At 65.9% G+C, this 56,560-nt stretch carries 51 protein-coding genes (2 of these 51 cut by a window edge); 25 read left to right on the plus strand and 26 right to left on the minus strand.

Annotated elements, in window-relative coordinates:
- Nucleotides 1-842: the 5' portion of a citrate synthase gene (locus tag ACE3TJ_RS00585; protein ID WP_374592820.1), read on the minus strand. The gene continues 445 nt to the left of window position 1, outside the view; only the first 842 of its 1,287 coding nucleotides appear in the window; it begins with the start codon at nucleotides 840-842; the stop codon falls past the left edge of the window.
- A gap of 32 nt (nucleotides 843-874) precedes the next feature.
- Nucleotides 875-2,308, minus strand: a complete 1,434-nt coding sequence (gene gltX / locus ACE3TJ_RS00590) for a glutamate--tRNA ligase (RefSeq protein ID WP_374599248.1) — start codon at nucleotides 2,306-2,308, stop codon at nucleotides 875-877.
- A gap of 153 nt (nucleotides 2,309-2,461) precedes the next feature.
- Here gltX and ACE3TJ_RS00595 point away from each other — a divergent pair, with 153 nt between their 5' ends.
- Entirely contained in the window at nucleotides 2,462-4,486 is a 2,025-nt protein-coding gene (locus tag ACE3TJ_RS00595) for a ComEC/Rec2 family competence protein (RefSeq protein ID WP_374592822.1), read from the plus strand.
- Nucleotides 4,487-4,489: 3 nt separating this feature from the next.
- Here ACE3TJ_RS00595 and lexA read toward each other — a convergent pair whose 3' ends face one another.
- The 8 genes from lexA to ACE3TJ_RS00635 all read right to left on the minus strand — a co-directional run bounded on the left by lexA (nucleotide 4,490) and on the right by ACE3TJ_RS00635 (nucleotide 12,731).
- On the minus strand, nucleotides 4,490-5,149 hold the full coding sequence (gene lexA, locus ACE3TJ_RS00600) for a transcriptional repressor LexA (protein ID WP_374592824.1): 660 nt from the start codon (nucleotides 5,147-5,149) through the stop codon (nucleotides 4,490-4,492).
- A gap of 74 nt (nucleotides 5,150-5,223) precedes the next feature.
- Nucleotides 5,224-6,414, minus strand: a complete 1,191-nt coding sequence (gene glp / locus ACE3TJ_RS00605) for a gephyrin-like molybdotransferase Glp (RefSeq protein ID WP_374592826.1) — start codon at nucleotides 6,412-6,414, stop codon at nucleotides 5,224-5,226.
- A complete protein-coding gene (gene moaC, locus ACE3TJ_RS00610; protein ID WP_374592828.1) occupies nucleotides 6,408-6,884 on the minus strand; it encodes a cyclic pyranopterin monophosphate synthase MoaC in 477 nt (158 codons plus the stop codon). The genes glp and moaC overlap by 7 nt, the downstream gene beginning before the upstream one ends.
- 3 nt (nucleotides 6,885-6,887) lie before the next feature.
- Entirely contained in the window at nucleotides 6,888-7,682 is a 795-nt protein-coding gene (trpC, locus tag ACE3TJ_RS00615; RefSeq protein WP_374592830.1) for an indole-3-glycerol phosphate synthase TrpC, read from the minus strand.
- Entirely contained in the window at nucleotides 7,679-8,668 is a 990-nt protein-coding gene (gene trpD / locus ACE3TJ_RS00620; protein WP_374592832.1) for an anthranilate phosphoribosyltransferase, read from the minus strand. The genes trpC and trpD overlap by 4 nt, the downstream gene beginning before the upstream one ends.
- Entirely contained in the window at nucleotides 8,665-9,258 is a 594-nt protein-coding gene (locus ACE3TJ_RS00625; RefSeq protein ID WP_374592834.1) for an aminodeoxychorismate/anthranilate synthase component II, read from the minus strand. Before ACE3TJ_RS00625 ends, trpD begins: the two co-directional genes overlap by 4 nt.
- Nucleotides 9,259-9,297: 39 nt before the next feature.
- Nucleotides 9,298-10,806: an anthranilate synthase component I gene (trpE, locus tag ACE3TJ_RS00630; protein ID WP_374592836.1), complete on the minus strand. Its 1,509-nt coding sequence runs from the start codon at nucleotides 10,804-10,806 to the stop codon at nucleotides 9,298-9,300.
- Nucleotides 10,803-12,731, minus strand: a complete 1,929-nt coding sequence (locus tag ACE3TJ_RS00635) for a SurA N-terminal domain-containing protein (protein ID WP_374592838.1) — start codon at nucleotides 12,729-12,731, stop codon at nucleotides 10,803-10,805. Before ACE3TJ_RS00635 ends, trpE begins: the two co-directional genes overlap by 4 nt.
- A gap of 144 nt (nucleotides 12,732-12,875) precedes the next feature.
- Between ACE3TJ_RS00635 and tpiA the strand changes: the two genes are divergently transcribed.
- Nucleotides 12,876-13,619 carry a triose-phosphate isomerase gene (tpiA, locus tag ACE3TJ_RS00640; RefSeq protein WP_374592841.1) on the plus strand — a complete coding sequence of 248 codons (744 nt, stop codon included), beginning with the start codon at nucleotides 12,876-12,878 and terminating at the stop codon, nucleotides 13,617-13,619.
- 3 nt (nucleotides 13,620-13,622) lie between these two features.
- Nucleotides 13,623-14,678 carry a phospholipase A gene (locus ACE3TJ_RS00645; RefSeq protein WP_374592843.1) on the plus strand — a complete coding sequence of 352 codons (1,056 nt, stop codon included), beginning with the start codon at nucleotides 13,623-13,625 and terminating at the stop codon, nucleotides 14,676-14,678.
- Here ACE3TJ_RS00645 and ACE3TJ_RS00650 read toward each other — a convergent pair.
- Nucleotides 14,675-15,541: a class I SAM-dependent methyltransferase gene (locus tag ACE3TJ_RS00650; RefSeq protein WP_374592845.1), complete on the minus strand. Its 867-nt coding sequence runs from the start codon at nucleotides 15,539-15,541 to the stop codon at nucleotides 14,675-14,677. The genes ACE3TJ_RS00645 and ACE3TJ_RS00650 overlap by 4 nt on opposite strands.
- A gap of 89 nt (nucleotides 15,542-15,630) precedes the next feature.
- Here ACE3TJ_RS00650 and secG point away from each other — a divergent pair, with 89 nt between their 5' ends.
- Together secG and ACE3TJ_RS00660 are read left to right on the plus strand one after the other, a co-directional pair.
- Entirely contained in the window at nucleotides 15,631-16,035 is a 405-nt protein-coding gene (gene secG, locus ACE3TJ_RS00655; protein ID WP_374592847.1) for a preprotein translocase subunit SecG, read from the plus strand.
- An 81-nt stretch (nucleotides 16,036-16,116) separates the two neighbouring features.
- Nucleotides 16,117-17,748: a CTP synthase gene (locus ACE3TJ_RS00660; protein WP_374592849.1), complete on the plus strand. Its 1,632-nt coding sequence runs from the start codon at nucleotides 16,117-16,119 to the stop codon at nucleotides 17,746-17,748.
- Between the two features lie 55 nt (nucleotides 17,749-17,803).
- Here the strand turns inward: ACE3TJ_RS00660 and ACE3TJ_RS00665 are convergent, their stop codons facing one another.
- The gene (locus ACE3TJ_RS00665) at nucleotides 17,804-18,559 is read right to left on the minus strand and encodes an SDR family oxidoreductase (RefSeq protein ID WP_374592851.1); all 756 of its coding nucleotides are present in this window, start codon (nucleotides 18,557-18,559) and stop codon (nucleotides 17,804-17,806) included.
- Between the two features lie 135 nt (nucleotides 18,560-18,694).
- On the opposite strand from ACE3TJ_RS00665, the gene ACE3TJ_RS00670 reads away from it, so the two are divergent.
- The 14 genes from ACE3TJ_RS00670 to ACE3TJ_RS00735 all read left to right on the plus strand — a co-directional run bounded on the left by ACE3TJ_RS00670 (nucleotide 18,695) and on the right by ACE3TJ_RS00735 (nucleotide 35,081).
- Nucleotides 18,695-19,582 carry an AraC family transcriptional regulator N-terminal domain-containing protein gene (locus ACE3TJ_RS00670; RefSeq protein WP_374592853.1) on the plus strand — a complete coding sequence of 296 codons (888 nt, stop codon included), beginning with the start codon at nucleotides 18,695-18,697 and terminating at the stop codon, nucleotides 19,580-19,582.
- 65 nt (nucleotides 19,583-19,647) lie between these two features.
- Nucleotides 19,648-20,703 carry an alpha/beta hydrolase gene (locus ACE3TJ_RS00675; RefSeq protein ID WP_374592855.1) on the plus strand — a complete coding sequence of 352 codons (1,056 nt, stop codon included), beginning with the start codon at nucleotides 19,648-19,650 and terminating at the stop codon, nucleotides 20,701-20,703.
- A 361-nt stretch (nucleotides 20,704-21,064) separates the two neighbouring features.
- Nucleotides 21,065-22,354, plus strand: coding sequence for a proline--tRNA ligase (proS, locus tag ACE3TJ_RS00680; RefSeq protein WP_374592857.1), 1,290 nt, complete (start codon nucleotides 21,065-21,067; stop codon nucleotides 22,352-22,354).
- Complete coding sequence (locus tag ACE3TJ_RS00685) at nucleotides 22,351-23,598, plus strand: lipoprotein-releasing ABC transporter permease subunit (protein WP_374592859.1); 1,248 nt, start codon at nucleotides 22,351-22,353, stop codon at nucleotides 23,596-23,598. Before proS ends, ACE3TJ_RS00685 begins: the two co-directional genes overlap by 4 nt.
- The gene (locus ACE3TJ_RS00690; protein WP_374592861.1) at nucleotides 23,591-24,271 is read left to right on the plus strand and encodes an ABC transporter ATP-binding protein; all 681 of its coding nucleotides are present in this window, start codon (nucleotides 23,591-23,593) and stop codon (nucleotides 24,269-24,271) included. The genes ACE3TJ_RS00685 and ACE3TJ_RS00690 overlap by 8 nt, the downstream gene beginning before the upstream one ends.
- On the plus strand, nucleotides 24,268-24,873 hold the full coding sequence (locus tag ACE3TJ_RS00695; RefSeq protein ID WP_374592863.1) for a GNAT family N-acetyltransferase: 606 nt from the start codon (nucleotides 24,268-24,270) through the stop codon (nucleotides 24,871-24,873). The genes ACE3TJ_RS00690 and ACE3TJ_RS00695 overlap by 4 nt, the downstream gene beginning before the upstream one ends.
- Nucleotides 24,874-24,876: 3 nt before the next feature.
- On the plus strand, nucleotides 24,877-28,320 hold the full coding sequence (gene dnaE / locus ACE3TJ_RS00700; protein ID WP_374592865.1) for a DNA polymerase III subunit alpha: 3,444 nt from the start codon (nucleotides 24,877-24,879) through the stop codon (nucleotides 28,318-28,320).
- 198 nt (nucleotides 28,321-28,518) lie between these two features.
- Nucleotides 28,519-28,812, plus strand: coding sequence for a hypothetical protein (locus ACE3TJ_RS00705; RefSeq protein WP_374592867.1), 294 nt, complete (start codon nucleotides 28,519-28,521; stop codon nucleotides 28,810-28,812).
- 153 nt (nucleotides 28,813-28,965) lie between these two features.
- A complete protein-coding gene (locus ACE3TJ_RS00710; protein WP_374592869.1) occupies nucleotides 28,966-29,748 on the plus strand; it encodes an enoyl-CoA hydratase-related protein in 783 nt (260 codons plus the stop codon).
- The gene (locus ACE3TJ_RS00715) at nucleotides 29,745-30,479 is read left to right on the plus strand and encodes an N-formylglutamate amidohydrolase (RefSeq protein WP_374592871.1); all 735 of its coding nucleotides are present in this window, start codon (nucleotides 29,745-29,747) and stop codon (nucleotides 30,477-30,479) included. The genes ACE3TJ_RS00710 and ACE3TJ_RS00715 overlap by 4 nt, the downstream gene beginning before the upstream one ends.
- Complete coding sequence (gene ilvD, locus ACE3TJ_RS00720; RefSeq protein ID WP_374592874.1) at nucleotides 30,476-32,194, plus strand: dihydroxy-acid dehydratase; 1,719 nt, start codon at nucleotides 30,476-30,478, stop codon at nucleotides 32,192-32,194. The genes ACE3TJ_RS00715 and ilvD overlap by 4 nt, the downstream gene beginning before the upstream one ends.
- Nucleotides 32,195-32,210: 16 nt before the next feature.
- A complete protein-coding gene (locus ACE3TJ_RS00725; RefSeq protein ID WP_374592876.1) occupies nucleotides 32,211-32,372 on the plus strand; it encodes a hypothetical protein in 162 nt (53 codons plus the stop codon).
- A gap of 178 nt (nucleotides 32,373-32,550) precedes the next feature.
- Entirely contained in the window at nucleotides 32,551-33,891 is a 1,341-nt protein-coding gene (locus tag ACE3TJ_RS00730; protein WP_374592878.1) for an NAD(P)H-hydrate dehydratase, read from the plus strand.
- 2 nt (nucleotides 33,892-33,893) lie between these two features.
- Nucleotides 33,894-35,081, plus strand: coding sequence for a class I SAM-dependent RNA methyltransferase (locus ACE3TJ_RS00735; RefSeq protein WP_374592880.1), 1,188 nt, complete (start codon nucleotides 33,894-33,896; stop codon nucleotides 35,079-35,081).
- On the opposite strand, the gene ACE3TJ_RS00740 is transcribed toward ACE3TJ_RS00735, so the two are convergent.
- Together ACE3TJ_RS00740 and ACE3TJ_RS00745 are read right to left on the minus strand one after the other, a co-directional pair.
- Nucleotides 35,078-36,130, minus strand: a complete 1,053-nt coding sequence (locus tag ACE3TJ_RS00740; protein WP_374592882.1) for a deoxyhypusine synthase — start codon at nucleotides 36,128-36,130, stop codon at nucleotides 35,078-35,080. The two genes, ACE3TJ_RS00735 and ACE3TJ_RS00740, sit on opposite strands and share 4 nt — an antisense overlap.
- Nucleotides 36,131-36,261: 131 nt before the next feature.
- Nucleotides 36,262-37,443 (minus strand): alanine racemase, encoded by a 1,182-nt coding sequence (locus ACE3TJ_RS00745; RefSeq protein ID WP_374592884.1) that lies wholly within the window; start codon nucleotides 37,441-37,443, stop codon nucleotides 36,262-36,264.
- Nucleotides 37,444-37,604: 161 nt separating this feature from the next.
- On the opposite strand from ACE3TJ_RS00745, the gene ACE3TJ_RS00750 reads away from it, so the two are divergent.
- On the plus strand, nucleotides 37,605-38,555 hold the full coding sequence (locus ACE3TJ_RS00750; RefSeq protein ID WP_374592886.1) for a threonine/serine dehydratase: 951 nt from the start codon (nucleotides 37,605-37,607) through the stop codon (nucleotides 38,553-38,555).
- Here the strand turns inward: ACE3TJ_RS00750 and ACE3TJ_RS00755 are convergent.
- Both ACE3TJ_RS00755 and glpD read right to left on the minus strand, forming a co-directional pair.
- Nucleotides 38,552-38,791, minus strand: a complete 240-nt coding sequence (locus ACE3TJ_RS00755; RefSeq protein WP_374592888.1) for a hypothetical protein — start codon at nucleotides 38,789-38,791, stop codon at nucleotides 38,552-38,554. The genes ACE3TJ_RS00750 and ACE3TJ_RS00755 overlap by 4 nt on opposite strands.
- Nucleotides 38,792-38,836: 45 nt before the next feature.
- Nucleotides 38,837-40,309 carry a glycerol-3-phosphate dehydrogenase gene (gene glpD, locus ACE3TJ_RS00760; RefSeq protein WP_374592890.1) on the minus strand — a complete coding sequence of 491 codons (1,473 nt, stop codon included), beginning with the start codon at nucleotides 40,307-40,309 and terminating at the stop codon, nucleotides 38,837-38,839.
- 43 nt (nucleotides 40,310-40,352) lie between these two features.
- On the opposite strand from glpD, the gene glpK reads away from it, so the two are divergent.
- The 3 genes from glpK (at nucleotide 40,353) to ACE3TJ_RS00775 (ending at nucleotide 44,177) form a co-directional block, all read left to right on the plus strand.
- Nucleotides 40,353-41,828: a glycerol kinase GlpK gene (gene glpK / locus ACE3TJ_RS00765; RefSeq protein WP_374592892.1), complete on the plus strand. Its 1,476-nt coding sequence runs from the start codon at nucleotides 40,353-40,355 to the stop codon at nucleotides 41,826-41,828.
- On the plus strand, nucleotides 41,825-42,004 hold the full coding sequence (locus ACE3TJ_RS00770) for a hypothetical protein (RefSeq protein WP_374592894.1): 180 nt from the start codon (nucleotides 41,825-41,827) through the stop codon (nucleotides 42,002-42,004). The genes glpK and ACE3TJ_RS00770 overlap by 4 nt, the downstream gene beginning before the upstream one ends.
- Nucleotides 42,005-42,074: 70 nt before the next feature.
- Nucleotides 42,075-44,177 carry a PQQ-dependent dehydrogenase, methanol/ethanol family gene (locus tag ACE3TJ_RS00775; RefSeq protein WP_374592896.1) on the plus strand — a complete coding sequence of 701 codons (2,103 nt, stop codon included), beginning with the start codon at nucleotides 42,075-42,077 and terminating at the stop codon, nucleotides 44,175-44,177.
- Here ACE3TJ_RS00775 and ACE3TJ_RS00780 read toward each other — a convergent pair.
- Both ACE3TJ_RS00780 and ACE3TJ_RS00785 read right to left on the minus strand, forming a co-directional pair.
- Nucleotides 44,174-44,665, minus strand: coding sequence for a GNAT family N-acetyltransferase (locus ACE3TJ_RS00780; protein ID WP_374592898.1), 492 nt, complete (start codon nucleotides 44,663-44,665; stop codon nucleotides 44,174-44,176). The genes ACE3TJ_RS00775 and ACE3TJ_RS00780 overlap by 4 nt on opposite strands.
- Nucleotides 44,662-45,843, minus strand: coding sequence for a VWA domain-containing protein (locus ACE3TJ_RS00785; protein ID WP_374592900.1), 1,182 nt, complete (start codon nucleotides 45,841-45,843; stop codon nucleotides 44,662-44,664). The genes ACE3TJ_RS00780 and ACE3TJ_RS00785 overlap by 4 nt, the downstream gene beginning before the upstream one ends.
- 157 nt (nucleotides 45,844-46,000) lie before the next feature.
- Between ACE3TJ_RS00785 and ACE3TJ_RS00790 the strand changes: the two genes are divergently transcribed.
- Entirely contained in the window at nucleotides 46,001-46,714 is a 714-nt protein-coding gene (locus ACE3TJ_RS00790) for an SDR family NAD(P)-dependent oxidoreductase (RefSeq protein WP_374592902.1), read from the plus strand.
- A gap of 58 nt (nucleotides 46,715-46,772) precedes the next feature.
- Here the strand turns inward: ACE3TJ_RS00790 and ACE3TJ_RS00795 are convergent, their stop codons facing one another.
- The 8 genes from ACE3TJ_RS00795 to ACE3TJ_RS00830 all read right to left on the minus strand — a co-directional run bounded on the left by ACE3TJ_RS00795 (nucleotide 46,773) and on the right by ACE3TJ_RS00830 (nucleotide 55,392).
- A complete protein-coding gene (locus ACE3TJ_RS00795) occupies nucleotides 46,773-47,471 on the minus strand; it encodes a PEP-CTERM sorting domain-containing protein (RefSeq protein ID WP_374592904.1) in 699 nt (232 codons plus the stop codon).
- Nucleotides 47,472-47,616: 145 nt separating this feature from the next.
- Nucleotides 47,617-48,279 carry a hypothetical protein gene (locus ACE3TJ_RS00800; RefSeq protein ID WP_374592906.1) on the minus strand — a complete coding sequence of 221 codons (663 nt, stop codon included), beginning with the start codon at nucleotides 48,277-48,279 and terminating at the stop codon, nucleotides 47,617-47,619.
- 10 nt (nucleotides 48,280-48,289) lie between these two features.
- Nucleotides 48,290-49,141 (minus strand): AAA family ATPase, encoded by an 852-nt coding sequence (locus tag ACE3TJ_RS00805; RefSeq protein ID WP_374592908.1) that lies wholly within the window; start codon nucleotides 49,139-49,141, stop codon nucleotides 48,290-48,292.
- Between the two features lie 81 nt (nucleotides 49,142-49,222).
- The gene (locus tag ACE3TJ_RS00810; protein ID WP_374592910.1) at nucleotides 49,223-49,939 is read right to left on the minus strand and encodes a hypothetical protein; all 717 of its coding nucleotides are present in this window, start codon (nucleotides 49,937-49,939) and stop codon (nucleotides 49,223-49,225) included.
- 79 nt (nucleotides 49,940-50,018) lie between these two features.
- Nucleotides 50,019-50,963 (minus strand): collagen-binding domain-containing protein, encoded by a 945-nt coding sequence (locus tag ACE3TJ_RS00815; RefSeq protein WP_374592912.1) that lies wholly within the window; start codon nucleotides 50,961-50,963, stop codon nucleotides 50,019-50,021.
- A gap of 98 nt (nucleotides 50,964-51,061) precedes the next feature.
- Nucleotides 51,062-53,092, minus strand: a complete 2,031-nt coding sequence (gene rpoD / locus ACE3TJ_RS00820) for an RNA polymerase sigma factor RpoD (protein WP_374592914.1) — start codon at nucleotides 53,090-53,092, stop codon at nucleotides 51,062-51,064.
- Nucleotides 53,058-54,926, minus strand: coding sequence for a DNA primase (gene dnaG / locus ACE3TJ_RS00825; protein ID WP_374592916.1), 1,869 nt, complete (start codon nucleotides 54,924-54,926; stop codon nucleotides 53,058-53,060). The genes rpoD and dnaG overlap by 35 nt, the downstream gene beginning before the upstream one ends.
- Before the next feature lie 10 nt (nucleotides 54,927-54,936).
- On the minus strand, nucleotides 54,937-55,392 hold the full coding sequence (locus tag ACE3TJ_RS00830; RefSeq protein WP_374592918.1) for a GatB/YqeY domain-containing protein: 456 nt from the start codon (nucleotides 55,390-55,392) through the stop codon (nucleotides 54,937-54,939).
- A 138-nt stretch (nucleotides 55,393-55,530) separates the two neighbouring features.
- Between ACE3TJ_RS00830 and carA the strand changes: the two genes are divergently transcribed.
- On the plus strand, nucleotides 55,531-56,560 hold the 5' portion of the coding sequence (gene carA / locus ACE3TJ_RS00835) for a glutamine-hydrolyzing carbamoyl-phosphate synthase small subunit (RefSeq protein WP_374592920.1). Its footprint extends 131 nt past the window's final position; the window shows 1,030 of its 1,161 coding nt (coding positions 1-1,030); it begins with the start codon at nucleotides 55,531-55,533; its stop codon lies beyond the right edge, outside the window.

A 56,560-nucleotide genomic window follows, 5' to 3' on the forward strand; every position in this document is an offset into this window, starting at 1 on the left:
GTGCCGATTTCGCGGAGCATTTCGAGCGCGGCTTCGTTGGCGCCGCCGTGCGCCGGGCCCCACAGGCAGGCGATGCCCGCCGCGATGCACGCGAACGGATTGGCGCCGGAGGAGCCAGCGAGACGCACCGTGGAGGTCGAGGCGTTCTGCTCATGGTCAGCATGGAGGATGAAGATCTTGTCCATCGCCTTCTCGATCACCGGATCGACCTCATAGGCTTCCGCCGGCACGCCGAAGGTCATGCGCAGGAAGTTGCCCGTGTAGGAGAGGCTGTTGTCCGGGTAGAGGAACGGCTGTCCCACTGAATATTTGTACGCCATCGCCGCGATCGTCGGCATCTTGGCGATCAGGCGGTGGCTCGCGATGCGGCGCTGCACCGGATCGTCGATGTCGGTCGAGTCGTGGTAGAATGCCGAAAGCGCGCCGACGACGCCGCACATGATCGCCATCGGGTGCGCATCGCGCCGGAAGCCGCGATAGAACATCGCGAGCTGTTCGTGGATCATCGTGTGGCGCGTGATCGTGCGCACGAACTCGTCATACTCGTTCGGGTTCGGCAGCTCGCCGCGCATCAGCAGGTAAGCGACCTCCATGAAGCTCGATTTTTCGGCGAGCTGGTCGATCGGATAGCCGCGGTGCAGCAGCACGCCTTCGTCGCCGTCGATGTAGGTGATCTTCGATTCGCACGAGGCGGTGGAGGTAAAGCCGGGATCATAAGTGAAGGCGCCGGTGTTGCCGTAGAGCTTGCGAATGTCGACGACATCCGGCCCGACCGAGCCCGAAAGCACCGGGTAGTCGCTGGCCTTGCCGCCCAGATCCAGCTTCGCAGTCGTGTTGCTCATGGCTCGCTCACCCTTCCGTTTTCGTTGGCGGTCTAGGCCGTCTTCCCAACCTGATCGTCTATCCTGCCGAGGCTTTCCTCACGCCCGAGCACGCCCAGAACCTCGAATATACCCGGCGACGTTGTGGTTCCCGTTAACGCCGCGCGCAGGGGCTGTGCCAGCTTGCCGAGCCCGATCTCCTCGCGCTCAGCATAGTGCCGCACGGCCTCCTCGATGGCTGCGGTCGTCCATTCGCCGACACCGGCGATAACCTCCCGCAGTGCAGCAAGGCGCCCTCTGCCGGCGCTGTCTAGCAACCCTTCGGCCTTTTCGTCGAGTGTTATTGGGCGCTGCCGAAACAGAAATGCGCTGGAGGCGGCCAACTCGTTCAAATCTTTCGCTCTTGGCTTCAGATGCGGCATTGTGCGGAGCAGCAAGTCTCGCTCTTCCGCCGACAGGTCACGGGCCAGCGTGGCCGCGATCCGGCCTTCGATCAGCCCCGCCAGGCGGCCATCGTCGGCGATGCGCAGGTAGTGCCCGTTGACGTTCTCGAGCTTCTTGAAGTCGAGTCGCGCCGGATTGCGCCCGATGCCTTCAAGCGTGAACACCGCGGCGGCTTCCTCGCGCGTGAAGAATTCCTGGTCGCCGTGGCCCCAGCCGAGCCGGAGCAGGTAGTTTTCCAATGCCTCGGGCAGGAAACCCATGTCGCGGTATGCGTCGACGCCGAGCGCGCCGTGCCGCTTCGAAAGCTTGGCACCGTCCGCGCCATGGATCAGCGGCACATGCGCATAGCTCGGCTCCGCCCAGCCGAGCGCGCGGATCAGCGCCAGCTGGCGGAAGGCGTTGTTGAGGTGGTCATCGCCCCGGATCACGTGCGTTATGCCCATGTCATGGTCGTCGACCACAACGGCGAGCATGTAGGTCGGCGTCCCGTCCGAACGCAGCAGCACGAAATCGTCGAGTTCGGCATTCTTCACCGTCACCGCGCCCTGCACGGCGTCTTGAATCGTGACTTCGCCCTCCTGCGGCGCCTTCAGGCGGATCACATAGGGCGCGCCTGCGGGTGCCTCGGCGGGATCGCGGTCGCGCCAGCGCCCGTCGTAGCGCATCGGGCGCTTTTCGGCGCGCGCGGTCTCGCGCATCTGCTCCAGCTCTTCGGGCGTCGCGAAGCACTTGTAGGCGCCGCCCGTCTCCAGCAGGCTCCGTGCCACCTCTGCGTGCCGCGCCTCGCGTTCGGACTGGTAGACGATCTCGCCGTCCCAATCGAGGTTCAGCCACGAAAGCCCGTCGATGATCGCGTCGATGGCTTCCTTTGTGGAGCGCGCCTTGTCGGTATCCTCGATGCGCAGCTTGAACGTCCCGCCGGTCGCCTTCGCGTACAGCAGGTTGAACAGCGCGGTGCGCGCGCCGCCGATGTGGAGGAAGCCGGTCGGGCTCGGTGCGAAGCGGGTAACGACCGGGGTTTTGGCGCTTGCGCCCATGGAAATCCTGTCCGAAACTGAAAGAAGTCGGGGGGCTCTAACATAACGCTGCCAGCCGTTCAAACCGGGCCGCTCGAGGCCGGAGCGCTGCCCCTTGCGCATCGCACCCGCCTGCACGAAACCGCCGAAATCTGGCTTGCGGAGGAGCGTCACCAGCTCGTGCTGTTCGTGCCCGTCGCGCTCGGGCTCGGTATCGCGGCATGGTTCGCGCTGCCGACACCGCGTGAATGGATCGCGGCGATGCTGCTCGGCGGCGCGCTCGCGGCAGTCGGCCTGCTGGCAAACGGGCTTCCGCGCATCGCGCTTGCCGCAGTCGGCCTGCTTTTTGCGCTGGGAGTCGGCGCGGCATGGCTGCGTGCCGAGCAGGTACGCGCGCCGGTGATCGAGCGGTCATGGCGCGCACTCACGATCGAGGCGACAGTCGATGCCGTCGAACCGCGCCCAGCCGAGGGCCGCACGCGCCTGCGCCTTTCGGATATCACCGGCCTGCCGCCGGGCCTCACCGCGCGTGTCGGTATCCGAGGCAATGCACCGGAGGGCGTCGTACCCGGCACGCGCGTCGCTCTGCGCGCATCGCTGTCGCCGCCGCCGGGGCCGAATATTCCCGGCGGCTACCATTTCGCGCGCCGCGCGTGGTTCGACGGCATCGGCGCCGTCGGCTACGCACTCTCGGATGTCACGGTCGTTGCGCCTGCACCGGCGCGTCCCGGCTTCATCCGACGCTTCGAGGCGTTCCGAAGCGCGCTCACGAAGCGCCTGCAGGACGGCGTCAGCGGCAGGGAAGGTGGGCTCGCCGCCGCGCTCGTCACTGGCGACCGCGGCGGTATCCCCGATGACGTCACCGAGGCGATGCGCGACAGCGGCCTCGCGCACCTCATCTCGATCTCGGGCCTGCACATCGCGGTCGTGGTGGGCGGCGTGCTGTGGGGCACGCGCCGCCTGCTCGCGCAGAGCGAACGCCTCGCGCTCGGCACCGATATCAAGCTGATCGCCGCGCTCGCCGCCGCCGCCGCGGGCATCGGCTACACGCTGATCGCGGGCGCGGAGGTGCCGACGGTGCGCTCCTGCATTGCCGTGCTCATCGTGCTCGTCGGGCTCGCGCTGGGGCGGGAGGCGATCTCGCTGCGCCTTGTCGCTGCGGGCGCCTTCTTCATCCTGCTCGTACGCCCCGATTTCCTGCTCGGGCCCAGCTTCCAGCTCAGCTTTGCCGCCGTCACCGCGATCGTCGCGCTTTATGAATCGCCGCTCGCGCGCCGCTTCAATGCGGGAAAGGAGGCAGGCCGCGCAGAACGCCTGTGGCACGGTGTTCTCGCGCTCCTCGCCACCGGCATCGCTGCCGAGTTCGCGCTCGCCCCAATCGCCTTCTTCCATTTCAACCAAATGGGGCTCTACGGCGTCGCCGCGAACCTCGCCGCGATTCCCTACACCAGCTTCGTGATCCTGCCGCTGCTCGGCCTGTCGGTGTTTCTCGGCGCGATCGGGCTCGCCGCGCCGGTCGATTGGCTGCTCGGCCATGCGCTCCACATCCTCATCCACATCGCGGAGATCACTGCGGCGACGCCCGGCGCTGTCTCGCGGCTCCCGGCCGCGCCGGACTGGGCATTCGCCATACTGATGCTCGCCGGCGTCTGGTTCTGCCTCTGGCAGACGCGTCGCCGGTGGCTCGCGCTGTTACCGCTCGCAATCGGCACCGTGGGTATGGCGACGGCGCAGCCGCCCGACCTCATCGTCGATGGGGAGGGCAAGCACCTCGCCGTGGTGCGGGACGGCAAAGTCGCGCTCCTCCGCACACGCGCCGGAGATTACGTGCGCTCGATGTGGGCGGACGCGGCGGGAGAAGCCGCGAGCAGCAATCTCGAAACACTGCCGGACGCGCGCTGCACGCCTGACGCCTGCACTGCCCGTGTCACGGCGGGCGGCCGTGCATGGACGCTGCTCGCTACGCGTTCCGGCCTTCTCATCGATCGTGCTGCATTCGAACCCGCCTGCGCCGCCGCCGACATCGTCGTCAGCGACCGCCGCCTGCCATATTGGTGCGCTCCGCGCTGGCTGAAGCTCGACCGTGCAAAGCTCGCAGAAACCGGTGCGCTGTCGATCTGGCTCGATGGGCCGCGCATCCGCAGTGTCGCCGCGGAGGACGGCTCGCATCCCTGGGCAAGCCGTCTTCCGTCTGACGTCAAATAATCCTTAGTTATACCTGCGCAGCAGCCCTACGAGCTTGCCCTGGACGCGCACCCGGTTCGGTGCATAGCGCTGCGCGGTGTAGGCGCTGTTCGCGGGGTCGAGGCGGATTTCGCCCTTGTCGCGGCGGAGATACTTGAGCGTTGCCTCGTCTTCATCGACCAGCGCCACGACGATCTCGCCGTCACGTGCCGTGTCGCATTTCTGGACGAGGGCATAATCGCCGTCGAGGATGCCCGCCTCGATCATGGAGTCGCCGGAAACCTCCAGCGCGAAATGATCGCCCGCACCGCCGAGGAGCGCGGCGGGCACGGAAAGCGTACGATCGCTTTGCAGCGCTTCGATCGGCATACCCGCGGCGATCTTGCCGTGCAGTGGAAGCTCGATGACGTCATCGTTCGCCGCCGCGATGATCGGCGTCTGCCGGGCAGGGGCCTTCGCCGTCGTGCCGGTTTCGGGGAGGCGCAGCACTTCGAGCGCGCGTGCGCGGTTCGCCAAGCGTCGGATGAACTGCCGCTCCTCGAGCGCGTTCACCAGCCGGTGCACGCCGGACTTCGATTTGAGGTCGAGCGCTTCCTTCATTTCCTCGAATGAGGGTGAGACGCCGCCGGCCTGCAGCCGATCGTTGATGAACATCAGCAGTTCGTGTTGCTTGCGTGTCAGCATGTCCGGTCCGCCCTTCCGTGTTTCGCGACTCGTTCCACAAGATGTTCCACTTTTCGTGAACGAATAGAGAACATTTAGGGGGTGACGAAAATCCTGTCAAGCGCGAGCACGGGAACATCAGCCCCCGCTGCCGCTGCGGGAGCGCCCACGGGGCGGATGATGAGCGCGTTCGCACCGGCGAGCACGCCCAGCATGGAGGAATCCTGTGCATCGAACGCGCGCACGCCGTCCGCCGTCAGCCGCGCGCGCAGGTGATCGCGGCGGTTGCCGTTCGCGGGCAGGGGGGCGAGCAGCCGCGCCGTGATCGTCGGGTCGGTGTTCGTGCGTCTCGCCATGCGCGCGAGCATCGGCAGCGCGAACAGCACGGCGCAGACGAAGGCGGAGACCGGGTTTCCCGGCAGCCCGAGCACGCGCGCGCGCCCAAGCGACCCGGCGATCAGCGGCTTGCCCGGCTTGATCGCGACTTTCCAGAAATCGAGCGCCGCACCAGCGTCTTGTAGCGCCGCCTGCACCAGATCGTGGTCGCCGACCGAGGCGCCGCCGATGGTGACGACGAGGTCGGCATCGCTTGCGGCCTTCAGCCCCTTGCCGATGGCGTCAAGATTGTCGGGGAAGATGCCGAGGTCGCAGGCTTCTGCGCCCGCCGCGCGAAACAGCGCCGCCAGCATCACGCCGTTCGAGCTGACGATCTGGTCCGCCTGCGGCACCTCGCCCGGCGGCACCAACTCGTCTCCCGTCGCGATGATCGCGACGCGCGGGCGCCGTATCGCAAGGCTGCCGTGCCCCGATGCGGCGGCAAGGCCGAGATGCTGCGGGCTAAGCCGCGTTCCCGCTACGATCAGCCGTTCGCCAGTACTGAAATCCTTGCCCGCCTTGCGGATGTGCGCGCCCGTGTGTGGCGGGCCGTCGCCCGTCAGCGTCAGCAGGTCACCTTCACGGCGCACCTCTTCCTGAACGATCACCGTGTCGGCGCCTTCGGGCAAGGGCGCGCCCGTGAAGATGCGGGCCGCTTCGCCCGCGCCAACCTTTCCAGCAAAGCCGCGGCCTGCCGCGCTTTCACCGACGACGCGCCAAGGCCCCGGCATATCGGCCCAGCGGACCGCGTAGCCGTCCATCGCGGAGGCCGGGAAGGGCGGCTGCGTCAGCCTTGCGGCGAGGTCTGCGGCAAGCGTCAGGCCGGCAGCCTCGGCGAGCGAAACGTCCATCGGGGAGACAGGCGCCGAGGCTGCCAGCAGCCGCGCCAGCGCGTCCTCGTAGCTCAGCATGTGCCGGGGAAGGTCCAGTCGCCGGATTTGCCCCCGGTCTTCTTCAGCAGGCGCACGCCCGAAATAACCATCGCCTTGTCCACGGCTTTCACCATGTCGTAGATCGTCAGCAGCGCAACGGAAGCCGCTGTCATCGCTTCCATTTCAACACCCGTGCCCCACGTCGTCGAAGCTGTCGCCTCCACGCGCACGCCGCCGTTCTCCAGCGTGAAATCCACCGCAACGCTCGTAAGCGGCAGCGGATGGCAGAGCGGAATGAGATCGGCGGTCTTTTTCGCCGCGGTGATCCCCGCGATGCGCGCCACGGCGAGCACGTCCCCCTTCGCCGCGTTTGCGCTGCGGACGGCCGCGAGCGCCTGTGCGGACATGGTGATATGCCCTTCGGCGATCGCCGTGCGCGCGGTCACCGCCTTGCCGGAGATGTCGACCATGCGGGCCTTGCCGGCCTCGTCGAGGTGGGTGAGTGCCATGAATCAGCCCTCCAGCAGCCGTTTCGTCGCGGCGGTGACGTCATCCTGCGCCATCAGCGATTCCCCCACAAGGAAGCTGTTGATGCCGAAGGCGGCCAGTCGGTCGAGGTCCGCGCGTGTGCGCAGCCCGCTTTCGCCGACGAGCGTATAGTCCGCCGGCACGCCACCGGCCAGCTCAGCCGATGTTTCAATATCGACATGCAATGTTTTGAGATTGCGATTGTTCACGCCCAGAAGCCGCGATTTCAGGTGCGCAAGCGCAGCGTCTCGCTCGTCTGCATCATGCACCTCGACAAGAACATCCATCCCCCAGCCGAACGCCGCCGCTTCCAGTTCCTTCGCAAGACCGATGTCGATCGCCGCAACGATGATAAGGATCGCATCCGCTCCGATCGCCCGCGCTTCCGCCACCTGATAGGGATCGACCATGAAGTCCTTGCGCAGCACCGGCAGCGGGACGGCCCCGCGCGCCGCGATCAGCTTGTCGTCGCTGCCCTGGAACCAGTGCTCCTCGGTCAGCACCGAAAGGCACGAAGCCCCTCCCGCACGGTAGGCGCGCGCCAGCGCCGGCGGGTCGAAGTCCGCGCGGATCAGTCCCTTGCTCGGCGATGCCTTCTTGATCTCGGCGATAAGGCCGAAGCGGCTTTCGCGCTTCGCCGCATCGAGCGCCGCCTTGAAGCCGCGCGGGGCATCCGCGATGCGCGCTGCTGCATCGATCTCGTCGATCGGCCGCGCGGCCTTCCGCGCCGCGACGACGCCGCGCTTGTGGTCGCAGATTTCCGCCAGCACGTCGCTCATCGAAAAGCCTTCCAGCGTTCGAGCAGCGCCCGGGCGCGCCCGTCGTCGAGCGCTGCTGCTGCCATCGCCGCACCAGCGGCCCAATCATCCGCCTTGCCCGCGACGATCAGGGCGCCCGCCGCGTTCAGGCAGACGATGTCGCGGTAGCCGCCGCGTGCGCCTTCCAGAAGCCGCAGCATCGCCGCCGCATTCTCCTCGGGCGTACCGCCCCGGATCGCTTCGGGTTCGTGCCGCGCGAGTCCTGCCGCCTCGGGCGACACCTCTTCGGTTTCGAGGCGCCCCGCGATCAGCCGCGTGCAGGCCGTCGGCCCGGTGACGGTCAGTTCATCGAGTCCGTCGCTGCCATGCACCACCATGGCGGCATCAGCGCCCAGCCGCTGCAGCGCCCCGGCGATGGAGAGCAGCCATTGCTGCCCCGGCACGCCCACGAGCTGCCGTTTCACACCAGCCGGATTCGCAAGCGGGCCGATCATGTTGAAGATCGTCCGTCGCCCGATCGCGCGCCGCACGCCCGCGACGCGCGCCATCACCGGGTGGTGTTTCGCAGCGAACAGAAAGCCGATGCCGATCTCGGCGAGCGATCGCTCCACCGTGTCGGAGGCAAGATCGAGGTCGAGCCCAAGCGCGGTCAGCACATCCGCAGCGCCAGATTTCGAAGACGCCGCGCGGTTGCCGTGCTTGGCGACCGGCACGCCGCACGAGGCAACGACGATGGCGACCGCGGTCGAGATGTTGAGCGTATGCGCGCCGTCGCCGCCCGTGCCGCACACATCGATCGCGCCTTCGGGCGCCGTCACGGGCCGCATCCGGCTTCGCAGCACGCTCGCCGCCGCGACAAGCTCGTCGACGGTCTCGCCGCGCTCGGCCAGTCCGGTCAGGAAGCGCGCGATCTCCGCGTCCTCGACATCGGCGTTCAGAATGGCGTCAAATGCCGCGCGCGCCTCCGCCTCGCCAAGCGGTGCTCCGGTGGCGGGCAGGTGTCTCACTGGGCAATGTCGCGCGGTCGCGGAGTCATCCCGGCGATCCGCAGGAAATTTGCGAGCATGTCGTGGCCATGCTCGGTTGCGATGCTCTCCGGGTGGAACTGCACGCTGTGGATCGGCAGGCGCGCATGACGGAACCCCATCACCGCCTCGTCGTCCGACCACGCATTCACGATCAGGCTTTCTGGAATGTCTTCCACGATCAGCGAATGATAGCGCGTCGCCGTGAAGGGCGAGGGGATGCCCGCAAACAGCCCGGTCCCGTCGTGGCTCACGGGCGATGTCTTGCCGTGCATCAGGTGCCCGCGCACCACCTTACCGCCGAAGTGCTGGCCGATCGCCTGATGGCCGAGGCAGACGCCGAGCAGCGGCTTTCCGGCATCGGCGCACGCGGCGACCATATCGAGGCTGATCCCAGCCTCGTTCGGCGTGCAGGGGCCGGGCGAGATCAGGAACGCGCTCGCCCCGCTCGAAAGCGCCTGTCCAGCGGATATCGCATCGTTGCGTACCACCTCCACCTCCGCGCCCAACTCCATCAGGTAGTGGACGAGGTTCCAGGTGAAGCTGTCGTAATTGTCGATGACGAGGATCATGGCGCGACCGCCCTAATCAAGGGACGCGGGGAGGGCAAGTTATTGCCCGTATCCCGACTCTCCGGCGCGGGTGATGGCGTCCCGCGCGGCGGCGATCAGCGCGCCGGACTTGGCCTCGCACTCGCGCTGCTCGTAAGCGGGGGTTGAGTCCGCCACGATGCCTGCGCCTGCCTGAATGTGCATGGTGCCGTCCTTCACCACGGCGGTCCGCAGCACGATGCAGCTGTCCATCGATCCGTCGGGCGAGAAATAGCCGACCCCGCCCGCATAGGCGCCGCGCTTCTCGGCCTCCAACTCGGCGATGATCTGCATCGCGCGCACCTTCGGCGCCCCCGAGACCGTACCTGCCGGGAAGCCCGCCATCAGCGCGTCGATGGCGTCCTTGTCCTTCGCAAGGTCGCCGCGCACGTTGGAAACGATGTGCATCACGTGGCTGTAGAACTCCACCGTGTTGCGCTCCGTCACCGAAACGCTGCCTTCCGACGCCACGCGGCCGACATCGTTGCGGCCGAGGTCGAGCAGCATCAGGTGCTCGGCAAGCTCCTTGGGATCGGCGAGCAGGCTGTCGCGGTTCGCAGCGTCTTCCACGGCGTTCGCGCCGCGCGGGCGGGTGCCCGCGATCGGGCGCACCGTCACTTCGCCTTCGCGCACGCGCACGAGGATTTCGGGACTGGAACCGATCAGCGCGAAGCCCGGCAGGTCGAGCATGTAGAGGAACGGCGAAGGGTTGATGCGCCGCAGCGAGCGGTAGAGGCTGAACGGCGGCAGCGCGAACGGGATCGAGAAGCGCTGCGCCAGCACCACCTGAAAGATATCGCCTGCAACGATATAGTCCTGCGCGCGCCGCACCATTTCGGCATAGCGCGCCGGGTCGGTGTGGTGCGTCACATCGGCAGCGGCGGGCAGGGCGGTTTCGCGAGCAGTCTGCGGCAATGCGCCTGCAAGCCGCGCCTCGGCGGTCTCGATCCGTTCGATCGCCGCTGCGAGCGCCTCGCTTGCCGAAAGAGCGCCGGGGAACACCGGCGCGGCAATGAAAAGCTCGTCCTTCAGCCGATCGAACGCCATCAGCAGCGATGGGCGCACGAACAGCATGTCGGGAAGCTCGAGCGGATCGTTCTCTGGTGTCGGCACCGGTTCCACGAGCCCGATCGTTTCATAGCCCATGTAGCCGACGAGGCAGGCGAAGGCGGGCGGCAAATCCGCAGGCAAGTCCATCCGGCACGCGGCAACGAGATCGCGCAGCGCATCGAGCGGCGCGGCGTCCAAGGGCGTGAACGCATCAGGCGTGGAGGCGAAGCGGGTGTTGACCTCCGCCTGCCGACCGCGAACACGGAACACGAGGTCGGGCGCGAAGCCGAGCAGCGAATAGCGCCCGCGCACCGTCCCACCTTCCACGGATTCAAGCACGAACGCGCCCGATCCCGCCTTGCCGAGCTTCAGCATCGCGGAAACCGGGGTCTCCGTATCGGCGATGCGCCGCGTCCAGACGAGTTGCGGCCTTCCGGCCTCGTAAACCCGCGCGAAGTCCGCGGCCTCGGGATGGATCATTGGGGCTGGTCGGCGGTGCCCAGATAGCGCTGCTTCAGGCGTTCGAGGGCTTTGTCGTTCCGCTTGACGCCGACATTGGCCATGATCGCTGCCACGAAATTCTGGGCGTATTCGTTCGTCGCGGCAGTCTGCATCTGCGAACGCATCTGATCGAGGAAAGCGGGCGCCTCGGCGAGGTTGCCCGGCTTCACATCGGCGACATGCACGACGAACCAGGCGCCATTGCGCGGCTGGGCGAGCGCCCGCGCATCGCCCTTGGCAAGCGCGAAGCCAAGGCTGATCGGCGGCGGCACGGGCTCGCGGCGCGCCGCGATCTCGATACGGCGGGCGGTGAAGCTCTGCGCGGGCGGCAGCTTGTTTTCCGCGAGCAGCGCGGCGAGCGGCTTTCCGGCCTTGAGGCCCACCACGATCTTGTCGGCAACTGCCTTCGCGGCAGCCATCTGGCGCTCGAAGGTGAGCGCTGCGGTGATCTGCGGTTTGATCTCGGCGAGCGGCACCGGCGTCGGCGGCACGACCTCTTCAACGTCCATCAGCGCGTGCAGCGTCTCGGAAACATCCTCGACAGTCGGCTCGTCGTTCTCTTCCGTGGCGAACGCGCGCTCGATGAGCGGACGGATGCGCTGGTCGAGCTGCAGGCCAGATTCGCCGAGCGTCAGGCCTTCGCTCGTCACCGGCGGAATGCGGACCACGGTGAGGCCGAGATCTTTTGCAGCCTCGGCGACGCTGGCGCCTTCCGCAAGAGCGTCGTCCGCCTTTTCGACGATATCGGCGACGGCGTTCGCGGCAAGATCCGCCTCGACCGCAGGGCGGATCTCGTCCTTCACTTCGGCGAGCGTGCGCGCGGGCTTCGTCACGACGGCATCGACATGCACGACATGCCAGCCGAATTCGCTCTGCACAGGCCCGGCGATCTTGCCCGACGCAGCCTTGAACGCGGCGTCGGCCACGGCGTCGGCCGTCTGGTCGGCAAGCGCACTCTTCGAAAGCGTGCCGAGTTCGATGTCGGTTTCGCCGTAGCCTGCGACGTCCTTTGCGACGGCGGCGAAGTCTTCACCGGCGTTCACCCGCTTCGCAATCGTGTCGGCCTGCGCCTTGTCCTGCACCACCACCTGACGCAGCGTGCGCGTCTCGCTCGCGGCGAATTCGCTGGCGTGGCGCTTGTAGTAGTCGGCGAACGCGGCATCAGTCACCTTCACGGTCTTCGCGATCTCGGCATTGTCGATCAGCGCGTAGGTGATGCGGCGGCGTTCCGGCACCGTGTAGTTGGCGATGTTCTTTTTGTAGAAGGCTTCAAGGTCCGCATCGCTGAGCGTCGGGACCGGGAAGGACTGCGCCGGGATCGCGCCGAGTTCGAGCGTGCGCTGCTCGAGCTGGAGCGCCGTGAACGGCTCGGCGAGCTTGCGCGGCGTCATCGGGATCGAATCGACAAGGCCGAGCAGCTGGCGGCGCACGACGTCGCCGCCGATCTCGCGGCGCACCATGTCTTCGGTCAGCCCCTGAGCGCCGATTGCCTGCCGGAACACATCCTCGGAAAAACGTCCGTCGGGGCCACGGAACGCCGCGATCGAGGCGATTTCGGCGTCCACCTGCCGCTTGCTCGGCCCCAGGCCCAGCTTTTCACCCATCGCGGTGAGTGCCTGCGAGCCGATCAGGCGTTCGAGCACGCCTTCCAACATGCCGCCGCGCACGGCCTGCGCCGCGGTGATGCCCGGCTGTTCCTGCCGGATCGTCGCGAGCTGCCGGTCGAACTGGCTGGAGAGCTGCGCGTCGGTGACATCCTCTCCCGCGACCTCGGCCACTGCATTCGCCGCCGGGCCGCCGCCGAACGGATCACCGATACCGGTGACGATGAAGGCGACGAGCACCAGCCCGAGAAGGGCAAGGACGATCCAGGAAGAGAGGGCCTTGCGGAAGAAACTGATCATCGGGAGCCTTTGGTCTTTCGCGCGCGTTCAGCATTGAAAATAGCGCCCGGTTTATAGGTAGCTGCGGCAGGCGCGGCAAGCGCGCCCTTGGCTTGCCCGTGCGTGCGTTGCTAAGGCCTACCGCAAATGCACATGGAGAGTTTGATGGAAAAGCCGATGCTGGTTGCGGGCAACTGGAAAATGAACGGCCTGAAGGCTGCGCTTGTCGAGGTGGAAGCGATCGCGCGGGCGGCCGATTCCGCGCCTTCCCGTGTCGAAGTTGCCATCGCACCGCCATTTACGCTCCTCGCTCTGGCAAAGGGTGCCGCGGCGGGCACGCGTTTGCGGCTTGGCGGGCAGGATTGCCACGCGAACCCCTCGGGTGCGCACACCGGCTGCATCGCCGCGCCGATGCTCTCCGATCTCGGCTGCGACTTCGTCATCGTTGGTCACAGCGAGCGGCGTACCGACAACGGCGAGACCGACGCGGTCGTGAAGCTGAAGGCCACGGCAGCGATCATGGCTGGCCTCCGCGCGATCATCTGCGTCGGCGAAACGGAAGCCGAGCGTGATGCCGCGCGCCATCTCGACGTCGTCGCGGCGCAAATCGACGGCTCGCTTCCGGATGCGGACCCGGCAAGCGTCGTCATCGCCTATGAGCCCGTGTGGGCGATCGGTACGGGCCGCACGCCGCTCGCGGGCGATGTCGACGAGATGCACAATGCCATCCGCGCGCGCCTCGTCGCCCGCTACGGCGAGGACGGACGCCGCATCCTCATCCTCTACGGCGGCTCGGTGAAGCCCTCGAACGCCGCCGAGCTGTTCGCGGTGCCCGAGGTCGGCGGCGCCCTCGTCGGCGGCGCCAGCCTCAAGGCCGCGGACTTCCTGCCCATCATCGCTGCGGCCTGACGCGTGCGCGCCGCAGCTTTCGCCGCCGTGATGCTGGTCTCCCTGCCGGCAGCGGCGGAGGTGCGGCTCGTGGTGCCGGAGGCGAATGCACCGCGCACCGGCACGTTCGAGGTGATCTTCCTCAACGACAGCGCAGAGGCCGCGAAGCTCGACGCACCGAAAACGATCACCGTGGCGGAAGGCGAGGCGGCGCTGGAAGGCCCGGCACCTGCCGAGATCACCCCCGGCGGCTTCGCGCGCGTCACCTACCGTCTCGGTTCGGTCCCGGCAGCGCCCGCGCCACAGGTGGCCGTCGCAGCCTCCACGGCCACGCCGCAGGAGGCCGAATCGACCGGCCTCGGCCGCTTCGAGACCTACGAGCCGATGTATGCGCTCGTCGGCGCGAACCCGTCGGACGCAAAGCTCCAGCTCAGCTTCCGCTACCGCCTCTTCGGCCACCAGCCGCGTGAGTTCACAACGGGAGACGGCAGCCGCGAATGGCGCGCGGGCCTCTATTTCGGATACACGCAGCGCATGTTCTGGGATCTCTCCCAAGAGTCGATCCCGATGTACGACATCACGTTCAGCCCGGAACTGTTCCTGCGCGCCGTCTCACCGGGCTCGACCAGCATCGGCGCGCCGATGCTCGGCATCCAGGCGGGTCTCCGTCACCAGTCGAATGGCGAGGACGGCGCGGATTCGCGCAGCTACAACACGCTCTACGTGGAGCCCTCGGTCGGTTTCGGTCTCGGCAACGGCTGGACGCTCACCGCCGCGCCGCGGCTCTGGGTCTATGTCGGCAGCAAGGAGGGCAACGAGCGCATCGCCCGCTATCGCGGCTACACGGGCCTCACGATCGACCTGAAACAGCAGGACGGTTTCGGCCTGCGCACCTTTCTACAAGGCAACCTTTCAGGCGGGCGCGGCAGTGCCGAGGTGGACATGAGCTATTCGCTGCGCCGCTGGACCGGGCTCAACCTCTATCTCTACAGCCAGCTCTACACCGGCTACGGCGAAGCGCTCATCGACTACGACGAACGCAACACCCGCCTGCGCTTCGGCATCGGGATCGTCCGCTAGGGCCTTTCACCCACGATCCACCACACCCGGTGCGGAACCGCGAGTGGATCTTCCGGAAAACGTGCGCGGAGCGTCGAGGCCAGAATCTCGTCGAAACGGGCGGTTGCTTCGGCGTCGAGGCTGGCCTTGATCCCGGCGCTGGCGCGGATGCGGCCGCGCCACGCTTCATGGCTGTAGGGCTGGGCGATATCGAACGACCGGGTTTCAAGGCTCGTAAAGCCGGCGTTCGCCATGTCGGCGGGCCAGTGCGGATAGACTCCTGTTCCGCCGGCGAGCGCCCATGCCGGATTCGCTTCCATGATCAGCTGCTCGGTCGCCTCGACGACGTTGCCCCGGAGCGGAAGCCAGTCGAAATGGCAAATGACCAGGTGTCCGCCGGGCTTCAGCACACGGAAGGCTACTGCGGCGGCACGCTCGCGTTCGAACCAGTGCCAGCACTGTCCGGCAGTGACGATGTCGAAGGTCTGGTCGGGAAACGCCAGCGTCTCGGCACGGCCTTCGCGGAAATCGACGGAAACGCCTTCGCGCCGGGCGATCTCGGCGCCTTCCTGCATCATCTCGGGTGAGGGATCGACACCGATGACGTCGAGCCCGCGCCGGGCAAGGCTGCGCGCGACCGTGCCCGTGCCTGTGCCGATATCGAGCGCTTTCAGTCCTGCCCGAAGCGCGATCTGTTCGGCGAGGCGGCCGAAGAACGCTTCCGGGAAACCGGCCCGGAACTTGCCGTAATCTGACGAAGCCTTGCCGAAATCGACGCTCGGACCGAGCCTTGCTGCGGCCTCGATAATATCCTTGGGGTCCATATGGCCGGTATCCTGCATGGCGATGCCGCCTCCCATCGCGCCGCCGTATGCAAAGGTCAATCGCGGCGCGCAGAGCCCGGAGTGCTTGAACTCGCGTCTCCGCGTCGTTATGTGGCCAGCAGAAATTCGCCAGAAACGATCGGTTCCGCATGTCCACCGCGCTGATGCACTTCGTCCTTGTCATCCACTCGCTGATCGCGATCGCGCTTGTCGCGGTGATTTTGCTGCAGCGTAGCGAGGGCGGGGCGCTTGGTATCGGCGGCGGTCCGGGCGGGCTGCTCACAGCGCGGGGCGCGGGCAATCTGCTCACCAAGTCGACCGGCGTTCTCGCGGCGTTCTTCCTCGGCACCAGCATCCTGCTCGCCGTGATGGCCAGCCTCGCCAAGGCGCCGACCACGATCGACACTTCGCTCGTGCCCACCGCGGAAGCCCCCGCAGCGCCTGCCGACGGCCTGCCGACCGCGCTCCCCGGCAGCACGGCGCCTGCCAATGATGCGCTGCCGATGGCGCTCCCGGCAGCGCCCGCCAGCGACGACATTCCGACCGCGCAATAAAGTCATCCACAGAAAAAAGTCCCGCCGCTGCCCCGAATCGGGTGGCGGTCCATCCCTTTGCTCGCCTATAGGTTTTCTCCCATGGCGCGGTACATTTTCATCACCGGCGGCGTGGTTTCCTCGCTCGGAAAAGGTCTCATGGCGGCGAGCCTCGCCGCGCTCCTGCAGGCGCGCGGCTATACGGTGCGCATCCGCAAGTTCGACCCGTATCTGAACGTCGATCCGGGAACCATGTCGCCTTATCAGCACGGCGAAGTCTACGTCACCGACGACGGGGCGGAGACCGATCTCGATCTCGGCCACTACGAGCGGTTCACGGGCGTGCCCTCGCGCCAGTCCGACAACGTCACCTCGGGTCGCATCTACCAGCAGATCATCGCCAAGGAGCGCCGCGGCGACTTCCTCGGCGCGACCGTCCAGGTGATCCCGCACGTGACGGACGCGATCAAGGCGTTCGCTCTTGCCGACACCGAGGACCTCGATTTCGTGCTCTGCGAGATCGGCGGCACGGTGGGCGACATCGAATCGCTGCCGTTCATCGAGGCGATCCGCCAGCTGCGGAACGACATCGGCGCCGAAAACGTGTGCTTCGTTCACGTCACGCTGATCCCGTTCATCGCCGCGGCGGGCGAACTCAAGACGAAGCCGACGCAGCACAGCGTGCGCGAGCTCACCAGCCTCGGCATCCAGCCGCAGGTGCTCGTCTGCCGCTGCGAAAAGCCGGTGCCGGACAGCGACCGCGCGAAGATCGCGCTGTTCTGCAACGTCCGCAAGGAAGCCGTGATCCCGGCGCTCGATGCGAAAAGCATCTACGCCGTGCCGCTCCAGTACCATGCCGAGGGGCTGGACCGTGAAGTGCTGCGCGCCTTCGGCATCGAGGCCGAGGCCTCGCCGAACCTGTCCCGCTGGGACGACATCATGGACCGGCTGAACAATCCCGAGGGCGAAGTCACCATCGGCGTCGTCGGCAAGTACGTGGGCTTGCAGGACGCCTACAAGTCGCTGCACGAGGCGCTCGTCCACGGCGGCATCGCGAACCGCGTCAAGGTCAACGTCAAGTGGCTGGACGCGGAACTGTTCGAAGGGGAAGGGGCTGAGCCCCAGCTTCTGGAGCCGATGCACGGCATTCTCGTTCCCGGCGGCTTCGGCGAGCGCGGCAGCGAAGGCAAGATCGCCAGCGTTGCGTTCGCGCGCGAGCGCGGCGTGCCGTTCTTCGGCATCTGCCTTGGGATGCAGATGGCCTGCATCGAGGGCGCGCGAAACCTTGCGGGCATCGCGGGTGCGTCGACCACCGAGTTCGGCCCCACGGATGAGCCTGTCGTGGGTCTCATCACCGAGTGGATGTCCGAAGAGGGCCTCCAGAAACGCGAAGTGGGCGGCGACCTCGGCGGCACGATGCGTCTCGGCGCGTTCCCGGCGAAGCTTGGCGCGAACAGCGTCGTCGGCAGCGTCTACGGCGCCACCGATATCTCCGAACGCCACCGCCACCGCTACGAGGTGAACATCCACTACAAGGATGCGCTCGAAAAGGGCGGCCTCGTCTTCTCCGGCATGTCGCCAGACGGCGAGCTTCCAGAGATCGTCGAACGGCCCGAACACCCGTGGTTCATCGGTGTCCAGTTCCACCCGGAACTGAAATCCAAGCCGTTCGACCCGCATCCGCTGTTCGCCAGCTTCATCGCGGCGGCCCTCAAACAAAGCCGCCTCGTCTAACCAACTCCCTCTCCCCGCCGGGGAGAGGGTTGGGAAGAGGGGTAAGCCAAAAACCTCAGATCGCCTGACCACCCGAAACCTCGATCCGCTGCGCGTTTACCCAGCGATTGTCCTCGGAAAGCAGGTTCGCGATCATTGGCCCGATATCGTCCGGCACGCCGACGCGGCCGAGCGCAGTGATATCGGCGAGGCCTTTGTTGATCTCGGCGTTGTCGCGCACGGCGCCGCCGCCGAAATCGGTCTCGATCGCACCCGGTGCCACGGTGTTGACCGCGATCCCACGCGCACCGAGTTCCTTCGCCATGTAGAGCGTCAGCACCTCGACCGCGCCTTTCATCGCCGCATAGGCCGCGTAGCCGGGGTAGGCGAAACGGGTGAGACCGCTCGAGATGTTCACGATGCGGCCGCCATCGGCGATCAGCGGCAGCAGTGCCTGTGTGAGGAAGAGCACGCCCTTCAGGTGCACGTTGACGAGGCCGTCGAACTGCGCCTCCGTGGTTTCGGCGATAGGCGCGTATTCGCCGTGTCCGGCGTTGTTCACCAGATGATCGAACGTCTCCCGCTGCCACGTTTCGCGTAGCGCCGTACGCAGCCGGTCTGCGAAGCCAGCGAAAGCAGCGACATCGCCGGTGTCGAGCTGCAGCGCCACCGCCTTGCGGCCCATTGCCTGAATCTCCGCGACGGCGCGGTCCGCCTCGTCGCTGCGGCTGTGATAGGTGAGCACGACATCGCCGCCGCGGCGTGCGATGCTGAGCGCCGTATTGCGACCAAGGCCGCGGCTGGAACCAGTTACGAGGGTGATCTTTGTCATGGCCATTCTCCTTGGGTTTGTGTTGCTTGATGTATAGGCGCCGCGCGCATCCCCGTGTTGCCGGAAGCTCGGAGTGTCTTGCCTGATCCTCCAACGGAGATGTATTTCAGGTGGAAAGCGGCTATTGCGTCTTTCATGACCACGCTCCTTGAAGCTGTCCGGCGCCACGCAGACGCCCATGCCGACCCGCTCGGTTTTGCGCCGACTCCGATCCCCGGCCTTTTCGCCGTGCGCGCGACCACGCCGAGCGGGCTCCTCCACGACGTCTACCGTCCGCTGGTCTGCCTTCTGGTGCAAGGCAGCAAGCAGGTGACGATGGGAACGCAGGCCTTCACTTTTTCCGCCGGGGATTCGCTGCTCGTGACGGCGGACGTGCCGACCGTCAGCCAGATCACGCGGGCGAGCCTTGCCGCGCCTTACTATTCACTGGTGCTGGAACTGGATCTTGCGCTGATCGCCGAGCTCACGACGGAAATGAAGCCTGCGCTCGTTTCCGATGCCGCACCCGTTCGCGTCGATACGACGGACAGGGAGGTCGCCGACGCCGCGCTTCGTTTGATGCAGCTGCTGGACCGCCCACAAGCGCTGCCGGTGCTGCAGGCGCAGCTGCGACGCGAGATGCACTATTGGTTGCTCGCCGGGCGACATGGGCCTGCCATCCGGCAACTCGGCTGGCCCGATGGCCACGCAAGGCGGATCGCACGGGCCGTTGCCGTGCTGCGCGAGGCTTACGCCGAGACCGTTCCCGTCGAGCGCCTGGCCGCTGCCGCGGGCATGAGCCCGTCGTCGTTCCATCACCATTTCAAGGCGATCACTTCGCTCTCGCCGCTGCAATTCCAGAAGCAGCTGCGCCTCATCGAAGCGAAACGGCTGATGCTTTCGGAAGGGCGCAGCGCCGCGCACGTGGCATTCTCTGTCGGCTACGAAAGCGTGCCGCAATTCACGCGCGAATATGCGCGCCTGTTCGGTCTGCCCCCGGTGCGAGACACACGGGTTGCACGTGAAAGCGCCCGCGCGGCCTGAAGTGCGAATACCTGCGCCTTTATCCATGGTAACATTTGCGCGGACAGGGTGAGAGGGTCGCGGCCATGGGGCGGTGGATCAAGCGGTTGGCGGCTGCGCTGGCAGTGCTTGTCGTGCTCGTTCTCGCGGCGGCGTGGCTCAGCCCGTGGCCGGGTGTGCTCGTCATCCGGCAAATCTTCGATGCCGGCGCGCGCGCCGCATCGGCAAAGCTTGAAAAGCACCTGCCCACGAACGTCCGCTCGCTGAACGACATCGCCTACGCACCGGGCGATCCCGATGCGAGGCTCGACATTCACCTACCTTCAAGCGGTAAGGGACCGTTTCCCGTGATTCTCTGGATTCACGGCGGCGCATGGGTTTCGGGCGACAAATCCGACCTCACCAACTACCTGAAGATTCTTGCCGCCAGAGGCTATGGCGTCGTCAACATCAGCTATTCGATCGCGCCGGGCGCGACCTACCCAACCCCGGTGCGGCAAGCGAATGAAGCGCTCGGCTTCGTGGCGCAGGAAGGGGCGCGGTATGGCCTCGATCCCGCACGCATCGTGCTCGCCGGCGATTCGGCGGGCGCACAGCTTGCGGCGCAGCTCGCGGGTATCGTGACCTCAGCCGATTATGCGGATGCCGTCGGCATCACGCCTTCGCCGCTTCCCGCGCCGCTGCGCGGTGTGCTGCTCTATTGCGGGCCTTATGACGTCGGCAAGGTGAACTTCGACGGTCCCTTCGGCATTTTCCTGCGCACGGTGGTGTGGGCGTACAGCGGCACGCGGGATTTCCGCAGTGACCCAGCCTTCGCGCTGATGTCCGTCGCGCAGCACGTCACGCCTGCGTTCCCGCCTGCGTTCATCTCGGTCGGCAACGTCGATCCGCTGCGTCCGCAGTCTGTCCAACTGGCGGATGCCCTGCGTGCGAAAGGCGCCAAGGTGGAAACGCTGTTCTTTCCTGATGCCTACACGCCGCCGCTCGCGCACGAGCACCAATTCGATCTCGATACGGAGGCGGGAAAGCTGGCTCTGCGGCGTTCGGCCGCGTGGCTCGGCGGCGTCATGCGCGATGCGCCGCCGCAACAGCCTGTCGAACAGGCGGGTTCTTCAGGGTCGTTTGAGAACGGCCACAAATGAAAAGCGCCCGGGTCGTTTCCGGCCCGGGCGCTCTCGTGACGAGTCTTTTTAACTCCCGCGAAGATCAGGTCCTCTGTTCCCCCATCGGACCCCGACCTTGCTAGCGCGCCGTCGTTATTCGCGTCGCGCGTCCTCCCCCAACCCTGGTGCCCTCCCACAGGCGATACCGGATCAGTGGCGAGAGTGTTACGGTGCGGGTGGGCATCCCGACAAGAGAGCGTCACGCCCCACGCACATTAATTTCGGGGGGTGTGGATATGATGCAACAATGCGGCTCGGTGCGGCTGCGTAACGGGCAAGGGTAGGGGATCGCGGATTGGGCAGTTGCTTGCGCGGCCGCCCATGCTAGACAGCGCGCACTATGCGACTTTCCCGTTATTTTCTTCCGCTCCTCAAGGAAACCCCCACCGACGCGCAGATCGTCAGCCACCAGCTGATGCTGCGGGCCGGTCTCGTGCGCCAGACCTCGGCCGGCATTTATGCGTGGCTGCCGGTCGGCCTTCGCGTCCTCGACAAGATCGCCGACGTCGTCCGCCGCGAGCAGGACCGCGCGGGCGCCATCGAGCTGCTGATGCCGACCATCCAGTCGGCGGACCTTTGGCGTCAATCCGGCCGCTATGATGCCTATGGCCCGGAGATGCTCCGCTTCAAGGACCGGCACGAGCGCGAAATGCTCTACGGGCCGACCAACGAGGAGATGATCACGGCGCTGTTCCGCGATTCCGTGCGCAGCTACCGCGATTTGCCGCGCACGCTCTATCATATCCAGTGGAAGTTCCGCGACGAGGTGCGCCCCCGCTTCGGCGTGATGCGCGGCCGCGAGTTCCTGATGAAGGATGCCTACAGCTTCGATCTCGACGAAGCGGGCGGCAAGGTTTCGTACAACGCCATGTTCGAGGCGTATCTGCGCACATTCGCGGCGATGGGCCTCAAGGCTGTGCCGGTGCGCGCGCCCACGGGCCCGATCGGTGGCGACATGAGCCACGAGTTCCACATCCTCGCCGAGACGGGCGAGAGTGAGATTTTCTACGATTCGGCGATCGAGGACGTTGACGTCACCGATCCCGAGGCCGTCTCGAAGCTTTCCTCGATCTACGCGATGGAAGCCGAAGAGCACGAGAAGGTGACGAACTGCCCGGTTCCGGCGGAGCGTTTGCTCAGCCGCCGCGGTATCGAGGTCGGCCACATCTTCTTCTTCGGTACCAAATACTCGGCAGCGATGGGCCTTTCGGTGCAGGGGCAGGACGGCAAGCCCGTCACGCCGCAGATGGGCAGCTATGGCGTGGGCGTCTCGCGCCTCGTCGGCGCGGTGATCGAGGCGTGCCACGACGAAGACGGCATTGTGTGGCCGGAAGCGATCGCGCCCTTCAAAGTCGGCCTCATCAACCTCAGGAGCGGCGATGCCGCCTGCGACGTGGCGGCGGACGATCTTTACGCGAAGCTACAACGCGCGGGCGTCGAAACGCTCTACGACGACCGCGACGAGCGCGGCGGCGCCAAGTTCGCGGGCATGGACCTCATCGGCATCCCCTGGCAGCTCGTCGTCGGGCCAAAGGGCGTCAGCGCGGGTGTCGTCGAGCTCAAGCACCGCAAAACCGGCGAGCGCCATGAGCTTTCCGTCGAGGCCGCGCTGGAGAAGCTCGCGGGATGATCTCCCGCTACGAGCGCATGATCGCCCGGCGCTATCTGCTGCCGGGGCGGGGTGAGGGGTTCATCTTCCTCGTTGCATCGATCAGCCTCGTCGCCGTTGCGCTTGGCGTTGCCGCCCTCATCGCGGTCATGTCGGTGATGAACGGTTTCCGCGCCGAGCTTTTCGACCGTATCCTCGGCCTTAACGGCCACGCCGTCGTGCAGGGGTACGGCGGCCGCCTGCCGGACTGGCAGCCGCTGCTGGCGCAGGCGCGCGCCACGCCCGGCGTCGTGCAGGCCGAGCCGATCATCGAACAGCCGCTCATCGGCTCTTACAAGAGCCGCGCCGAAGGCGTCCTCCTGCGCGGGATGCAGATGGACGACATTCGGGGCCTCAAGCTCGTTGCCGACAACGTGAAGGCCGGGCGCCTCGAAGACCTCGCGCTCGAAGGCAATTTCGTCGCGATCGGCGCCCGCCTCTCCGAATCGCTCGGTGCCGGTGTGGGCGATACGATCAGCCTGATCTCGCCCGACGGGCAGGTGACGCCGTTCGGTACGACCCCGCGCATCGTCCCCTATCAGATCGCCGCCGTGTTCGAGGTCGGCATCTTCGATTACGACAAGGCCTTCGTGCTGATGCCGCTCGACCGCGCGCAGACGTTCCTGCGCATGGGCGATGACATCGGCATGATCACGCTGACGACGACCGATGCGGACAAGGCCGATCGCATCCTCCAGCCGCTCGTCCCCGCGCTGACCGGGCGCGGCATCATCATCGACTGGCGGCAGATGAACGGCGTGCTGTTCGAGGCGCTTTCGGTGGAGCGGACGGTGATGTTCGTCGTCGTCGGCTTCATCATCCTCGTCGCGGTGTTCAACATCCTCACCAGCCTCATCATGCTCGTCCGCGCGAAAACCCGCGACATCGCCATCCTCCGCACGATGGGCGCGAGCCGCGCGGCGATGATGCGCATCTTCGTCACCGTCGGCACGCTGATCGGGTCCGCGGGCATATTGCTCGGCATGGCGCTCGGCTTCCTGTTCCTGCATTACCGGCAGAACATCGTGCTCGGTGTCTCGAAGATCACCGGCGTCGATCTCTGGGACCCGCGCATCCGCTACCTCACCGAACTCCCCGCGAAAACCGACATGGTCGAGGTCACCGCCATCGTCACGCTGGCGCTGGTGCTCAGCTTCCTCGCGACGATCTACCCGGCGTGGAAGGCGGCGAGCACCGATCCCGTGCAGGTGCTGCGCTATGAGTGACGTGCTCGCAGTCAAAGGCCTCGCGCGCAGCTTCAGCCAGGGCGGCGCGGTGATCGAGGTCTTGCGCGGCGTCGACCTCAGCGTCGGCCCCGGCGAGATTGTCGCGCTGCTCGGCCCGTCCGGCTCCGGCAAATCCACGATGCTGCAGGCGATCGGCCTCCTCGAAGGCGGCTTCGACGGCTCGATCGTCATCGACGGCCGCCCCGCCGAAAAGCTCTCCGCGCACGAACGCACCGAGGTCCGCCGCGACAAGCTCGGCTTCGTCTACCAGTTCCACCACCTGCTGCCGGACTTCAACGCGCTCGAAAACGTCGTGCTGCCGCAGCTCATCGCGGGACGCGATCCACGCGAGGCGGCGGACAAGGCGAAGGCGCTGCTCACCGATCTCGGCCTTGGCCAGCGCCTCGATCACCGGCCTTCGCAGCTTTCGGGCGGCGAGCAGCAGCGCGTTGCGGTGGCGCGCGCGCTCGCGAACGAGCCGGTGCTGGTGCTCGCCGACGAGCCCACCGGCAATCTCGACGAAGCGACCGCGCAGCGCGTGCTCGCGGAATTCCTGCGCGTCGTGCGCAGCCACAATTCCGCGGCGCTCATCGCCACGCACAACACGCAGCTCGCAAAGCAGATGGACCGCACGGTCGAGCTGCACGAAGGCCAATTGGTCGAAACACGATGAGCCCCTGGCAGGATCAGCCCCGCCTCGAAGGACGGTACGCCCGGCTTCTGCCGCTCGAACCGGCACATGCGGAGAGCATCGCCGAAGTGTCGCGCGATGGGCGGCTCTGGGAATTGTTCTTCACGCGCGTGCCTTCGCCCGATGATGTGAAGGGCTGGCTCGATACGGCCCTCGCTGAAAAAGCGGCGGGACGATCGATGCCGTTCGTGATCGAGGCGGATGGACGCATCGTCGGCGCCACGCGCTACCTGCGCATGAATGAAGCGCATCGCCGGCTCGAAATCGGCGCGACCTTCTATGCAGCGTCGGTGCAGCGTTCCCCGGTGAACACGGAATGCAAGCTGCTGCTGCTCGGCCACGCGTTCGAGGTGATGGGCTGCAACGTCGTCCAGATCCGCACGGACTGGCTCAATCGCGCCTCGCAGCGCGCCATCGAACGGCTCGGCGCCAAGCGGGACGGGGTATTGCGCAATCACCAGATCGCGGTGGACGGCCGCATCCGCGACATCGTCTGCTACAGCATCATCGCCACAGAATGGCCGGGCGTGAAGCAGAATCTCGAATTCCTGCTTTCCCGGCGTCGGGAGCCTGCGCCACAATAGGCCATGCCCGAATCGCGTTTTGTCCATCTCCGCATCCAGTCGCCCTATTCGATGCTGGAGGGCGCGGTTCATGCGAAGGATATCGCCAAGGCCTGTATTAAGTACGGTATGCCCGCCGCTGCCGTTACCGACAGGAACAACCTGTTCGCGGCGATGGAGTTTTCGGAGAAACTTTCGGACGCGGGCGTACAGCCGATCATCGGCGCGCTGCTCTCGGTCGCGCGGCCCGGCACGCCGCAAGCGGGCAGCAAGCCCGCGCAGGACTGGCTGGCGCTGCTCGCGCAGGATGAGGCAGGCTACAAGAACCTCATCCGCATCGTCTCCCGCGCGCACCTCGAATCCGATCCCGTGGATGGCCCGAACGTGCCGCTGGCCGAGCTCGAAGGGCTGACCGACGGTCTGATCGCGCTCACCGCCGGGCCTGACGGCGCGCTCGCGCGCCTATTGGCCGAGGGGCAGACGGATGCCGCGAACGCCTATGCGGACACGCTGCAGGCACTGTTCCCGGACCGGCTCTACATCGAGCTTTCGCGCACGCACAATCCGATCGAAGACAGCGCCGAGCAGGCCCTCATCGCACTCGCCCACACCCGGAACCTGCCGCTCGTCGCCACCAATCCCGTGGCCTTCCCGGACAAGAGCTTTGCGGCCGCGCACGATGTGCTGCTCTGCATCGCCGACAGTGCCTATGTGGAAACCGAAGGCCGCCGCCGCGTTTCGCCGGAATGCTGGCTGAAAACGCCCGACGAGATGATCCGCCTGTTCGAGGACGTGCCCGAAGCGATCGACAACACGCTCGTCGTTGCGCGCCGCTGCGCCGTGATGGCGCCGTCGCGAAAGCCCATCCTGCCGAGCCTCGCCGGCGACCGCGAGGGCGAGGCCACGATGCTCGTCGAGCAGGCCCGCGCCGGTCTCGTGCGGCGGCTTGAAGGCCGCACCGATACCGAACCGTATTTCGAACGGCTCGATTACGAACTCGGCATCATCAACAAGATGGGCTTTGCCGGCTACTTCCTGATCGTCGCCGATTTCATCCAGTGGGCAAAGTCTCACGGCATTCCGGTGGGGCCGGGGCGCGGATCAGGCGCGGGCTCAGTGGTCGCGTGGGCGCTCACCATCACCGATCTCGATCCCATGCGGCTCGGCCTCCTGTTCGAACGCTTCCTGAACCCCGAGCGCGTCTCGATGCCGGACTTCGACATCGACTTCTGCGAAACCCGGCGCGGCGAGGTGATCCGCTACGTGCAGGAACGCTACGGCCGCGATCAGGTGGCGCAGATCATCACCTTCGGAACGCTAAAGGCGCGCGCCGTGCTGAAGGACGTCGGCCGCGTGCTGCAGATGCCTTACGGGCAGGTGGACCGGCTCGCGAAGCTGGTGCCGAACCACCCCACCGATCCGTGGACGCTCGACCGCACGATGAACGGCGTCGCCGAGTTCGAGAACGAGACGAAGCGTGATCCGGCGGTCGAAAACCTCGTCAACCTCGCCATGAAGCTCGAAGGCCTGCCGCGCCACGCCTCCACGCACGCGGCGGGCGTCGTGATCGGCGACCGCCCGCTCGACGAACTGGTGCCGCTCTACCGCGATCCGCGTTCCGACATGCCCGTCACCCAGTTCGACATGAAATGGGTGGAAAAGGCCGGCCTCGTGAAGTTCGACTTCCTCGGCCTCAAGACGCTCTCGGTTCTCCAGCGTGCGCTCGATCTCCTCGAAAAGCGTGGCGTCACCGTCGATCTGTCGACGATCCCGTGGGACGATCCCGATGTTTACGCGCTGCTTGCGAAGGGCGACACGGTCGGCGTGTTCCAGCTCGAATCCGAAGGGATGCGTCGCACGCTCGCGCAGGTGAAGCCGGACTGCTTCGAAGATATCATCGCGCTCGTCTCGCTCTATCGTCCGGGTCCGATGGACAACATCCCGAGCTTCGCGAACCGCAAGCACGGCACCGAGGCGGTCGACTGCCTGCATCCGAAGCTGGAGCCGATCCTCAAAGAAACCTACGGCGTCATCATCTATCAGGAACAGGTGATGCAGATCGCGCAGGTGCTCGCGGGCTATTCGCTCGGCGAAGCCGATCTTCTGCGCCGCGCCATGGGTAAGAAGAAGAAAGAGGAGATGGACGCCCAGAAGGCGCGTTTCCTCGAAGGCGCCACCGCGCAGGGCGTCGATCAGGCCCAGGCCGACTACATCTTCGAGCTTGTGGCGAAGTTCGCGGGCTACGGCTTCAACAAGAGCCACGCCGCCGCCTATGCGCTCGTTGCCTATCAGACGGGCTGGATGAAGGCGAAGTACCCAGTCGAGTTCTACGCCGCCTCGATGGCCTATGACATCGCGCTCACGGACAAGCTCAGCGTGTTCATAGACGATATGAAGCGCATGGGCGTGGAGTGCCTGCCGCCCTGTATCAACAACAGCGAGGCCGACTTCTCGGTAGAGGACGGCAAGGTGCGTTATGCGCTCGCCGGCCTCAAAGGTGTCGGCGAGCGTGCGATGGAAGGCATCGTCGAGGTCCGCGAGGCGGGCGGCCCATTCAAGTCGCTCACCGATTTTGCCGAACGCATCGATCCGACGCTGCTCAACAAGCGCCAGATCGAAAGCCTCGTCTCGGGCGGCGCCTTCGATTGCGTCGAGCCCAACCGCGCCAGGGCTTATGCGATGGCCGAAGCGGTGCTCGCGGCGGCGAACGCAGCGGCCGATGCGCGCGAAACGCATCAGGGTGCGCTGTTCGGCGGGGCAGGGGGCGGCGCCTCGATCACGCTGATGGCGCCAGGCAGCGTCTCGGCATGGTCGCTCGGCGAGACAATGGCGAAGGAACGCGATGCCTTCGGCTTCTATTTCGCCGCGCATCCGCTCTCAGCCTGGCAGCACGTGCTCGATACGCACGGTGCACGCTCCTACGCGCGCGTTTGCGAGGATGGCGCGCCGTGGGACGGCGGCCGCGGCAGCGCAACGATGGCGGGCCTCGTCGAGTCGGTGCGTTGGCGTACGCCGCAGAATGGACGCAGCACGCGCTATCTGCTCGCCAGCCTGTCGGATTCGGGCGGCCAGTATGTTGCGAGCTGTTTCGACGAAGAGGTGATGCCCGCACTCGAAGCCGCCGCCGCGGCTCAGGAGGTCGTGCTGATCAACGCCGAGCTGCTGTGGCGCGACGGAGAGGAGACGCCGCGCGTCACCATCCGCGGGCTCACCGCCGTTGCCGAACTGTCGAAGCACAGCCGCGGGCGGCTGAACCTCAAGGTGTCGGGAGACTTCGATGCCGCGGCGCTGCGGCGCCTCGCGGATAGCCTGCCCACCGGGCGCGGCGATATCTATGCGGAAATCACGGTTCCGGGAGGGTTCGCCTCGATCCGGCTCGCGCGCGGCCTGCTGCTCGATTCGGAAATGCGCCACAGCGTGGAGCGCATTTCCGGCGTCACCGCTGCCGAACTGGTCGCCGTAAACTAAGCTCTTCTCGCGCCGCGGCGCATGGTCGCAGCGGCTTTTTCTACGCGTTTTTGCCGTTGCAATGCTGCGCTGCGGTATGCAATTTGCGTGGCACTCAAAAAATCGTTTGACATAGAACTGAGTGACACTTAAACAGGCTTCAATGGTTTTAAGTAAGACTCAGTAATCGCCCTCCCACGGCAAATCAGGAGCAAGATCATGAACCGCGTTCTCGTCACTCTCCCCCTCGCTTTCGTCGCGTCCGCGTTCTTCGTCACCGCCTCGATCACGCCTGCTCACGCATCTGAAGGCGCCTGCGCCGCGATGCCCGCCAACATCCGTTCGGTCGCCGAAAAGGGCGATGCGGATACGGCCAAGAAGGCGCTGAAGCTGGTTCGCACGGGCGAGCTGCTTTGCGATGCGGGCAACGAGCGCGCGGCGAAGAAGAAGTTCGAAGGCGCGTACAAGACCCTCGGCGTTGCCGAAGCGGAATACGCTGAGCTCGCGAAGTAAAAGTCCCCCCAAGGCCCATTGCGGCCTTCAAGGGCTGCGGCAGCTTTGCCGCAGCCCTTTTTCTTTGCGCTGAGGGCAGGGCATTTGCGGTTGCGAGGCCGCAAGGCGCGTGACATTGGAGCCCCGGTTCGACACCGGATAGGACGGGGTGAAATGACCGACGCGCTGCAACTCGAAATCGACGGGCCGGTCGCGCGCATCGCTTTCCACCGTGCGGACAAGCGCAACGCCATCTCGCAGGCGATGTGGGAAGCATTTCCCCGTCTGGTCGATGCTGCGGTTGCCGAGCGCGCGGTGCGTGTCCTCGTCATCCAGTCCGCGACGCCTGCCATGTTCTCGGCAGGGGCCGATATCGGCGAGTTTTCCGAGAAAGCCCGCGATCCGGTGTGGCAAGCCGGGAACCGCCGGGCACTGCGCGGCGCACAGCTCGCCATTTCGCGCGCACCGATCCCGACGCTTGCCATCGTTGATGGAGACTGCGTGGGCGCAGGGTGCGGTGTCGCGCTCGCCTGCGACATGCGGATCGCTTCGTCACGCGCGCGGTTCGGCATTACTCCGGCGAAGCTGGGGCTCGTCTATCCGCTGCACGACATCAAGCTGCTCGTCGATCTCGTCGGGCCGGGGCAGGCGCGGCGCATTCTCTACACGGGCGAGCTTCTGTCGGCGGACGAAGCGCTCGTTATCGGCCTCATCGAGGTGGGCACGACCGTGGAGGCGCTGAGCCGCGAGGCGGAGTTGCTGATCGCACGGATCGTTGAGAACGCGCCGTCGAGCACCACCGGGCTCAAGGGCCTCGTCCGCCGCGTGCTCGATGGCGACCGCGACGACGATGCGGATAGCGCCGCGATTTTCGACGCGGCCTTCGCGGGCACCGATTTCGCCGAAGGGCTGGCGGCATTCGCCGCGCGCCGCAAGCCGGTGTTCGCCGATCGATGAGTGCTGCCGAATATCTGCCCGGCGCCCCGGGCCGCCTGCTCATCATCGCCGACCACGCCTCGAACGCCGTTCCTGCCGATCTCGTGCTCGGTGTCAGCGCCACGGACCTCCAGAAGCACATCGCATGGGATATCGGCACTGCGGCGCTGGCGCGCGGGCTGTCGGCCGCACTCAATGCGCCGGCGATCCTCGCAATCGCATCGCGTCTCGTAGCCGATTGCAACCGCGCGCCGGAGGACAACGGCGCGATCCCGTCCGCAAGCGACGGTATTCCCGTTCCGAGCAATGTGTCGCTCAGCGCAGAAGAGCGGCTGACGCGCCTTGCAGCCTGGCACGAACCCTATCACGCAGCGATCGCCGAGGCGCTCGATCGGTTGAAACCGCAGCTTCTCGTCTCGATCCACAGCTTCACGCCAAGCCTCGCCTCGCGCCCCGAAGAAACGCGCCCGTGGCAGGTCGCGCTGCTCTACAACCGAGACGACCGCGCCGCACGCATCGCCATTCGCGTCCTCGCCGACGACGGTTTCACGGTCGGCGACAACGAGCCTTACTCAGGCGCGGTCTACGGCTACACGACGGACCGTCACGCAGAGGCGAGGGGGCTTTCCTATCTCACCTTCGAGATCCGCCAGGATCTCCTTGCCGACGAAGGCGCGATTGCCGCATGGACGCAGCGTCTCGGTCGTGTCATTGGCATCGTCGAATCTGAGCTTCTGGAGGTAATCGCATGACGACGTTCGACAAATCGAAATTGCCGAGCCGTTATGTGTCGGTAGGCCCCGAGCGCGCGCCTCAGCGGTCGTACTATTACGCGATGGGGCTCACCGAAGAAGAGATCGCCCGCCCGTTCGTTGGCGTCGTCTCGGCGGGCAACGACAGCGCACCCTGCAACACGATGCTCGACCATCAGGCGGACATCGCCCGCAAGGGCGTGCACGCGGCAGGTGGCCTGCCGCGCCGTTTCAACACCATCACCGTCACCGATGGTATCGCGATGGGCCACCAGGGCATGAAGGCCTCGCTCGTCAGCCGCGAGGTGATCGCGGACTCGGTCGAGCTTTCGGTGCGCGGTCACTGCTATGACGCCATCGTCGGCTTCGCAGGTTGCGACAAGTCGCTGCCGGGCATGATGATGGCGATGCTGCGTCTGAATGTGCCTTCGATCTTCGTTTACGGCGGTTCGATCCTGCCGGGCCGGTACGAGGGACGCGACCTCACGGTGCAGGACGTGTTCGAAGTCGTCGGTCAGTACGCGTCGGGCAAGTGTCCGCTCTCGCACCTGACCGCGATCGAGAAGGCGGCGTGCCCCGGCCACGGCGCCTGCGGCGGCCAGTACACGGCGAACACGATGGCGTGCGTGGCGGAGGCGATTGGCCTCAGCCTGCCGAACAGCAACATGGCGCCCGCGCCCTACGAGACGCGCGACGATATCGCCGAGGCGGCAGGGCGGCAGATCATGAAACTGATCGAACGGAACCTCCGCCCGCGCGACATCTGTACGCGCGAGGCGTTCGAGAATGCGGCGCGGGTTGTGGCGGCGACGGGCGGCTCCACGAACGGCGCTCTGCACCTTCCGGCGATGGCTTCGGAGGCGGGCATCGAATTCGATCTTTTCGATGTCGCGGAGATTTTCAAATCAACGCCTTATGTCGCAGACTTGAAGCCGGGTGGTCAGTACGTCGCCAAGGACATGTATGAGGCAGGCGGCGTCTACATGATGATGAAGACGCTCCTCGCGGGCGGCTTCCTGCACGGCAATTGCATGACCGTGACGGGCAAGACGCTGGGCGAGAACATCGAGGAAATCACCTGGAACCCCGACCAGAAGGTCATCCGCGAGGTTTCAAACCCGATCACCCCCACGGGCGGTGTCGTCGGCCTTAAGGGCTCGCTCGCCCCGGACGGCGCCATCGTGAAGGTCGCCGGGCTCGCCAAGCTGGTCTTCGAAGGCCCGGCCCGCGTCTTTGATTGCGAAGAGGACGCGTTCGCTGCCGTCGAGAACCGCCAGTTTGAGGAGGGCGAAGTCCTCGTCATCCGCTACGAAGGCCCCAAGGGCGGCCCCGGCATGCGCGAAATGCTCGCCACCACCGCCGCGCTCTATGGACAGGGCATGGGCGACAAAGTTGCGCTGATCACCGACGGGCGTTTCTCGGGCGCGACGCGCGGCTTCTGCATCGGCCACGTCGGCCCCGAAGCTTCGGACTGCGGCCCCATCGCGCTGATCGAGAACGGCGACCTCATTCGCATCGACGCTGTCGAGGGAACCATAGACCTCCTCGTCGGCGACGATGTTCTCGCTGAGCGCCGCGCGCGCTGGCAGCCGCGTGTCAATGCCTACCAGTCCGGTGCGCTCTGGCGCTACGCCCAGAACGTCGGCCCCGCCAGCAAGGGCGCCTGCACGCACCCCGGCGCCCGCGCCGAGCGCCACGTCTACGCCGACATCTGAGCGCGAAGACAGCGATGTGGGCGAGGTCGGCAGCGGCAGCACGGGGATCGACTTCGGCTGCGGCGGCACCGTGCCTTCGCTCCGCTCCTGCACCGGCTGCGGTATCGCGGACCATACGGGCTCGCCGCGCGAATCGCGGGGAATCTCGCCCGGTGTCGTCCTGACGCCGCCCGCATAGAAAGGGGACGGCGCACAAGCGCCGAAAAGGAGCGTGACGGCAAGGACCACGAGGACGGGAAGACGCATGACGTCATATGCTGTCGCAAGAACAGTGCGCGTTGACAAGCCTGCCATGATCGGTGTCGGGTCTTTCCATGCCCGCTGAATATCCACCGCTTCTGCCCCGCGAACCCGTGGTGACCGCAGCCGAAATGCGCGCCGCTGAAGCCCGCGCGATCGCTGCGGGGACGAGCGGGTTCGAACTGATGTGCCGCGCCGGTGAAGCCGCTGCCGCGGCGATTGCCGCGTTTTATGGGCCTGCACCGGCACTGGTGCTGGCAGGGCCGGGCAACAATGGCGGTGACGGTTATGTGGTCGCGAATGCGCTGAGACAGCGCCGCTGGCCGGTCGAAGTCGCCGCAGTGGCGGCGCCCGCGACCGAAGCGGCACGGCAGGCCGCCCTGCTGTGGAATGCGCCAGTGATGGACATCGCCGACGCGGAGTCGCGCTTCGTGCTCGTCGACGCCCTGTTCGGAACCGGCCTCACGCGCGGGTTGGAAGAGCCGATTCTCACAAAACTTCATGAACTTGCGCACGCATCTTCAGTTATCGTCGCGCTCGATCTGCCGAGCGGCGCCGCGACCGACAACGGCGCCGTGCTGTCGCCCCTCGCGCCTGCGGACCTTACCGTGACATTCGGTGCGATGAAGCCTTCGCACCTTCTCCATCCCGCCTCGGCATCCTGCGGGCGTGTCGTCGTCGCCGACATCGGCCTTGGCGAGATCGGGACGCTGCTCTTCAGAAACGGTGCGCCGCACGCCGCCGCGCTCTCGCCAGACGCGCACAAGTACCGGCGCGGACATGTACTCGTCGTTTCCGGCGCGATGGCGGGGGCGGCATGGCTTGCCGCCCGCGCAGCGCAGCGGGCAGGCGCAGGTTATGTGACGCTGGCGTCCGAGACGGCGCTGCCCCCGTCTTCACTGGTCGTGCAGCCGCTCGCCGAAATCGAACTTGGCCGCGCGGACGCGATTGTTCTCGGTTCGGGCCTCGGCCGGGACGCTGCGGCGCGCGCGCGGGCTGAGGCGGTGCTCGGCGCCGGAAAGCCGTTGGTCCTTGATGCCGATATCTTCTCGCTGTTCGCGAACGATCCGGCGCCGGTCTTCGGCCTCGGCGCCGTGATGACGCCGCACGAAGGCGAGTTTGTACGGCTGTTCGGCGATCTTCCGGGCGATCTTCCGGGCAGCAAAGTGGACCGTGCCCGTATCGCCGCCGCGCGGTCCGGCAACGTGATCGTTCTGAAAGGGCCGGACACGGTGATCGCCGCGCCCGATGGCCGCGCGGTCATCAACGATCATGCGTCGGCACGCCTCGCCACGGCCGGGAGCGGCGACGTGCTTTCAGGCATGATCGCGGCGCACCTCGCGCGCGGCGATGCGCCGTTCGAAGCCGCCTGCGCTGCCGTATGGCGTCACGGCGACGCCGCGCTTCGGGGGCGGGACGGCCTGATCGCGGAAGACCTCGTCGGTCTGATCCGTTGAGCATGGAAACTATCGTCCGCCTCGCGGCGCGTGGTGACGGCGTCACGCAAAGTGGCCGCTATGTCGCCGGGACGATTCCCGGCGATACGGTGGACGGTGACGTCATCACGGCGGGACTGCACCGGATCGCACCCGCCTGCAGGCATTTCGGCGTCTGCGGCGGCTGCCAGTTGCAGCACGCGGACGATGCCGTGCTCGCGGAGTTCGTTTCAGGCCGCATCCTCGGCGCGCTTGCCGGTGTCGGCATCGTGCCGGAGACGGTCCACCCCACGCATCTTTCGCCAGCAGGCGCACGGCGGCGAGCAAGCTTCCGGCTGGTGCGCGACGGCGGAGGGGTCCGCATAGGCTTCAATGTCGAGGGCAGCAGTGCGGTTGTCGATCTCGAAGAATGTCCCGTGGTCCGGCCTGCGCTCTGGGATGCCGCGTGCAAGCTTCGAAGCGCGCTCGCGCCGCGTTTGCGGGCGGGTCATGCCGTCGGCATGACGCTCACGGAAACGCTCTCCGGCTTTGACGTTCTGCTTACCAACCTTTCGCTGCCCGCGGCGGACATCGGCGCACTCGCCGCGCTCGCATCGGAGGCGAGGCTGGCCCGGATCGCGACGGAAACCGCCGCAGGCGTCGAGATCGTACTTCAGATTGCCGAACCCGCCGTGCGCTTCGGTGACGTCACCGTCGCTTTGCCGCCGGGCGGATTTCTGCAGGCGACAGGCGACGGCGAAGCGGCCTTGCAGGCGGCTGTGCTGGAGGGGGTCGGCAAGGCAGGCGCGGTCGCCGACCTCTTCTGCGGGGCGGGCACCTTCGCGCTGCCGCTTTCAGCAGGCGCCAAGGTCTTTGCGGCGGATGCCGCGCGCGATGCCGTGGGGGCACTGTCGGCGGCTGCGAAACGCGCGGGGCGCCCGGTTACGACCGCGCATCGCGATCTGTTTCGCCAGCCGTTGCAGGCCGCGGAACTCAACAAGTTCGATGTCGTGGTTCTCGATCCGCCGCGCGCGGGCGCGAAGACGCAGGTAGAGACGATCGCGCGCTCGAAAGTGAAGCGGGTGGTGCACGTTTCGTGCAATCCCAACACGTTCGCGCGTGATGCGAAGATCCTGCGCGAGGCGGGATTCAGGCTGGAGGCGCTATGGCCGGTCGGCCAGTTCCGCTGGTCGATCCATGTGGAACTGGCCGCCGTGTTCCTTCGAGATTAGGCGAAGAGCTTCGCCCAGCCGTGCTTCGGGCGGCTCTTCCAGTGGCCGCGGTGGTAGGCGTCCGACGCCAGCAGCGGCAGAACCGAACCGGCTTCGGCGTAGACCATCTGCTCAAGCGTGGTATCGACCTTGCCCCAGCTTGCGGCTTCCTTGAGCGTTGAGGACGAGCAGGCGCCGTCGCGGACGTCGGCGACGGTGATCTGCACGGCGTACTTGTGCATCTCCACGTCCTCATGGCCGAGGATTTCGGCGCAGACGACGGTATCCTGCACGAAGTTCTTCGGCACGCCGCCGCCGATCATCAGAAGGCCGGTGGTGCCCGCCTTGATCTTGATGTCGGTGAGTTCGCGGAAGTCCGCGATCGAATCCATCGTCATGTACGGGCGGCCCGCCTTCATGGCATCGACCTGATGCTTGACGAGGCCGAAGCCCGCCGAGCTATCCGTGAACGCCGGGCAGAAGATCGGCACGTCGTGCTCGAAAGCGAGCTTGACGAGGCTGTTGTCCTTCTTGCCGTGCTTCGAGAGGTAGCGGCCCATCTCGCGGATGAACGCGCGGCTCGAATAGGGCTTCGGGTCGAGGCCGTTGGCGATCTCGCCGATCGTGTGGTCGCAATCCTGCAGCTGCTCTTCATCGATATAGGTATCGTAGATGCGATCGATGTAGAGCGAGCGCAGCACGTTATCGTCAGGGATTTCAAGCGCCTGATAGTGCTTGTGGCCAAGGCCTTCGAAGAAATCCATATCGACGATCGAGGCGCCGGTGGCGATGATGCCGTCCACCATGTTGTTGGCGACGAGGTCCGCATAAAGGTTCATGCAGCCGCCCGCCGAGGTCGAACCGGCGATGACGAGGAAGATCGAGCAGTTCTTGTCTTCCAGCATGGCGTTGTAGATCTTCGTGGCGCGCGCGAGGTCGCGGCTGGTGAAGCTCATGCCGTCCATCTGGTCGATGATCGGGCGGGCATCGAAGCTCTTGATGTCGATATGACGCACTTCCTTCGAGAGAAGCTCCGCCTTGCGCTGCGCGTCTACGCGAACATCGGTCATTGGTATTCCTTCCAGTCGATAAGTTGCTGTGGACTGGCTCGGCGCATGAAAAGCGCCGCCCGCGGCCGGATTTGCCGGCGCCGAGCGGGAAGGGGACGGCCGCACGCCCTGTTCGGGGCAGGCGGCCGTTCTCAGTTGCGTATGGCAGTAACGCCCTGCGGTGTCGACTCCGTGACAGCGTAGGCGCTTGCCATCGGCTCGTCGGTGACGATCACCGTCTCGCCGTTCACGAAGCCGTTGAACGCCGTGCGCATCGCCGCGCCATAGGCGCCGAGCATACCGATTTCGATATAGTCGCCGGCCTTGACGTCAGCAGGCAGCATGAACGGGCCGGCCATGTAATCCATGTCGTCGCAGGTCGGGCCGTAGAAGCTGAACGCTTCTTCCGCGCCGATGCTGCCGCGCAGCAGCTTCACGGGGAAGCGCCATGCGACATGCGCCGCATCGAACAGCGAGCCGTAGGCACCGTCGTTGATGTAAATGACGTCGCCCTTGCGCCGCTCCACGCGCACCAGAACGCTCGCGTACTCGGCGCAGAGCGCACGGCCCGGCTCGCACCAAAGCTCCGCCGAATAGCTGATCGGCATCGCTTCGAAGGCGCGGTGGATCGCATCGAAGAACATCTGCATCGGCGCCGGGTCCATGCCCGGATAGATCGACGGGAAGCCGCCGCCGACATCGACGACGTCAACCGTCACGCCCGCGTGCACGATCGCGGCGCGCACCAGCGTCATCGCCTCCACATAGGCCTGCGGGCTCATCGCCTGGCTGCCGACATGGAAGCAGACGCCAAGCGCGTCCGCCGCCTGCCGCGCCGCGAGCAGCAGCGCCGGGGCCTCCTCGATGGAGGCGCCGAACTTGGAAGCAAGGCTGAGCTTCGAATGCGCCGAGGAGACGCGCAGCCGCACGCAGAGCGTAAGATCGCTCGCGGCGCCCGTGGCTTCGACGATTTTCGCGAGCTCTTCATGGCTGTCGAGCGAGAAGGTGCGGACGCCGTGCTCGAAATACGCCTCGGTGATCGCTTCGGGCGACTTCACCGGGTGCATGAAGCACAAGGTCGCTTCGGGCAGCAGGCCGCGCACGAGGCGCACCTCGTTGATCGAGGCGACGTCGAAATGCGTGATGCCGCCGTCCCAGAGCGTCTTGATGATCTCGGGCGAGGGATTGGCCTTCACGGCATACATCGACAGCCCCGGAAACTTCTCGACGAAGAATCGGGCCGCACGATGTGCAGCGTGAGGACGAATGAGGGTGACAGGCGCGTCAGGTCGAAGGACCGACGCTACCCCCAGCGCGCTATGGAATTCTCGCAACTCAAGGGACCTCCAGTGAACAGTTGACATGCACTGCCTTGCGGTGGAAGTCCCATGGGGCAGCGGAGGCGCTATGTAGGGTCGAGGGGTCGCGATGTAAAGAAAAAATCGCTGAAGCGTTTTTATTGTTTCCTCAAGTGAAATCAGCGAGTTAACAAAATATGAAACTCCCCGCCCTGGAAGACGTCCAAGCTGCGGCAGCGCGCATCGCCGGTGTCGCCGTTCGAACACCGCTTTTGCGCTCGGATACGCTCGATGACGTGACTGGCGCGAAGGTCTGGCTGAAGGCCGAATGCCTGCAGCGCACCGGCTCGTTCAAGTTCCGCGGGGCGTGGAACCGGCTGTCGGTGCTAACGCCGGAAGAGCGCCGTGCGGGGGTGGTCGCGTTCTCGTCGGGGAATCACGCGCAGGGCGTCGCGCTGGCGGCAAAACTGCTTGGCATCCGCGCAACGATCATCATGCCGTCCGACGCGCCGCGCATCAAGGTGGAGGCGACGCGCGGCCACGGTGCAGAGGTTATCAGCTACGACAGGCTCACCGAACCCCGCGATGCCATCGCGGCGAAGATCGTGGCCGAGCGTGGCGGCGTGATCGTGGCGCCGTTCAATGATCCCTATGTCGTGGCGGGGCAGGGCACGGCAGGTCTCGAGATCGCCGAAGATATCGGTCAGCCGGACGTCGCACTCGTTTGCTGCGGAGGTGGCGGCCTCGCCAGCGGCATCGCGCTTGCGCTGTCGGACAGCGAAATCGTCGTCGTGGAGCCCGAAGGCTATGATGACGTCATCCGCTCGCTCGCAAGCGGCGTCATCGAGCCGGTGCGCGATCCGGGGCCGACCCTGTGCGACGCGCTCCAAACGCTGGCAACCGCGCCGCTCACCTTCGGCATACTGCAGGTGCGCGGTGCACGCGGCGTTGCTGTCTCCGAGGCCGAGGTGAAGGCTGCGGTGGCGTTCGCGTTCCGCGCGCTGAAATTGGTGGTGGAGCCCGGCGGTGCGGCGGCGCTCGCTGCCGCGCTTTCGGGCAAGCTCGATCTCAAGGGCAAGACCGTCGCGATCACCCTGTCGGGTGGCAACGTCGACGCGGAAACCTACCGGGTCTGTCTCGGGGTTTAGGCGACGCTCGTCTTGCGGACCGTCGGGCTCTTTGCCGGCACCGGCGTGTCAAGCAGGCCGTCGAGTTCGTAGGCCGCGCGCGCGGCACCATCGCCGAGACGCTTGATGTCGGTCGCGAAAGCGCTCGCGTCCTTGCCGGGGCGCGCCAGCGTCATCGCGTCGATCAGCGCGTCGAGCAGGCTGACGGACGTGCTGGTGGCGTAATCGGCGGCGAAGTTGTGATTATGTGCGACCATGGGGCGATTTCCTCGTGCGTTGCGAGGGAATCTACGACCCGCTTCCTAACTCTTGGTAAATCGTGCGGCGAACCACTGTGCGACGGCCGCCCTTGCGTCGTCGGAGAGGTGAAGGCCGAGCTTGCTGCGGCGCCAGAGCGCGTCGTCCGCCGTTTGCGCCCACTCCTCGGCGACCATGTGTTCAAGCTCCGCCGTGAACACCCCGCCCAGGTTTTCGCCAAGGCCGTTCTCCAGCATCTCGTCGGCGCGCGTGCCATAGAGACGCGCCAACCGGTCGACGATTCGTGGATCGTAGTCGGCGTGTTTCACGCGCAGGTTTTCGCGCCACTTCGTCCACGCCTGCTGGCCAGTGAGGCCGGGAATGCGCGGGAAGTCGCTGCCCGGCAGCGGCTGTTCCGCCGTCCAGCGCTGGCTCTCCGGAAACAGACGGCCGAGCACGTCTTCAGCGAGCAGGCGGTACGTGGTGATCTTGCCGCCGACGACCGTGACGGCGTCCCCGCCTTCGTGCGAGACGATCTTCCAGTCCCGCGTTGTCTCGCGCGCGCCTTTGCCTTCTTCCAGCACCAGCGGGCGGATGCCGGCGTAGGTGGAGATGATGTCGGCGCGTTCGAGCGGGCGTGAGAGATAGCGGTTCGCGGCGGCGAGCAGATAATCGGTTTCCGCCTCGGTGATCCGCGGCGTGTTCGGTGAGTCGATCGTCGTTTCGGTCGTGCCGATCAGCGAGAAGTCGTTTTCGTAGGGAATGATGAAGACGATGCGGCCGTCGGGCTGCTGGAGGATGTAGCTGTCCTGCCCGCGGCCGATACGGCGCGTGACGAGGTGGGCGCCCTGCACGAGCCGGAGGCGGGGCGCGTCCGGTAGACCGAGCACATTGGCGGCGACCTCGCTTGCCCACGGCCCCGCGCAGTTGATCACGCGCGCGGCGGAAAGGCTTGTGCCGTCGCCGAGTTGGGCGTCCCAGCCCGAGGCGGTGCGGGTCGCTGTGGTGACGGCGGTGCGGGGAAGGACGAGGGCGCCCCGATACGACGCATCCTGTGCGTTCGCGATGACGAGTCGGGCGTCGTCTACCCAACCGTCCCAGTACCGAAATGCCTGCGTGTAGCGCTTGTCGAGCGGCTGGCCGGCGTGATCGTCGCGGAGGACCACCTTCGACGAACCGGGCACCTGCTCGCGGTGCGCGAGATGATCGTAGAGGAAAAGACCGGCGCGGATCATCCAGCCGGGGCGCGTGTCCGGCCCCAAAGGCAGGATGAAGGGCATCGGGCGCGTGAGGTGCGCGGCGATATCGAGCAGGACTTCGCGCTCGGCCAGAGCCTTGCGGACCAGCCGGAACGCGTAGAATTCCAGATAGCGCAGCCCGCCGTGGATGAGCTTGGTGGAGGCGGCAGACGTCGCGCCGCCGATATCGGCGGCATCGACGAGCGCGACCTTGAGGCCGCGGCCCGACGCATCGCGCGCAAGCCCGGCACCATTGACGCCCGCGCCGATGATGAGAAGATCGAAATGGCCCCTGTTCACGGGCGTTTACCTAAAGCCGCTGCGCGCGCTAGGAAAGCGGGTAATGACGCACATCCTCAGCATCGACGAGGGCACGACCTCGACGCGCGCGGTGGCCTTCACCCCGGAAGGGCGCATCGGTGCCGCGTTCGGCGAGGAGATCGTCCAGCATTTCCCGCAAAGCGGCTGGGTGGAGCATGACCCCGCCGAGATCTGGGAAAAGACGCTGCGCGCCGCGAATCGGGTCGTCGACGCGGTCGGCGCACAATCGATCGCCGCGATCGGCATCACCAACCAGCGCGAGACGATCGTATTCTGGGACCGGAGGACCGGGGATCCGCTCGCGCCCGCGATCGTCTGGCAGGACCGGCGCGGCGCGGCGATCTGCGCGGACCTGAAGGCGCGCGGACTGGAAGACGATGTGCAGGGCCGCACCGGGCTGCTGCTCGACCCGTATTTCTCCGCAAGCAAGATCCGCTGGGCGCTCGAAAACTGGCCGGAGGTGCGCGACGCGGCCAAAGCCAAGCGGCTCGCGATAGGGACGATCGATTCGTGGCTTATCTGGCGCCTGACGGGCGGGCTCCATGTGACCGACGCGACGAACGCGGCGCGCACGCTGCTGATGGACCTTCAGCGCTGTACATGGGACGCGGGGCTCGCCGCGCTGTTCGATGTGCCGATGGATGCGCTGCCCGAGATCATCGACTGCGCCGGAGGCATCGGCGAGACCCGGCTGATCGGCGGGCGTGCGATTCCGATTTCGGGGTGCGCAGGGGACCAGCAGGCGGCAGCGATCGGGCAGGTGTGCCTCGATCCCGGCGCGGTCAAATCGACCTACGGCACGGGCGCGTTTCTGCTCGCACACGCGGGCGAAACGCCACCGGTGTCGTCGAACCGGCTGCTTTCGACCGTGGCGTGGCGGCTGGGTGGTCGTGCGGCCTATGCGCTCGAAGGCAGCATCTTCGTTGCGGGCAGCGCGATAAAATGGCTGCGCGACCAGATCGGCATCATCGCCAACGCTTCGGAAACCGCCGGTCTTGCAGCCTCGGTGCCGGACAGCGGCGGCGTTGCCTTCGTACCCGCTTTCAACGGCCTCGGCGCGCCGTGGTGGGAGCCGGAGGCGCGCGGCATCATCACCGGGATCAGCGGCGGCACGACGCGCGCACACATCGTCCGCGCCTGCCTTGAAGCCATGAGCCTGCAAACCTCCGACCTGCTGGACGCGATGCGCCGCGACGGCGTGTCGCCTTCACTGCTGCGCGTCGATGGCGGCATGGTGGCGAACGACTGGCTGTGTCAGGACCTTGCCGACGTGCTCGGCATCACCGTAGAGCGTCCGAGGGTCGTGGAAACGACGGCGCTCGGCGCGGCCATGCTGGCGGCGGTGGGACACGGTCTGTTCGCCGATCTCGAGTCGGCCGGCGTGATGTGGCACGCCGAGCGCAGGTTCGAGCCGGCGCTCAACGAGGAGGCGCGCACCGTGCGCAAAACGAACTGGGCAACCGCCGTAGGGCAAGTGATGGCAGGGCTTCCGGAATGACCAATATGCTTGCGATCATCCTGTCGTTTGCCGTGATCGCCGCCTTTGTCATCGGCGGCGGCGGTGTTTGGATCATCCTGAAGCGCCCCGCCGAGCGCAAAAAGGGCCTGCTGATGGTGGGCGTCGCCATCGTCACGCTTGTCAACGTCTGGCTGCTCGCGGCCCCCGTACCCTGACATTTTGCTTCAGTTGCCGTGGGCACGGCCCCGGTTAGACTCGCCGCCGCAACAGCGACGGGAGACGCGCGTGCGCCGATGGGGAGTGATCGTGGCCTGCCTGATGGCGGCCGCCTGTGGCAATGCGAGCAAGAAAGCGGCACTGCCGGTCGATGATGCGCGGCTCGCCGCGGCGGCGGACGAGCCCGGAAGCTGGCTGACGCATGGCGGCACTTACGAGGAGCAGCGCTACAGCCGGCTCGATGCGGTGAACGCAGGCAACGTCGGCAAGCTCGGACTTGCGTGGAGCCACAGCTTCGACACGAACCGGGGGCAGGAAGCGACGCCGATCGTGGCGGACGGCGTGCTCTACACGACCTCGGCATGGTCCAAGGTTTACGCGTTCGACGCAAAGACGGGCGCGCTGCTTTGGGAACATGATCCGAAGGTGCCGGGCGAGACCGGCTTCAAGGCGTGCTGCGACGTCGTGAACCGCGGCGTCGCGCTTTACGACGGCAAGGTCTATTCGGGGACGCTCGACGGGCGCCTGATCGCGCTCGATGCGAAAACCGGCAAGCCCGTCTGGAGCGAGGTCACGGTCGATCAGTCCAAGCCCTACACGATCACCGGCGCACCGCGCATCGTGAAGGGCAGGGTGCTGATCGGCAACGGCGGCGCCGAATACGGCGTACGCGGCTATGTTTCCGCCTATGACGCGAAGACCGGCAAGCTGGCATGGCGGTTCTACACGGTGCCGCCCGGCCCCGGCGCGCCCGCGGACGGCGCGGCTTCGGACCCGATAATCGAGACCATGCGCGCCACGTGGGCGGGCGACTGGTCGAAATTCGGCGGCGGCGGCACGGTGTGGGACGCGATCGTCTATGACAAGGATTTCAACCAGATCCTGATCGGCGTCGGCAACGGCAGTCCGTGGAACCACAAGGTCCGCTCCGAAGGGAAGGGCGACAACCTGTTCGTCTCGTCGGTCGTCGCGCTCGATGCCGATACCGGCGCCTACAAGTGGCACTATCAGGGGACGCCGGGCGAGACGTGGGATTTCACGCAGACGCAGCCGATCATCCTTGCCGATCTCAGCATCGACGGTGCGTCGCGCAAGGTGATGATGCAGGCGCCGAAGAACGGCTATTTCTATGTGATCGACCGCAAGGATGGGCAACTCGTCTCGGCGAAGGGCTTCGTACCGCAGACGTGGACGACCGGCGTCGACATGGCGACGGGGCGGCCGATCGAAGCCGAGAATGCCCGCTTCACCAAGGGGACGTTTGTCGCGCTTCCCTCGGCGTTCGGCGCGCACAACTGGCATCCGATGGCGTTCAGCCCCAAGACCGGCCTCGTTTACCTCCCCGCGCAGGAGGTGCCTTTCGCCTATCTCGCCGATGCGAAATTCAAGGGCCGGGAAGGCGGTTGGAATGTGGGGATAGACTTCCTTGCCAACGCCGTGCCGGATGATCCGGCGCAGTTCCGCGCGCTCCGCGCCCTGCTGAAGGGCCAGCTCATCGCGTGGGATCCCGTGCAGCAGAAAGAGATGTGGCGCGTCCAGTACGACGGGCCGTGGAACGGCGGCGTGCTCGCGACGGCAGGGAACCTCGTGTTTCAAGGGAACGCCCACGGCGAATTCGCGGCCTTTGCGGCCGACAGCGGCAAGAAGCTCTGGGGCTTCGATGCGGGCACGGGCGTGATCGCCGCGCCGGTCAGCTATGCGGTGGACGGCGAACAATATGTGGCGGTGATGGCGGGCTATGGCGGCGCCTATCCGCTTTCGTCGTCGTTCGTCGACAATCCGCGACCGATGCCCAGCGGCCGTCTGCTCGTCTTCAAGCTCGGCGGGCGCACACCCTACAAGATCGAGCGCATCGAGAATGCGCCTGCTACGGTCGTCGAGGCTGCATGGAGCGCCGAGACCGTGACACACGGGGCTGCGCTCTATGAGGGCACGTGCGGTGTCTGCCACGGCCCGGCGGGCATTTCCTCCGGCGTTCTGCCCGATCTGCGGCGCTCGGGTGTGCTTGCCGACAAGGACAACTGGAACGCCGTCGTCATCGGCGGTGCGCTCAAGGATCGCGGCATGGTGAGCTTTGCACCGTGGATGTCGGCCGACGACGCCGAGGCTATCCGTGCTTATGTTGCCGGCAAGGCGAAGTTGTTGGCGGCCGAGGAAGCGAGGGGCGGCTAAGGCAAATCGCGCCACATCACACAGCGCCGGGCCGGGTTCGGCTGCACCGCCAGTCGGCGCGCGAGTGCGGGCGGGATCTGATCGGCGGCGAGCACCCGGAAACCCATCCGTTCATAGTAGGGTGCATTCCAGGGGATCGTACGGTCCGTTGTCAGGCTCGCGGCCTTGAAACGGCGCACTGCCGCCTCGGCGAGCGCGGCTTCGATGAGCACCCGGCCGATGCCGCGACGCTGGTGCGATGCCGAGACCGATATCTCATCGATGTAGAAGCTGCTTTCCAGCCGCTCGGCCCGGAGGTAGCCCACGGGCATTCCGCCCTCATCCGCGACCCATAGTTTGTTCTGCGCAAGCGCGGGATGGAAATGTTCGGGTGCCGATGTCTGGCCGACCGCCCACGCCATGTGCGTGCCTTCGAACAGCGTGCCGGCGGACAGTTCGACGACCGTCAACGCTGCGATGTCGGCCTCGCTTCCGTAGCGGACGATCAATGCGTTCGGGTCAGCGCGCGCATGGCGTCGTCGAGCCCATCCAGCGTCAGCGGAAACATGCGGCCTTCCATCAGGGTCTTCACCATCTGGATGGACTGCCCGTACTGCCAGTTCTTCTCGGGGATGGGGTTCAGCCACACGGCGCTGTGGTAGATGTCGGTCATCCGCCGCATCCACACCTCGCCGGCCTCCTCGTTCCAGTGCTCCACAGAGCCGCCCGGATAGTTGATCTCATACGGGCTCATCGAGGCGTCGCCCACGAAGATCAATTTGTAGTCCGCCGGGAACTTGTGGAGCACGTCGAGCGTCGGCGTGCGCTCGGTGAAGCGGCGGCGATTGTCCTTCCACACGCCCTCGTAGACGAAATTGTGGAAGTAGAAGAATTCGAGGTGCTTGAACTCGCTGCTCGCGGCTGAGAACAGTTCCTCGCAGAGCTTGATGTGCGGGTCCATCGATCCGCCGACATCGAGAAACAGTAGCACCTTCACCGCATTGTGCCGCTCCGGGCGCATCACGATATCGAGATACGCCTTGCGCGCGGTGCCCTTGATCGTCGCGTCGAGGTCCAGCTCGTCCGCTGCGCCGGTGCGCGCGAAGCGGCGCAAGCGGCGCAGCGCCACCTTGATGTTGCGTGTGCCCAGTTCGACCTCGTTGTCGAGGTTCTTGAACTCGCGCTTGTCCCAAACCTTGATGGCGCGGCCCTGCCGGCCTTCCTTCTGGCCGATGCGCACGCCTTCGGGGTTGTAACCATAGGCTCCGAAGGGCGATTTCCCCGCCGTCCCGATCCATTTGTTGCCGCCTTCGTGGCGTTCCTTCTGCTCTTCGAGGCGCTTTTTCAGCGTCTCCATGATCTCGTCCCACGAGCCCAGTTTCTCGATCTCGGCCTTTTCCTCATCCGTCAGATAAAGCTCGGCGAGTTTCTTCAGCCACTCTTCCGGGATTTCGGCGGTTTCCGCCTCGAAGCTGGTTTCAAGGCCGTGGAAGACCTTGCCGAACACTTGGTCGAAACGGTCGAGCAGCGCCTCGTCCTTCACGTAGGCTGCGCGGGAAAGGTAATAGAAACTCTCGACGTTCCGGTCGATCACGCCCGCCTTCAGCGCCTCCAGAAGCGTCAGATGCTCCTTGAGGCTCGCCGGAATCTTGGCAGCGCGGAGGGCGTCGAGGAAGTCCAGAAACATGGGGTGCGGGGCCTTTCGGTGGTCCAGTCGGCGGGGAGCATAGAGCAATCCGCGCGCGGAGGCATTAGCCGGTTCCGCTAGGGCTGTCACATTCGCGACCTTGCACCGCTGCGCCGCGCCCGCATTGTGCGCTCCGCAATAGAACGAGGAGACGGGCATGAGCTGGGCGGCGGGCAAGAGCGTTCTGGTGACGGGTGGAACGCAGGGCATCGGGCACGCGACCGCGCTCGCCTTCCGCAATCTCGGCGCGAATGTCACCGTCACCGGCACGCGGGAAGCGGCTTCCGCGTATGACGGTGACCTTGAGGGGCTTTCCTACGTGAAGGTCAACATGGCGGAGAAAGCGGATATCGCTGCTTTGGGCGCGGGGCTGTCGGCGCTCGACGTGCTGGTGAACAATGCCGGAATGGTCAGCGAAAACGAGTACGACCTTGCGAACTTCGAGGCGGTGATCGCGGTCAACCTCAATGCCGTGATGGACGTGTGCCTGCGCTGCCATCCGCTGCTGAAGGTCGGGGGCGGCAGCATCGTGAACGTCGGCTCGCTGGCCTCGTTCCTCGCGCTCAGGGAAACGCCGGCTTACAATGCCAGCAAGGCCGGAATCCTCGGGCTCACGCGTGCGCTCGCCGACAAATGGGCGCCCGACGGCATCCGGGTCAACATGGTGGCGCCGGGGTTCATCGAAACGCGCATGACAGCGCCCATGCGCCGCGATGCGAACTCCGAAAGCCGCATGTTGAAGGCGATCCCGATGCGCCGGTGGGGGCGGCCCGAGGAGGTCGCGGAGCCGATCGTCTTTCTCGCCTCTCCCGGCGCGGCTTACATCACCGGACAGAGCCTCGCGATGGACGGCGGGCTGATGCTGCGCTGAGACCAAAAAAAGGGCGGTGCGACCATCGTCACACCGCCCTTGCCAGGATTGCGTCCGTTCAGCGCCGACGGCGCACGACACCGAGACCCGCAAGGCCAAGGCCGAGGAGCGCGAGGCTCGCAGGCTCCGGCACGTCGGTCGGATCGGGATCGGGGTCAGGGTCCGAAAGGACAGCGGTGAAGCCGATGTTGTTGAAATCAACCTGGCCGTTCGAGCCCGTGAGCCACGCGTTGACGTAACGGACGTTCGTCGGGAAATCGAGCGCGTAGTCCTCGGGCGTGATCGGGGTGCCGTCGCTGCCGTCGGTATTGCCGAGCCGCGGCGCCTCGGTGAGGGAGCCGACCAGTTCCCATGCGTCGTCGTAGAACGTGAAGATGATCTCATCCACGTCGTAGCTCTCGCTGTGGTAGTTCCAGAAATGCATGGTCGAGAGGTCGTATTCGGCGCCGAAGTCGAACACGAGTTCGAGGTGTCCGCCGCTGACCCAGACGTGGGTCGAAGGGGAACGGTGAAATTCCGTGGAGGTCGCCGTCGGCGCGTCGATGACATTCGCCAGCGAGGCGGTGATGTTCAGGTTCTGGAACGGGCCGTTGGTCGGGTCCGCGAGTACGTCCGCGTCATGGCTGTCGCCGAGCGAAACCGTGACGCCGGATGCGGCATTCAGGTAAACAGGGGCGGCCATTGCCGCCATCGGCAATGTCGCCAGCGCGGTAAACACAGTGGCACGCACCGCGTGTTCAATCCAACCCGAATTCATCTGCCCCTCCTCATCGCAATCTGTGGAGGGGCTCGATGCAAGCGACATGCCATATTTGCAAAACGAAAGGATTTTGGCGGCTGGACAGGCAGAGTTCACGGCAGCGCAATTTTCATTTTGTAAATTTCACCAACACCCTTGGAAATCAGCGAAGACGCGTGATTGCGTGAAGGCCCATGGCGAGCCAGCCGAGGCCGATCATCGCCGCCGCGAGGCTGCCGAACTGGAGGGGCTGGATCAGGGCAGGGAGGATCGCGAGCGGCGCGGGGAGGCACAGCGCGCCAAGCACCCGTCGCCCCGATCGGAACAACGCGACCGCAGCACCGCCCGAGGCAAGCGCGAGCAGCCCGAACTTGATCCAGACCGGCCAGGGGAGGAGGGCAAGGGCATTGCCGGGGGCGGAGAGGTTCGCGGTGATATCGAGAAGCAGCGTGTTTTCCACCGCATCGCTTGCCGCCGCCACGAGGCCGAGCGCGCCGAAAGCCAGCCAGATGCGGCGTTTCCGGTCCTGCGCGATCCCGGCAAAGAAACTGAATACGAAGAAGCCGTAGATCGGCATGAACAGGAAATCGAGCCGGTTGCCGCGGTCCATCGCGGCGATGCGCGCCGGGTCTGCGGGGGTGCCGAAGACATGATCGAGATGCACCTGAGTCCTGGAAAACTCGAAGAGGAGCACCGGGCTCTGCACGCGCGCATCGGGAAGCGGCGCTGCGAGGGTCTTCGGGAACACCGCCTGCATGACGGCGAACATCAGAACGACAAGACCGAACAGAACCACGGTTGTGCGTCTGTCGGCCAGCCAGTTCATGGGTTCGACCCTATCCCGGCTTGCCGTCGCGCCGCGATATGAACGCGAGGCGCTCGAACAGCATCACATCCTGCTCGTTTTTGAGGAGCGCGCCGTGGAGCGGCGGGATCAGCTTCTTGGGATCGCGCGAGCGCAGCACGTCGAGCGGCAGATCCTCGTGCATCAGCAGCTTCAGCCAGTCGAGCAGCTCGGAAGTCGAGGGCTTCTTCTTGAGGCCGGGCACGTCGCGGATATCGTAGAAGACGGAGAGTGCCTCGCGCACCAGTTCCTTCTGGATGCCGGGGAAGTGTACATCGACGATCGCCTGCATCGTCTCACGGTCCGGGAATTTGATGTAGTGGAAGAAGCAGCGGCGCAGAAACGCGTCCGGCAGTTCCTTCTCGTTGTTGGACGTGATGATGACGATGGGGCGCTCGGCGGCCTTCACCGTCTCGCCGGTCTCGTAGACGTGGAACTCCATGCGATCGAGTTCCTGCAGAAGATCGTTCGGGAACTCGATGTCGGCCTTGTCGATCTCGTCGATCAGCAGCACGGGGAGGGTGGGCGACGTGAACGCCTCCCACAGCTTGCCCTTGCGGATGTAGTTGCGGATGTCGTGCACGCGCTCGTCGCCGAGCTGGCTGTCGCGCAGGCGGCTGACGGCGTCGTATTCGTAGAGGCCCTGCTGCGCCTTGGTGGTGGACTTCACGTGCCATTCAATGAGCGGGGCGCCCATCGCCGCGGCAACTTCGGCCGCCAGCACCGTCTTGCCCGTACCGGGCTCACCCTTCACCAGCAGCGGACGCCGGAGCGTCGCCGCTGCATTCACGGCAACCTTGAGGTCGTCGGTCGCGACATAGCCGCTGGTGCCTTCGAAACGCATGAACTTCTCCGCTGTGACCCTTTTGCGTCGGGCCTAAAGCGTGAAAGCCCAGCGGGCAACCGCGTGTTTGCGATAGGAGGCTCAGCCGAGGCGCTGGGCGTGGCGGGCTTCGAGCAGATCGAAAAGCTGGGCGTGGAGGCTGGCGAGTTGCAGCGCGCCGAATTCGATAGCACGGCGCACGCGCACATCGTCCGCGTGGCAGGCGAGGGCATCGAAGGCGCCATCCACGGGCCACGGGTCTGAAAGTCGCTCGTGCCGGTCGTAGCCGAGGTGCTGCGCCGCGCGAGGCAGGCGGCTGCGCACGGCCTGCCAATCGAGCACGAGCGTAACCGCTGCGCCGAGCGCGCAGCCCATGCGGTTTGATTTGGCAAGCGTCAGCATGGCATCGCGCTGGTCGCGCACCACCTGCTCTGCTGTGCTGATGCCGTGGAGATCGAGCGCACCGCCCGTCATCGCGGCAAGCCCGGCCATCCAGCGGCGGTCCTGATCGAACGCCATGCCCGCGCTGCGCAGCCACGACGCTGCGGGCTCGTCTGCATTGAGGCGCGCGATTTCGAGCACGCTCGGCAACTGGCCGTGCAGGATGACAAGGAAGTGCGCCGCGTCGGCAACGGCCTGCAACGGGCGCGCGACCGATCCTTCGGAAAGCGCGCGCAGGTGCTGGCTGCCACCGGCTCCGCTGTCGCGCAGCGCACCGATCACCGCCGCTGCGAAGCTGCGCGAATCGGCCACGCCGCCCGCAGCCCGCAGGCTCTTCTGAAGCTGGTCCATGAAGGTGGGGACCACCGCTGGCGCCATTTGCCGTCGTCTCCGCATACGCTGCCCCGCGGTTTTCACCGCCAGCGGGAAACCTAGAGCGTTCAGCGTAAAGGGAGACTTAATCCGCGCGGGCCTTTTTTGCAGCGCGGCGCCGCCAAGCGAGGAGGCCAAGGCCGGCAGCAACGAGGCCAAGGCTCGCGGGCTCGGGAACATCGGCGCCGGAATCCGGGAATTCAAAGTTGCCGCCGTAGTTCGGAAGGTGAAGTTCACCGCGCAGCTTCACGGCATTCGCCACGACGCTGCCGTTGATCGGGGTGAAATTTTTCACGGCCGCGAGCGGCGCCACCACCGAGCCCCAGGTCTGGTCAAGGAAGCTGACTTCGGTGGCTTCGAAGAAATTCCAGATGATGTTGTCGGCAAGCCCGTTGCCGGAGACTTCCCAGCCCTTGAAATTGATGGCGTTGCCCGCGACGTTGATGATGATCGTGTCGATGGCGTTCGCCGACGACGAAAACTTGATCTTGCCCGTGTTGGGGAAGAAGTCGGCGGACAGCGAAATCACCGAAATGCCTTTTTCATTCGGGACGCTCGGCGTGATCAAAAAGCCGTTCATGTGATCGCCGGGGCTGTAGCGATCGTAGCTGACGCCCGCATCGAGCGCGGCGAGATCAGCCGAGAACTGGATGAAATCGGATTTCTTGAGCGTGCCGCCCGGCAGATCGCCTAGCGCCTTCGTGCTGCCGCCGCCGCCCTGAAAGTCGATCGCGGGTGAGACGCTGCCGCCCACATAGGCATCTCCGCGCTTCACCTTGGCGTTATTCGAGACATTGCCCGTGACGACGAGGCTCGCCTTCTGGGCATTGGTACCCTTCGAAGCGATCTGAACCGCGCCCGCGTTGTAGTTGCCATCGACGTAAACCGCGCCTTCGATGTCGCTGGAGAGCGTGACGTCGCTGAAAGCGATGAGATTATAGTCCTTGAGGGCCTGGATCGGGCTCGCGAGAGCGCTGGACGACGCAAACAGGAGCGCTGCAACAACCGCGCCGCCAAAACCGGATTTCATGATCGCAGACCCTTGTTCGTTCTTCATGGCAAAACGGCGGACGCCGCTGCGCCCGCCGTCTAACCCTGACTTGCTTAAACTGACATGAACCAAGCGGCTCAGGTATCGAGGAAGCTCCGCATCTTGCGGCTGCGTGTCGGGTGCTTGAGCTTCCGGAGCGCCTTCGCCTCGATCTGGCGGATGCGCTCGCGCGTTACCGAGAACTGCTGGCCGACCTCTTCAAGCGTGTGATCGGTGTTCATGCCGATGCCGAAACGCATACGAAGCACGCGCTCCTCACGCGGGGTGAGGCTGGCAAGAACGCGCGTCACCGTTTCCTTGAGGTTGGCGTGGATTGCCGCATCCACCGGGATCACGGCGTTCTTGTCCTCGATGAAGTCGCCGAGGTGGCTGTCTTCCTCGTCGCCGATCGGCGTTTCGAGGCTGATCGGCTCCTTGGCGATCTTCATGACCTTGCGCACCTTGTCGAGCGGCATCGACAGACGCTCGGCGAGTTCCTCCGGGGTCGGCTCGCGGCCGATTTCGTGCAGGATCTGGCGGCTGGTGCGGACCAGCTTGTTGATCGTTTCGATCATGTGCACCGGGATGCGGATCGTTCTTGCCTGATCCGCGATGCTGCGCGTGATCGCCTGACGAATCCACCACGTCGCGTAGGTGGAGAACTTGTAGCCGCGGCGATACTCGAACTTGTCCACCGCCTTCATCAGGCCGATGTTGCCTTCCTGAATGAGATCAAGGAATTGCAGACCGCGGTTCGTGTATTTCTTGGCGATGGAGATGACGAGGCGAAGGTTCGCTTCCACCATCTCCTTCTTGGCGATGCGCGCTTCGCGTTCGCCCTTCTGCACCATGTTGACGATGCGGCGGAACTCGCCGAGCTCCACGCCCGTCTGCTGCGCGATGTCGGCGATCTCGGAGCGGATCTTCTCTACCGTGCCGCGTTCGCTCTGCGCGAAGTTCGCCCACTTGTCGTCCATGCGCGACACGCGGTCGAGCCAGCTCTCGTCAAGCTCGCTGCCCATGTATTCGTCGAGGAACGCCTTGCGGTTGATGCGGTAGCGTTCGGCAAGGCGCAGCATGTTGCCGCCGAGCGTCATGAGCTGGCGGTTGTAGCTGTAGAGCTGATCGACGAGGAACTCGATCTTGGCGTTGTGGAAGTGCACGGCGGCGACCTTCAAGGTCAGCTCTTCGCGCAGGCCCTGATACTTCTTCTCCTGCGCCTGCGGAAACTCCTCGCCGGAGTTGAGCGCTTCGAGGCGGCCTTCCTGCAGCTTCAGGAAGCGCTTGTAGAGCGAGGTGATCTCGGCGAACTGCTCAAGCGCCTGCGGCTTCAGCTGCTCTTCCATCTGCGCGAGGGAGAGCGTGTTCTCCTCGTCTTCTTCTTCCTGCTGCGGCTTGGCGCGCTTCTCGGTGTATTCGTCTTCCTCGTCGCCGCCCTTTTCGGGTTCGGCTTCGGGCTCGTCGTCGTCCTTCAGCTCGACGCCGCTCGGCAGATCGGAATCGCTGTCGTTCTCGACCTGCTCATCCGAAGGACCGCTGTTGAGCATGGCGTCGAGGTCGAGGATTTCGCGAAGCTGCATCTCGCCGGCGTTCAGCGCTTCGGACCACGCGATCATCGACGTGAAGGTGAGGGGGCTTTCGCAAAGCCCCTCGATCATCGTGTTGCGGCCCGCCTCGATGCGCTTGGCAATCGCGATCTCGCCCTCGCGCGAGAGCAGCTCCACCGCGCCCATCTCGCGCAGATACATGCGCACCGGGTCGTCGGTGCGGTCCAGCACCTCTTTCTTCTTCTCGATGACGTGCAGCGTCGGCTTGTCGTCGCCATCCATCTCGTCGGCGTCATCCTCCGCCTCGGCTTCGGCTTCCGGCTCGTCGTCGCCGGCATCTTCGCTCTCGGTGAGGTTGATGCCCATCTCGGAGAGCGCGGACATCACGTCCTCGATCTGCTCGGACGACATCTGGTCCTGCGGGAGCGCCGCGTTCAGCTCGTCATACGTCAGCCAGCCGCGCTTCTTCGCCTTCGCGATCAGCTTCTTGATCGACGCATCGTTCATGTCGATGAGCGGCGCGCCGTCGGCCTCGCCGTTCTCGTCCTTACCCTTGGGCTTCGCCGGTGCTTTGGTCGCCATCCAGGTTCCGTTCCTTTGCGGGCGTCGGTTCGTCCCCCCGACGCGCCTCGGCCAAATCAATTAGTTCGCGTTCGACCCGCGCTTTTTCAGCACGAAGCCGTTGTTGTTCCTCGAATTCCGACTGGACCAGGGAATCATAGCGCGCGCGCAGATCCGCCAAATCCTCATCGATGCGTTGCAGCGCCATAAGGTGGCCCACAACACATGCCAAGTCCTGATCCGCAATCGCGGCGGGCGTCCGGGGTCGCGTGAAGCTAAAATCGAGGCGATTCATACGCCTCAGGTCGTCCGCGTACTGACCGAGCCCTTGTGCCGCTAGGTCGTGCGCCAGCGCCTCTTTGTCAAGATCGTGATTGCGCGAAATCGCGGAGAAAATCGCCGATCTGAGGCGATCAAGCTGCGGTTCGCCGATGTGCAGATGCGATATGGCCTCGCCGTGGACGTCGGCGAGGTGCGGATGGGTAAGCAGACCCGCCATCACGGCGCGAGTTTCGATCTCTGCGGGGGAGAGCATGAGCCGCGCCTTCGCCGCGCTCGATGCACCGCGAACCGCGGGCATGAAGCGGCTCTCCCGCCGGGTGCGGAACATCGCATCGAAGCGTTCGCGGAACTCGCTTTGATAGAGCGAGGCGACGGTCTGGTTCTCGATCGCGTGCGCGTGTTCGAACAGGCGCTGGCGGACGGCAGCACGGCGTTCGGGCGTGGCGGTGTCGACGCCTTCGGTCTCCGCCTTCCAGAGTGTGTCGATGAGGCTCGCCGCACCGTTTACAAGCTCCGTGAACGCGGCAAGCCCGCGCGCCTTTGCGAAATCATCCGGGTCCTGCCCCTGCGGCATGGTGACGAAGCGCAGCGACTTTCCGGGTTCCAGCAGGGGCAGGGCACGCATCGCGGCCCGGATCGCCGCGCGGCGCCCGGCGGCATCGCCGTCAAAGCACAGTACAGGCTCCGGCGCGACGCGCCACAGGAGCTTCATCTGGTCTTCGGTGAGCGCAGTGCCCATCGGCGCAACAGCCTCCGCGAAGCCGACCTGCGCGAGGCCGATGACGTCCATATAGCCTTCGACGACGACGATGCGGCCCGATTTGCGCGCGGCAGGCCCGGCCTTGTCGAGATTGTAGAGCAGGCGGCCCTTGTCGAAGAGTGGCGTGTCGGGGGAGTTCAGGTATTTGGGCTCGCCCGCGCCGATGATGCGACCGCCGAAGCCGACGATGCGCCCGCGCGGGTCGCGGATCGGGAACATCAGGCGGCCCCGGAAGCGGTCGTAAGGTTCGCGGCCCTCGGCTTCGATGACGAGGCCGACCTCGATGAGCTTTCGGATATCGATATCGCCGAGCGCGGCCTTGAGCGCGCCCCGGCTGTCGGGCGCGAAGCCGAGGCCGAAGGCTTCGACGGTGGCGGGTTTGAGGCCGCGCTTTTCTATATAGGCGCGCGCGTCCGCGCCGCCGAGGCCGGAAAGCTGCTTGCGGAACCAGTCGCTCGCCGCGGCGGTGACGTCATGAAGTCCGGCGGCGGCCTTCGCCTTCGCGCGCGCCTCGGGGTTTTCCTCGGGAAGCTCCAGTCCGGCTTCCGCCGCGAGGCCCGCGACCGCATCGCGGAAGCTGAGGCCTTCCAGCTCGACCACGAAGCGGATCACGTCGCCGTGGGCGCCGCAGCCGAAGCAGTGATAAAAGGCCTTGTCGTCGTTGACGTAGAAGCTTGGGCTTTTCTCGTTGTGGAAGGGGCAGCACCCCTTCATCTCCCGCCCGGCGCGCAGCAGCTTCACCCGCCGCGCCACCACGGAGGACAGGCTCACCCGGCTCCTGATCTCGTCGAGGAATTGCGGGGGGATGCTCATGCGGGCAGGGCTATCCCGCCAGCGCGGCTTTTACGACTCCGCTGACGGTGCTCATGTCGATCTGCCCGGCGTGGCGCGCCTTCACCTCGGCCATGACGCGCCCCATGTCCTTGGGGCCGGCGGCGCCGATTTCGCTGACGATGGCGGCGACGGCGGCTTTCACCTCGTCCGGGCCCATCATGGCGGGGAGGAAGGATTCGATGACGGCAAGCTCCGCCTTTTCCTGCGCGGCGAGCTCGTCGCGGCCACCCTGTTCGAACATGGTGATGGATTCGCGGCGCTGCTTGCCCATTTTCTGCAGCACATCGACGACGATGACGTCATCGTCGGGCACGGATTTCGCCGTGCGCAGCTCGATGTCGCGGTCCTTCAGCTTCGCGAGGATCAGGCGCACGGCCGCCAGCCGTTCCTTCTCGCCCGCCTTCATGGCCGCCACCTGCGCCGCCTTGATGTCGTCGCGAATCATGCTTTTCTTCCCTTTATGAGCAAGGGGTCCGTCTAGCCGCCAAAAAGGCAAAAGAATAGATTGACGCTCCGGACCCTCGCCAATAGCTAGGCGCCTTAGCCACAAAGCACCAAACCAGATTCGAAGGGGCCAGACCACGTGTCCGACGCCAAACCCGCGCGCGCACCCAAAGGAGCCACGGGGGTCTTGATTCTCGCGGACGGCACAGTGATCTGGGGGCGCGGTTTCGGCGCCGAGGGTCATGCCGTCGGCGAGGTCTGCTTCAACACCGCGATGACCGGCTATCAGGAGGTGATGACCGATCCCTCCTACGCCGGACAGATCGTCACCTTCACCTTCCCGCACATCGGCAATGTCGGCACGAATGCCGAGGACGTGGAGGCCGATACGCCCGCCGCCGTCGGCTGTGTGGTGCGGCAGGATGTGACGGCACCCAGCAACTTCCGCAGCCTCGAAGGTTTCGACGCCTGGATGAAGCGCAAGGGGCGGGTGGGCCTGTCGGGCGTCGACACGCGCGCGCTGACACGCCGCATCCGCCAGCTCGGCGCACCGAACGCGGTGATCGCGCACAGCCCGTCGGGCACGTTCGACATCGACGCACTGCTTGCGGAAGCGAAGGCTTGGCCGGGTCTTGAAGGCATGGACCTCGCCAAGGACGTGACGCGCGCCGCGCGGCAGGATTGGTCCGGCGGGCCTTGGCACCTCGGGCAGGGCTACGGAGAAAGCGCAGGCGAGGGCAGGCCGCATGTGGTCGCCATCGACTACGGCGCGAAGAACAACATTTTGCGGAACCTCACCGCGGCGGGCGCGAGCGTTACAGTCGTGCCTGCTACGACAACCTTCGAAGAGGTGATGGCGCTGCGCCCGGACGGCGTGTTCCTTTCGAACGGCCCCGGCGACCCCGCGGCGACCGGCGAATATGCCGTTCCGGTCATCAAGAAGCTGCTCGACGCGAACGTGCCGATCTTCGGCATCTGCCTCGGCCACCAGCTCCTCGGTCTCGCCGTGGGCGCGAAGACCGCGAAAATGCACCAGGGCCACCGGGGGGCGAACCACCCGGTGAAGCGCCTGTCCGACGGTCTCGTCGAGATCACCAGCATGAACCACGGCTTCGCGGTGGACGCGGACACGCTTCCCGCGAATGCGCGCGCCACGCACGTATCGCTGT

This window comes from Sphingosinicella sp. (assembly GCF_041916975.1).
GTDB lineage: Bacteria > Pseudomonadota > Alphaproteobacteria > Sphingomonadales > Sphingomonadaceae > Sphingosinicella.

Coding starts and splice junctions, on each gene's coding strand:
- ACE3TJ_RS00685 (WP_374592859.1), top strand. CDS start 22,351: ATGATCTCCCGCTACGAGCGCATGATCGCCCGGCGCTATCTGCTGCCG.
- proS (WP_374592857.1), top strand. CDS start 21,065: ATGCGACTTTCCCGTTATTTTCTTCCGCTCCTCAAGGAAACCCCCACC.
- ACE3TJ_RS00625 (WP_374592834.1), bottom strand. CDS start 9,258: ATGATCCTCGTCATCGACAATTACGACAGCTTCACCTGGAACCTCGTC.
- ACE3TJ_RS00665 (WP_374592851.1), bottom strand. CDS start 18,559: ATGACAAAGATCACCCTCGTAACTGGTTCCAGCCGCGGCCTTGGTCGC.
- ACE3TJ_RS00715 (WP_374592871.1), top strand. CDS start 29,745: ATGAGTGCTGCCGAATATCTGCCCGGCGCCCCGGGCCGCCTGCTCATC.
- trpC (WP_374592830.1), bottom strand. CDS start 7,682: ATGAGCGACGTGCTGGCGGAAATCTGCGACCACAAGCGCGGCGTCGTC.
- dnaE (WP_374592865.1), top strand. CDS start 24,877: ATGCCCGAATCGCGTTTTGTCCATCTCCGCATCCAGTCGCCCTATTCG.
- glp (WP_374592826.1), bottom strand. CDS start 6,414: ATGCTGAGCTACGAGGACGCGCTGGCGCGGCTGCTGGCAGCCTCGGCG.
- rpoD (WP_374592914.1), bottom strand. CDS start 53,092: ATGGCGACCAAAGCACCGGCGAAGCCCAAGGGTAAGGACGAGAACGGC.
- ACE3TJ_RS00810 (WP_374592910.1), bottom strand. CDS start 49,939: ATGGCGCCAGCGGTGGTCCCCACCTTCATGGACCAGCTTCAGAAGAGC.
- ACE3TJ_RS00635 (WP_374592838.1), bottom strand. CDS start 12,731: ATGATCAGTTTCTTCCGCAAGGCCCTCTCTTCCTGGATCGTCCTTGCC.
- ACE3TJ_RS00830 (WP_374592918.1), bottom strand. CDS start 55,392: ATGATTCGCGACGACATCAAGGCGGCGCAGGTGGCGGCCATGAAGGCG.
- ACE3TJ_RS00740 (WP_374592882.1), bottom strand. CDS start 36,130: ATGACCGATGTTCGCGTAGACGCGCAGCGCAAGGCGGAGCTTCTCTCG.
- ACE3TJ_RS00800 (WP_374592906.1), bottom strand. CDS start 48,279: ATGAACTGGCTGGCCGACAGACGCACAACCGTGGTTCTGTTCGGTCTT.
- ilvD (WP_374592874.1), top strand. CDS start 30,476: ATGACGACGTTCGACAAATCGAAATTGCCGAGCCGTTATGTGTCGGTA.
- dnaG (WP_374592916.1), bottom strand. CDS start 54,926: ATGAGCATCCCCCCGCAATTCCTCGACGAGATCAGGAGCCGGGTGAGC.
- ACE3TJ_RS00815 (WP_374592912.1), bottom strand. CDS start 50,963: ATGAAATCCGGTTTTGGCGGCGCGGTTGTTGCAGCGCTCCTGTTTGCG.
- ACE3TJ_RS00735 (WP_374592880.1), top strand. CDS start 33,894: ATGGAAACTATCGTCCGCCTCGCGGCGCGTGGTGACGGCGTCACGCAA.
- ACE3TJ_RS00705 (WP_374592867.1), top strand. CDS start 28,519: ATGAACCGCGTTCTCGTCACTCTCCCCCTCGCTTTCGTCGCGTCCGCG.
- ACE3TJ_RS00805 (WP_374592908.1), bottom strand. CDS start 49,141: ATGCGTTTCGAAGGCACCAGCGGCTATGTCGCGACCGACGACCTCAAG.
- glpK (WP_374592892.1), top strand. CDS start 40,353: ATGACGCACATCCTCAGCATCGACGAGGGCACGACCTCGACGCGCGCG.
- ACE3TJ_RS00690 (WP_374592861.1), top strand. CDS start 23,591: ATGAGTGACGTGCTCGCAGTCAAAGGCCTCGCGCGCAGCTTCAGCCAG.
- tpiA (WP_374592841.1), top strand. CDS start 12,876: ATGGAAAAGCCGATGCTGGTTGCGGGCAACTGGAAAATGAACGGCCTG.
- ACE3TJ_RS00670 (WP_374592853.1), top strand. CDS start 18,695: ATGACCACGCTCCTTGAAGCTGTCCGGCGCCACGCAGACGCCCATGCC.
- trpE (WP_374592836.1), bottom strand. CDS start 10,806: ATGATCCATCCCGAGGCCGCGGACTTCGCGCGGGTTTACGAGGCCGGA.
- ACE3TJ_RS00750 (WP_374592886.1), top strand. CDS start 37,605: ATGAAACTCCCCGCCCTGGAAGACGTCCAAGCTGCGGCAGCGCGCATC.
- lexA (WP_374592824.1), bottom strand. CDS start 5,149: ATGCTGACACGCAAGCAACACGAACTGCTGATGTTCATCAACGATCGG.
- ACE3TJ_RS00755 (WP_374592888.1), bottom strand. CDS start 38,791: ATGGTCGCACATAATCACAACTTCGCCGCCGATTACGCCACCAGCACG.
- ACE3TJ_RS00795 (WP_374592904.1), bottom strand. CDS start 47,471: ATGAATTCGGGTTGGATTGAACACGCGGTGCGTGCCACTGTGTTTACC.
- ACE3TJ_RS00790 (WP_374592902.1), top strand. CDS start 46,001: ATGAGCTGGGCGGCGGGCAAGAGCGTTCTGGTGACGGGTGGAACGCAG.
- ACE3TJ_RS00660 (WP_374592849.1), top strand. CDS start 16,117: ATGGCGCGGTACATTTTCATCACCGGCGGCGTGGTTTCCTCGCTCGGA.
- moaC (WP_374592828.1), bottom strand. CDS start 6,884: ATGGCACTCACCCACCTCGACGAGGCCGGCAAGGCCCGCATGGTCGAC.
- ACE3TJ_RS00710 (WP_374592869.1), top strand. CDS start 28,966: ATGACCGACGCGCTGCAACTCGAAATCGACGGGCCGGTCGCGCGCATC.
- ACE3TJ_RS00785 (WP_374592900.1), bottom strand. CDS start 45,843: ATGTTTCTGGACTTCCTCGACGCCCTCCGCGCTGCCAAGATTCCGGCG.
- ACE3TJ_RS00675 (WP_374592855.1), top strand. CDS start 19,648: ATGGGGCGGTGGATCAAGCGGTTGGCGGCTGCGCTGGCAGTGCTTGTC.
- ACE3TJ_RS00770 (WP_374592894.1), top strand. CDS start 41,825: ATGACCAATATGCTTGCGATCATCCTGTCGTTTGCCGTGATCGCCGCC.
- ACE3TJ_RS00695 (WP_374592863.1), top strand. CDS start 24,268: ATGAGCCCCTGGCAGGATCAGCCCCGCCTCGAAGGACGGTACGCCCGG.
- secG (WP_374592847.1), top strand. CDS start 15,631: ATGTCCACCGCGCTGATGCACTTCGTCCTTGTCATCCACTCGCTGATC.